We start from the raw sequence: 48,084 nt of genomic DNA, 5'->3' as shown, positions 1-48,084 counted from the left end.
TCGGCGGTGACCACCTGCACGTGGCCTAGAGTGCAGGTTGATCGGCAGCCAGCGTGATCGGCCCAGGATGCAGGCAGGCCACACCATGCGCACCGCCATCGGGCTGCGGCACGATCTGCGCGCAATCCGCCTGCGCGCGCGGGCAGCGTCCGCGAAAGACGCAGCCAGAGGGCGGGTCCATCGGCGACGGCATGTCGCCTGTCATCGGAACGATGCGCTTGGCGCGTTCGGCCACCGGATCAGGGATCGGCACCGCCGAAAGCAGCGCCTGCGTATAGGGGTGCCGCGGATCATCGTAGAGCTGAGCCTTTGGCGCCTTTTCCATGATCCGGCCGAGATAGAGCACCATCACCTCGTCGGAGATGTTCTTCACCACGCTCAGATCATGCGCGATAAAGATCATGGCCAGCCCCAGATCGCGCTGCAGCTCTTTCAACAGCTCGATCACCTGCGCCTGGATCGACACGTCCAGCGCCGAAACCGGCTCGTCGCAGATAAGCAGCTTGGGCTCGACGATCAACGCACGGGCGATGCCGATGCGCTGGCACTGGCCGCCGGAGAACTCATGCGGGTAACGGTTGATCATCTGCGGCAGCAGGCCCACCCGCTCCATCATCTGCGCGACGCGTGTGCGGCGTTCCTTGGCGGAGAGACCGGGGCGGTGCGTGGCGAGCGGCTCGGCGATGATCTGTCCCAGCGTCATGCGCGGGTTCAGCGAAGCCAGCGGGTCCTGAAACACCATCTGGATTTCCGAGCGGTAAGGCTTCATCCGGCGCGGGCTGAGCGACAAGAGATCGGTTTCGCCGCGCCACATCACCTGTCCCGTGGCAGGCACCATCTGGATCAGTCCGCGCGCGAGCGTCGACTTGCCGCTGCCGGATTCGCCAACCACACCGAGTGTCTTTCCGGCTTCCAGCTCGAAATCCACCCCGTTGACTGCGTGCAGGTGGCGCGGCCGGGTCCAGGGCATGTCGCCGGGGCGGGTGAGCGCAAACTTCACATCGAGATTGCGGACAGAGAGAAGCGGGCTCATGCGGTGACCTCCGCGATTGCGCGGTGGCAGGCGCGGGCGCGGTTCTGCGCAAAGGGGGCCAGCGCGGGGACCGTCCGGCAATCCTCGCCCGCATAGCCGCAGCGCGGACGGAAGGGGCAGCCTTCGGGCGGGGCTGCCATATTCGGCGGATTGCCGGGGATCGCCTTCATCGCGGCATCCGCATCATCCACCCGGGGCACCGCTTGCAGCAGCCCGCGGGTATAAGGATGCGTCGGCGCGGCAAACAGCGGCTCCGCCGGCCCCTGCTCCATCACGCGGCCGCCATACATGACAACCACCCGTTCGCAAAACCCCGCGACAACCCCCAGATCATGGGTGATCAGGATCGTGGCCATGCCGAAATCCTGCTGCAGGTCGCCCAGCAGATCCATGATCTGCGCCTGCACAGTCACGTCGAGCGCGGTTGTCGGCTCGTCCGCGATCAGGAGGTCCGGCTTGCACAGAAGCGACATGGCGATCATCACCCGCTGACGCATCCCGCCTGAGAATTCATGCGGATACAGCCGGATGCGGTCCTTTGCCGCCGGGATCTTCACCGCGTCGAGCATACGCACCGACTCCGCCAGGGCGTCCTGTTTCGACATGCCCTGATGCCAGGTCAGCACCTCGGTCATCTGGTCAGCGATCCGCATGTAAGGATTGAGCGAGGTCATAGGATCCTGAAAGATCATCGCGATCCGCTCGGCCCGGATCTTGTTGAGCAGTTTCGGCTTCGCGCCCAGGATCTCCTGCCCGTCAAAGCGGACCGACCCCTCGGTGCGCCCGTTCGGGGCCAGCAGCCCCATGATGGAAAACGCGGTCTGCGACTTGCCCGACCCGCTTTCGCCAACGATGCCCAGGGTCTCGCCCCGGTCGATGGACAGCGACAGGTTGTTGACCGCGTGAACCGGTCCGTCTTCGCCGTCGAAGGTGACGGAGAGATTGTTGATCTGCAAAAGCGGCATCAGCGATCCTTGGGGTCGAGCGCGTCACGCAGTCCGTCGCCGATGAAAAACAGGCCGAACAGCGTGAGACAGAAGAAGAGGAGGGGGAAGCTGAGCTGCCAGATGGTGCCATAGGCGATGGTCCCGGCGCCTTCGGAGATCAGCGCCCCGAGCGAGGTCAAAGGCTCCTGCACGCCAAGACCCAGGAAGGAGATGAAGCTCTCTGTCAGGATCATCAGCGGCACCAAGAGCGTGGCATAGACGGCGATGACGCCCAGCAGGTTCGGCACGATGTGGCGCAGGATGATGACCGGGGCCGGAACGCCGATGGCGCGGGCGGCCTCGACAAATTCGCGCCCCTTGATGGTCAGCGTCTGGCCGCGCACGATGCGCGCCATCTCCATCCAGGAAATCAGGCCGACGCCCGCAAACAGGATGGTGATTGACCGTCCGTACATCACCAGCAGCAGGATCAGCACGAACATGTAGGGCACCGCCATGAAGATATCGACGAGCCGCATCATGATATTGTCCGTGCGCCCTCCGACGTATCCCGCGATGGCGCCGTAAAGCGTGCCGATGATGCAGGCGATCAGCGCGCCGACCAGACCGACGGCCAGGCTGATCTGCGTCCCCTGCACGGTGCGCGCAAAAAGATCGCGGCCCAGATCATCGGTGCCGAAGTAATGGCCGCTGGCGATCGAAGGCCCGCCCAGTTCGGCAATCTGGCCCATGACGCTGTAGTCCAGTTCCTCGTTCGACCACTGTGCAAAGAGGTTCCCGAACAGGGCAAAGACCACCACGAAGACGAGGATGGCCAGCCCTGCAAGTGCGGCCTTGTTGCGAAAGAAGCGCCGCCGGGCATCGGCCCAGGGGGACCGGCCCTTCCCGGCAAGCGCAGTGGCTTCGACGGCCGGTTCGGATGTCATTGCCATGTCAGTACCTGATCTTGGGGTCGATCCATCCATAGAGGATATCGACCACGAGGTTGAAGAAGATGGTCAGCGCGCCCATCAGGATCGTCACCCCCATCATCACCGCGTAGTCGCGGTTGAGGGCGCTGTCGACAAAGGCCTTGCCGATGCCGCCGGTGGAGAAATAGATGTCGACCACCACCGACCCCGTGATCATCGCCACAAAGGCCGGGCCAAGGTAGGAGATCACCGGCAGCATCGCCGGTTTCAGCGCATGGCGCAGGATCACCTGGCGTTCGGGCAAGCCCTTGGCGCGGGCGGTGCGGATGTGGTTGGAGGTCAGCACTTCAAGCATCGAGGAGCGCGTGATTCGCGCGATGGACGCCATGAAGGAGGTGGAGAGCGCGATTACCGGCATGATCCAATACTCCGGCCCCTGCCAGCCGCCGCCTGGCAGCCAGCCGAGCCAGAGCGTGAACACCAGAACGAGGATCGGAGCCATGACAAAATTCGGCAGGACCTGCGCACCGATCGACACGCCGACCGCTGCGTAATCTAGCAGTGAATTGTGCCGCATCGCCGCAGCGACACCCAGGCTGACCCCGACAATCACCGCCACGGCAAAGGACAGCAGCCCGTAGGTCAGCGTGATCGGGAAGCCCTGCGCGATGATCTCGTTCACCGAGCGGTCCTTGTAGACGAAACTGGGGCCGAAATCGAATTCGCTGACGATGCCCCAGACATATGAGGTGATCTGCTTCCACAGCGGGTCGTCCAGACCGTATTTCGCATTGAGGTTGGCCAGAACCTGTGGCGGCAGCTCCCGCTCGGTGGTGAACGGCCCGCCGGGAGCGGAATGCATCAGCAGGAAGGAGATCACGATTAAAAGCAGAAGCGTCGGAACCGCGATGGCAAGACGCTTAAGGATGTAACTGAGCAAAACTGTCGCTCCCGGAACTTGGGTCGAGGTGGCTGGGAAGAAAGGCGGGCAGCCGGAGCCTTGGCCGAGCTGCCCGCAGGGGCGCGGATTATTCGGCGGTGCGGTACAGATCCTTGCCGTACCAGTTGTTGTTCACGTTGTTCTCCGGCAGCCCTTTGATATCCTCGGCAATCATGTCGACATTGGCATAATGATAGATCGGGATGATCGGCATTTCTTCGGCCAGGATGCGTTCAGCCTCCTGATAGAGCGGCTGCGGATCCTTGGCGGTCTTGCTGTCTTTCATCACCTGATCATAGGCGTCGTTATAGAATTCGCCGTTGTTGTGGCCCGAGTATGAGGTCAGCAGGTCCAGATAGGTCGAGGCCTCGTTGTAATCGCCGCACCAGGCATAGCGCGCCATGTCGTAGTCCTGGTTCTGCATCCGGTCGGTGTGGATCTTCCACTCATAATTGTCGAGCGTGATGTTCACGCCGATCTGCTTGAGCATCTGTGACGCCGCGATGGCGATTTTCTTATGATCTTCCGAGGTGTTGTACTGTAGCGTCAGGTCCAGCGGGTTGTCGGGGCTGTAACCTGCCTCTGCCATCAGCGCCTTTGCAGCTTCCAGGCGCTGCGCCTGATCCATCTTGTCGGCCCATTCCAGCTCGGGACGATCAAAATCGGCGATCGCCCAATGGGTCCAGTTATAGGAGGCCTTCTGGCCACCCTGCAGGATGCGCTCCACGATGATGTCGCGGTCGATGGCATAGGCCAGCGCCTTGCGGACGCGCACGTCGCGCAGGGCTTCCGGCCCTTTTTCGCCGATGTTCAGCATATAGATGTAGGAACAGTTATAGGGGGTGGAGACCGCCTGTTCGGGGTATTCTTTCTTGAGACGCGGATACTGTCCGGCGGGGATGTCCACCCGGTCCAGTTCCCCGGCAAGATACCGCGTGAGACCTTGGTTCACGTCATTGATCGTCAATGCGGTGAGTTTTTCCATCACCACATTCTCGGCATCCCAATAGGTGTCGCTTTTCTCCATGACGACCCGCTCACCCAACTGATGTTCGGTCAGCGTAAAGGCGCCGTTGCCCACGAGCTTCCCGGCGTCGGTCCAGTCGTCGCCATGCTCCTCCACCTGGCTTTGCAGAACCGGGAATGTCGATCCATGGACCAGCATCTGCGGGAAATAGGGCAGCGGCGTGGTGATCTTCACCTCAAGCGTATGGTCATCCACCGCCCGCACGCCCAGCTTTTCCGGCGGCATATCGCCCGCGATGACCTCGGGAGCGTTTTCAACCTGCATCAGTTCCATGTACCACGCGTATTCCGACGCGGTCGCGGGATCGGCCAGACGGCGCCAGGCATAGACGAAGTCACCGGCGGTCACCGGCTCTCCGTTCGACCACTTGGCATCCTGGCGCAGGTTGAACGTATAGGTCTTGCCGTCCGCAGATGCTTCGTGATCGAGCGCCACACCCGGCACCAGCTCACCGTTGCCATCTTCGTTGTACAGCCCCTCGAAGAGATTGCGCAGCACATCCGACCCTTCGACATCGGTGTTGATCTGCGGATCCATCGACTTGATCGCGTCCAGAAGCCAGAAGGTATAGGACTGATCCTCGGCCAGCTTGGTGCCCTCGGGCACATCTGCCGCCTGTGCCTGGAGGGCTAGGCCCAAGACAAGCGCCGAAGAGACAAGTGTCGTGCGAATTTTCATGGAGGCTCTCCCTTTGATGGAATTATTCCCGTCTTGATTGATGTCATCCAACCGGAAACTGTTTTCAGTTGCAAGTGGGTGCTTCGCGTCACCGGCAGGCATCAGCTTCGTGAAGGTACAATGCGTTTGGTGCTGGACATGGGAGCCCTTGAGGCGACATTGGTTCGAGCCCAATGGAGGACCGCCGGCTTAATTCCCATTGGCAGACGATCGCCGACTTCCGTGAAGATCGGTTGTGCGGCGCATGCGCTAGAACAACGGGTGAAGACGGCTGGACCCGACAGCGGTAAGCGGGTCTCGCAGGGCTGATACCAACGAGAATGTTAACCTGCTAAAGAAATACCAAAACCTAAACAGAAGCACCCAAATTAATTGACACCATGGGAGCAGATCACTCGCGACGACGCAAACTGAGAGAAGATAGAGGACGTGCATTTGTTCGGAATTGACTTATCGTCTCGTGTTACACCTAGAAACGAATATTCACGATCAGCAAGATTACCGCGTCTTGGCTTCTTGCGAAAGTAAATCAAGGAATGTTCTCCCCACAAGATTGAGCTTGGCCCCTCTGCGAATAGCCGTTTGCACCGTAACGGGGCGATCAAATCCTCCGTTTGCGATATTCTTCATTCGCCCTGCCGCTACCCAGTCCTTGGCAAAGTATGAGGGAAGATACCCGACGTATCGGTCCGTCAGTATGAGCAACGCGATCGCTTCCATTTGATGGCCGATTGCGTTTGAGGGTAGGTGGCGAGTTTTGGGTGCGACGGTATTTTCATTTAAATATGCTCGCTTAGCAAACAGTGAATTACGTAGCTCTTTTTCCTGCTCTTCCGGGCAGTCAATGGCAAACAGCGGATGCCCGGAACCGCAATAGAGGCAAACGGTCTCTTTGCAGATATCGTTGTAGACCAATCCTGGCTTCGGGGAATGGAAGGGGCCGATCCCGATTGGAACCTTGCCGTCAAGTACGGCGTACTCAATGTCATTCGGGGCGAGTGAGTGTAGCTCAATCCTTACATCCGGTGCCATTGCGCTGAATTTAGACAGTGAGCGCACGATTGGGGCTGAGTTATTAGAGGCCCAGTTTTCGATGACGCCCAATGCGAGATGACCGAAAAGACGGCCTCGTGATCCGTCAACGGTCTCCTGAAATTCCCCGAGTGCGCCGAACAATTTCTGCGCTGCTTGGTAGACTGTGTTTCCCTTTTCGGTAACGCGAAAGCCAGTCCTGCCCCGGTCACACAGGCGCATCCCAAGCCGGGTTTCCAATTCCGATATCTGCCTCGAGATCGTGGAGGTCGCCACGTTGAGTACGACCTGGGCATTGGAAAAACCTTCCGCATCTACGACGACGCAAAACACGCGCAATAGATGAATATCGACCTTTGAAACCTGCCTTGCAACCATGGCTACCCCGACTACAGCGTCGTTAAGGTCATCTTGATTGCAATATTATGCAAGTTCAATCCCGATTATTGTAATTTAATACACTTGGAAAGTGGGCACATTAGCGTTTGGGGAGGTTCTTGCGGTGATGACCAAGCCGATCAGCTCTAGGAGAGGTTTTTCAACAATAGCAGCAATGGCAATTTGGAGAGTGAAATGAAGAGACTAGCGACTTGGATGTCCAGTGGATTGTTGGCTACGCTTGGAACTGGCGCGCTGGCCGCTGATGTGGTCATCGGTGTGCCGAATTGGCCGTCGGTGCGGGTAACTGCCAATGTACTCAAGATCGTGCTTGAGGATAATCTCGGTCTTGATGTTGAACTGCAAAACGGCAGCAATCCGATTGTCTTTGAAGCGATGGATTCCGGCGCCATGCAAGTCCATCCAGAAGTTTGGTTGCCCAACCAAGCCAATCTTCACAACACATTCGTGAAGGAAAAAGGCACTGTCGCCATGAATCCGAATGGCATACCGGCAGATCAGGCCATGTGTGTCACCAAAGGAACTGCTGAGCGTACCGGCATCAAGGCGCTGTCAGAGTTAAGTGATCCTGATATGGCTGCCAATTTCGACAGCGATGGCGATGGTATGGGAGAAATCTGGATCGGTGCCGCAGGTTGGGCGTCAACCAATGTCGAGAAAATCCGTGCCAAATCCTACGGGTACGATCAGACAATGACGCTTAAGGAAATGGATGAGACCTTAGCACTGGCTGAGGTTGATGCCGCGACTGATCAAAATACCAATGTGGTGTTCTTCTGCTATACGCCGCATCACATGTTCCAGCTGTATGATCTCGTCCAGTTGGAAGAACCGCCGCATGACCCTGCAAAGTGGAATGTCGCGCAGCCCACTGATGATCCGAATTGGCTGGAGAATTCCTCTGCGGCGATGGCCTGGGACAAGGCTTACCTGCATATCCACTATCAGGCTGCCATGGACGAAAGCGCGGCCGCAGTTCTGTCCAAGGTTAACCTGACCTCCGATCAAGTGTCAGCGATGGTCTATGCCTTGATCGTTGACGAAATGGATGCGGAGGTGTTTGCCCGCAAATGGGTTGAAGAGAACGCGGACCAAGTGGACAACTGGCTGAACTGATTTCTGTTCTTTGTCGCTTGCGCCCCCGCGCGGATCTTTGACGGGCGGGGGTATTCCCTTGTGCGGTGCTCATCATGCTCTGCATAGTTCAATATATCCAACAGGTTGATATCTATGAACGATGACGCAGTCATACGTCTGGACGGAGTATGGAAAGTTTTTGGCGAGCGCGCCGAGGAAGCAATGGAGGCGATCCAACACCGAAATCTGAGCAAGGCCGAAGTGCTGGGTGAATTTGGGTGCGTGATCGGCATCGCAGATTGCTCCTTCGAGGTGCAGAAGGGCGAGATTTTCTGTGTCATGGGGCTGTCAGGTTCTGGCAAGTCCACCATGGTGCGACACATCAACCGGCTGATTGAACCCACTGCGGGCGATATTCAGGTTCTGGGCCGGGATGTACTGGCACTCAACGCCGAAGAACTGCGCGAGATGCGCGCGGTCAATTTGGGAATGGTTTTTCAGCATATGGCGCTGCTGCCGCATCGCACGGTGCGTGACAATGTGGCGTTTCCCTTGCAGATCCGAGGAGAATCCAAATCTCGTCGCTGGGAGGTTTCACAGCGCTGCCTGGAACGGGTGGACCTGCAAGGATACGAAGATCGCTTTCCACGTGAGTTGTCAGGCGGCATGCAGCAAAGGGTGGGCCTGGCCCGTGCGTTGGCCTCTGACCCTGACGTTTTGCTGATGGATGAGCCGTTTTCGGCCTTGGACCCACTCATTCGCAGACAGTTGCAGGATCAGTTCATGGCTCTGTCTGCTGAGCTGGGAAAAACCACAGTGTTTATTACCCATGATCTGGACGAAGCGATCCGTATTGGTACGCGGATCGCCATTATGAAAGATGGGCGTATCGTTCAGATCGGCACGCCGGAGGAAATCGTAACTGAGCCTGCTGATGATTACGTTCGAGACTTCGTTGAGGGGATTTCGAAGCTCAAGTTGGTTTTTGCCCATTCAATCATGGTGCCGCTGGCAGAGTATCAGACAAAAGACTGGGAAGATCTGGCGGTCAGCCCGCGCGCTGCACACTCGACGGATTTAGACACATTGATTGATATCTCGACAGCCACTGAGCAACCAATCGTCATCACATCGGATGATGGAACGGATGTGGGTGTCATTGATAAGCCAACTCTTCTTAAAGGTATCCAAGGGGGCAAAGCATGACCGATACAGGATTGGAAAGTGGCCCCAATGCCAACAGCACGACGGTCGCTGATTTTGTCGAGCGGAACACCAGTTACTACACTGGGGCGTTTAAAAAAATTCAAGATACGACTGGTTTCGCATGGTCATGGAACACAATGGCGGCGGTGTTCGGGCCGCTCTGGGGCGCGGCGCGCGGGGTTTGGGGTTTTTTCTGGATCTTTCTTGTCCTGGAACTGTTTGCGCTGGTTCAGATAGGACGAGGGCTCTGGGGGGAACTTGGTGCCGACCAACTTGCCAAACTTGAGCGTGCTTTAGGGAATATCGCAAAACGTGAGGCACAGGCCGCTGAGTTGCTTGCTGCTGGAGATGCCGCGGGGGCTGACGCGAAACTGAAGATCGCAGAAAATCTGAAGAAAGTTGCCGCGAGGGCGCAAGAACAGGCGGATTTGGCAGCAGCGGAGGCAACCACCATTCTGTTGGTTGGCCTGGCGATTCTGGCCTTGGTGAAGCTGCTCGAAGGGCTTTATGCCAATATTGCCTATGAGGCGCATTACCTGAGGTGGCGGGCGGATCAGGACAGTCAGCAGGTCGGTTTAAAAACATCCAGTACCGTTTTCGGTGCGATCATGATGCTGGCAATCATGCCACTTACGCTGTTGCGGTTCACGGTACGGGCACCGGATGAGATCTTGGCCAGCCTCACGGGTGGGTTTGTCGGTGAGACGATTCCGGTAACGGAGTTCCCAATCCAGCGCGAGTATTTCTCAGCCTTGTCTCGGAAAGGGGATGCTGCATTCGATTGGGCTGCGGCGAATTTTTCGAATACCTTTGATGGCATTACAGCGGCAATCCGTTGGTGTCTGGACGGGTTGGAAACCCTGCTGTTACAGACACCATGGCCCGTCGTTATGCTGGTGATTGTGGTCATGGCCTACCGTCTGGCAGGTCCACGGATCGCGATATTTACAGCAGCGTCATTGGCCTATCTTGCGTTTATGGGGCTGTGGGAATTGTCGATGATCACAGTAGCGCTGATCGGGGCTGGGGCGATGCTGTGCATCATTATCGGGGTGCCATTTGGTATTTGGTTCGGCAAATCAAAACGCGCTTACGCTGTCGCAGAGCCGGTTTTGGATTTTATGCAGACCATGCCGGCATTCGTTTATCTCATTCCTATCATTGCGTTTTTTGGTACTGGTAAGCCGCCAGGTGTATTGGCTACGCTGATCTTCGCGATGCCGCCGGTGATCCGGTTGACGGCATTAGGAATGCGCGGCGTACCCGACGCGACGAAGGAAGCGGCAATCGCTTTCGGATGTTCCCGCCGCCAGTTGCTGTTCAACGTTGAGTTGCCGCTTGCACTTCCGTCCATCATGACCGGGATCAATCAGACTATTTTGATGTCGCTGTCGATGGTGGTGATCGCGTCCCTTATCGGTGCTGATGGTTTGGGGGCACTTATCCTTGAATCGTTGCAATACGCAGCCAAGGGGCAGGGCCTTTTGGGCGGCCTCGCGATTTTGCTTTGTGCGATGGTGATCGATCGGATTGCGCAGGGCAGCTACCGCAAGAAAGTCGGTGAAAACTGACTCTGGAACCATTTTGACATTGCATGACAGTCGTTGTGAAAGGAGGCCCGATGTCGGATCCGCATCTGAATGCGATGATGGAAAACCTCTATTGGTGGGGTATTCCGACCTTATTCCGTTGTCCAAACCTACCCGTGGATGGTCAGGATATTGCGTTGGTTGGCGTGCCCCACTCTGCAGGTAACGGAACCACGGAGCGTGATCAGCATCTCGGTCCGCGCGCCCTTCGCAACGTGTCATCGGTGCAGCGGCGTATGCACAGTGGCTTTCAACTGGATCCCTGGAGTGCTGCTAAGATTGTTGATCTGGGCGATGTCCCGTTTCCAAAGGCCAACGATAATGAGGACTGTATTGATCAGATCACCAATTTCTATCAGCAGATCGATAAGGCTGGTGCGCGGCCCGTCTCCGTTGGCGGGGATCATTCGATCACTGGAGGGATCGTTCAGGCGCTTGGGTGCGGGACGATCACCAAAGGTGAGCCGGTTTGTTTTCTGCACCTTGATGCCCATACCGATGTCTTCACAAAAGTGGATCACTTTCTGGGGGCAAAGAAGTCTGCGGCCCATTGGGGGGCTTATCTAGCGGATCAGGGTAAGGTTGATCCAGCCCATTCCATGCAGATCGGCATAAGAGGCCACGCCCGGACGCTCGACTGGCTGCAGCCATCCTATGAATACGGCTACAATGTTGTGACGATGAAAGAGTACAGGAGGCGAGGTCTGGCTGACGTTGTGGCACAGATTACCGAGGTGCTGGCTGACCGCCCTGTCTATATCACATTCGATCTGGACTGTCTGGACCCGACGATTGCACCGGGAGTGTCCAATATCGAGGCTGGTGAGAAGGGGTTCGATATTGATGAGGCCGTGGGTCTGCTGCATGCGGTGCGTGGAATGAATATTGTTGGCGGAGACATCGTTTGCATGATGCCCACAAAAGATAGCCCCAATCAGATAACCGCGCTGACTGCGGGCGCCATCATGTTCGAAATCATCTCAATGATAGCTGAAAATCATTCATCCCAAAGAGAGGCCTAGATTTCATGGCGTCCTTGCCTGCAGATTTCTTTCACCCAGTATCCGGGATGGAGATGCCCCGGTTTGCCGGTTTGCCAACCTTTATGCGGCTGCCGCATGTAACCTTAGCTGATCCGATTATTGATCAGGTGCAACTGGGCTTGGTTGGGGTGCCTTGGGATGCTGGAACAACCAACCGGCCGGGTCCGCGCCATGGTCCGCGACAGCTGCGCGACCTTTCGACCATGATCCGGGCCGGGAACCCGGTGACAGGCATCAATCCTTTTTCAATGATCAATTGCGCAGACCTTGGCGATGTCGCGCCCAACCCGGTTGATATCATCGACTGTATGGAGCGGATCAGCGCTTTCTACGCGGATCTGAAATCTCGCGACATCTTTGCGCTGACTGTCGGTGGTGATCACCTCGTTTCATTGCCTGTTCTGCGGGGATTGGCCAGCGACGCGCCGGTGGGTCTCATTCAGTTTGATAGTCATACCGACCTCTTTGACAGCTATTTTGGTGGAAACAAATATACTCATGGCACCCCCTTTCGCCGTGCAATCGAAGAAGGATTGGTCGATCCGAAGCGGATGGTGCAGATCGGTATCCGAGGCACTGCTTACAACATTGAAGATGTCGAATGGGGGCAGGCACAGGGTGTGAGAATCATCCGAATTGAGGAATTTTTCGATCGCGGCGTCTCGGACGTCATGAGTGAAGTTCGAGAGATTGTCGGTGACCAGCCGACCTACTGCACATATGATATCGATTTCGTTGATCCAGCTTTCGCACCTGGCACGGGGACACCTGAGGTTGGCGGGCCGAACAGCTTTCAGGCCTTGCAGGTGGTGCGTGAGCTCGCAGGCATTCAGCTTGTAGGGGCCGATCTGGTTGAGGTGTCCCCTCCGTTTGACACAGACGGAAACACTGCTTGGCTTGGGGCATCGATCCTATTTGAGATGCTCTGTGTCAGTGCTGAAGCGATTTCGCGACGATGAGCTGCTACGAAAGAAGTGTTTCTAATGGAAATCCCGGCTGGGGAAGAGGCGCTTGGCCTGATCTCTCGGATGCATCGCACGGGCGGGATATCTGGTCCGTTTAGGCGTGTCGTCGGCGCGGGGACCCTCGGACTGAATCGCACCGTCCAGCGGGTGGCCTAGCTCCGATAATCTGGCAGATTCATCCTCAATATTTTGTGCGATGACGTGGACGACGGCGCCCTCTCTCTGAAGGTACCCCGTTACGCATAAGAGGCGTCCCCCCATGACAATGCGCCGAAAGCGTTCGTATATCTTTTTCCAAACCACAACGTTGCAAACGCCTGTTTCGTCTTCAAGGGTCAGAAATATAACGCCAGAAGCAGTTCCCGGTCGTTGCCTCGTGATGACAAGACCGCCTACCGAGACGCGCTGCAGGGGAGCCTTTATCAGTTGGTCATTGCAGGTCAGACCGGGAAGGGTTGGGCGTAGCAGCTCCATTGGGTGTGCCCGCAAGCTCAGGCGCATGGACACATAGTCTTCGACGACTTCTTCCCCTAGGTGCATTCTTGGCAGCATGACATCTGGTTCGGTAATGGCCTCGCCGTCCAATTGATCGTTGAACAGAGGTAATGGTGCTGGTGTCGTGATGGACTTCACCTGCCAAAGTGCGTCCCGCCGCGAGATGCCCATCGACGAAAAGGCATCGGCTTCTGCCAAACGTTCCAGTGCTGCGGGCGCCAGGCCTGCACGTAGCCAGAGATGCTCGGGGTCAATATAGCCATTCCCGCGCGCTGCAATGATCCAACCTGCGTCATCTTCCTTGAAGCCCTTAATCTGGCGAAACCCCAGACGTAGAGCCAAGGTACCATCCGGGCGGCGCTCAAGTGAGTTGTCCCATTGGGACTGGTTTACACAAATTGGGCGCACCTCGATGCCATGATCACGCACATCACGGACAATCTGTGCCGGTGCATAGAATCCCATGGGCTGAGAGTTGAGCAGAGCACAGGCAAAAATGGCCGGATGATGACATTTCAACCAAGCTGAGACATAGGCCAGCATAGCGAAGGCTGCGGCATGGCTTTCCGGAAAACCGTAATCGGCAAATCCCTCGATTTGACCGAAACATCGTTCTGCGATTTCTCTGCTGTAGTTGTTCTTAAGCATACCTGCGATGAACTTATCGCGATATTTGCCGATCGTCCCCATACGTCGAAACGAGGCGAGAGATCTGCGCAGATGGTCGGCCTCTTCCGCTGAAAACCCCGCGCCAACAACCGCAATTTGCAAGGCTTGCTCTTGAAACAGGGGCACCCCCTCGGTGCGTCTGGTAACCTGTTCCAGTTCAGGCCCGAAGGGATCTGATTTTTCCAAACCGTTCCGCCTTCGGATGTAGGGCCTGACCATATCTCCCTGAATAGGGCCGGGGCGGACGATGGCGACCTCGATAACCAGGTCATAGAATTTGCGCGGGCGCATCCGGGGCAAAAAGTTCATCTGTGCCCGGCTTTCGACCTGAAACACCCCCACCGCATCCGCCGCACAGAGCATATCATATGTCGCGCCATCTTTCTGTGGGATGGTCGCGATGCTGTGAGTGATGTTCTCATGCTGCTGCATCAAGTCAAATGCCTTGCGAATACAGGTGAGCATGCCCAATGCAAGGATATCCACCTTGAGAATGCGCAGGGCATCAATGTCATCTTTGTCCCAACAGATGACGGTGCGATCTTCCATTGCGGCATTCTCAATCGGGGCCAGTTCATCCAGTCGTCCGCTTGTTATGACAAAACCACCCACGTGCTGGGAAAGATGGCGCGGAAAGCCGATGATCTCGCCGATCAGGCGAATGGTCTGCATCAGGCGACGGTCTTCAAGATTGAGCCCCAATTCCCGGATGCGCTCCAGATCGACACTGCCATTGCTCATGCCCCAAATCTGCCCCGACAGACCTGCCGTTACATCTTGGCTAAGCCCCATCACCTTCCCAACTTCGCGAATGGCAGCCCGCGTGCGAAAGTGAATAACTGTCGCGCAGAGACCCGCACGGTGGCGACCGTATTTCTGATAAATCCACTGGATGACCTCTTCGCGCCGCTCATGTTCGAAATCCACATCAATGTCTGGTGGCTCTCCTCGGTGTTTTGAGACAAAGCGCTCAAAAACCATGGCGATCATATCGGGGCTGACATCTGTAATGCCTAAGAGATAGCAAAGGATGGAATTGGCCGCAGACCCACGCCCCTGGCAGAGTATGCCTTTGGACTTGGCGAATTGTACGATGTCATGGACGGTCAAAAAATAGGCGGGAAATTCAAGATCTTTGACTGCTGACAGTTCTTTTTCCATCAGCTTTATTGCGCGATCCGGCGGGCCATCCGGATAGCGCCGTTTTAGCCCTTCTTGTGCGAGGCGCTCCAAACGGTCCTGGGGGGTTTCCCCTTCTGCCTCCTCATGGGGGTACTCATAGGACAGCTCGCTCAGATCGAAATTGCATCTGTTGGCAATTTCCGCAGTGCGACGTAGCGCGGCAGGATGATCGCGAAAAATGCGTGCCATATCTGCACCGGCCTTCAGGCGGCGCTCCGCGTTGGGTAAAGCCCGTGTCCCGATATCGTCAATGTTGATATTTTCACGCATGCAGGTCAGCACATCTGCAAGTTGCCTGCGGTTGGCCCGGTGCATCAGCACATCGCCGACGGCAACCATTGGAGCACATGTCGTCTGCGCTAATTTTGCACAAGCCGCCAGATAAGCCTGATCGCTGCCGTCATAGCGAGGGGCCGCGCCTAGGAACACATGGTTCGGAAATTGCCTTCCTATCTTCTGAATATCCGAAACAGCATTGCTTAACGTCTCTTTGGGTAAGGCAATCAGGATCATACCTTTGCAGGCGTCAATCATATCCTCAGCATAAAGAAGACATTGCCCTTTTTCGGCGCGCCGTTTTCCTAAGGTGAGCAGACGTGCCAGTCTTTTGTAGGCGGAACGATCACAGGGCAGGGCAATCCAATCCACAGCACAGTTTTGTAATATCAGACGGCAGCCAACGATGAGCTTTGGGAAGATGGGTGTCGTGGGTTTGGGAAGAGCGGATGTATGCCCGATCTCTTGCCGGGACGACGAGTCGACCTGGTGCTGTGATCGGATCTTCAATGCGCCCTGGGGGTCGCGCTTCAGTTCTTTTAGCGCACTCCAAGCACGAACAACCCCCGCAAGTGAGTTGTGGTCTGTAATCGCAAGTGCCGAGAGGCCCAACTCTGCCGCCCGCAAGACGAGTTCTTCGGGGTGAGAGGCACCGGTTAAAAAGGTGAAATTCGTGATGACACAAAGCTCTGCATAATCCTGCGCGTCGATGCGTTTGGCCAATATATCAGGCGGGCATGTTTCGACAGGGCGGTGGGTTCTATCCATTTCAGTCATGCGAATTCTCCCTGAATGAACCACCCAGGGTTTTGAGGCGTATAAAACAGCCAGAGGCGTCTCCCCTGGGTCGTCTCCACTCTCCAATAATCGCGCATACCGGACCGCCAGTTGTCGTCTTCCAGCCACCATTCAGGGGTGATGCGTTCAGGGCCGATCGTATGGCCTGTGGTCAATGAAACCCTGCGCCAACGGAAATGGTTTGGGGGATAGGGGCCCCTGCCCGCAATCGGTTCGGGTGGAAATAGGCAGAGCGGACGCGGGTTCTTACACATCCAGCCACTGGCTGCGTCTGAATAGGCCGCCGGTGAAACGATGAAACTACGCTCCGGAATATGGCTGTCAGCGGGTAGAAAGCGCTGAATGTTCTCGAGTCCGATCCGTGTTCCGATCCGCGTGATCAGATCATCTAACCGGTCTTCGCTGTCGCCTGCGACGTGAGACATTTGTTGCGTCGGCAAGGCTTCTGTCTGGGTTGCTTCGAGGCGCAGTTGATCAATGCCAAAGCCTGCATCCATTTCAGCCAACCCCTTTTCAAACAGGGGCAGAATCCTCTGGGGATCACGCAAGGCACGGGCCAGACGCAATTCCACCTCTTGCTGATCCAGATCTACGCGCCGCAGTGTAATGACAAAGATGCGCGCACCCATTTCATGGGTTTTCAATTTGGCACAGAGCTGTGTCAGCAACCTTTCCGCACCAGCCATGACATCACTGAGAAGACCGATCGGCTCTGGCAATGTCATACGGACCCCGTAGTGAGGTGGAGCTGCCAATGGAGTGATTTCTTCAGCTTGGTGGCCCAAAGCCTGATCAAGCCTCATCAACACATTGGCTCCAAAACGGCGGGCAAGCGGGGCGCGAGGCGTTGTTGCGAGATCTCCAATCTTACGCAGGCCCACTCTGACCAGCGCTGTTGTTGTTTTCTCATCAAGACGCAGGGCTGCAACGGGCAGGTGCTGAAGAGCGGGCAACATATCTCCGGTCGCAGCCTGCCCCTCGCCGTAATGCGCCAGGGCCCAAGCTGCCCCGCGTGTGCCAGCCAGGCCAATTTGCGCGGATAGACCGGCCCGCATCAAACCGCTGCGTATAGCATTCAAGATACCGGTTTCCCCTCCGAAAAGATGGGAGGACCCACTGATATCGAGCACTAAACCATCGCGCCCCTCCAAGCCCACCCACGGGCAATAGCGGGTGGCCCAGCGGCGCAGAAGCAGTAAAAACTGTTGGTCCCGGTGAATGTCCGCTTCTGCTGTTTGAAGGTCTGGACAAAAGGCACGGGCATCTGAGTGGGCCATGCCCTGATGCAAACCTTGTCGCGCGGCTTCTGCATTGAGGCAATAGAGGCGGTTTGTATTGCTTTGTTTGATCGTAAGCGCAAAAGGACCGGACAGTGGGTACTGCCGAAGAAACCGGTCACTCGCGAACCGGTGAAACCATATCGATACGACGCGACGCGCGATTCCATCGAACATGCCAAGATCCATTTGTTCCTGATTTGTTCTTAATAAGTCTCCAGTGAAAATGAGTCGAGTCTTGTGCCTGAAATATTGGATCGCAGCGCCAGCGAGTTTCGGCAGCATTGCTTCCCATGCCTTCTGGAATAAGGCAAAGCCCGGTGGTGTTTCCGGCCTTCGCTGCAAGCTGGAGCCGTCGACCGGCGGTTAGGCTGAGTGGTTTGCTGATGTCGATCACGACCAGAGCGACTGCACGTTCCTGTAGTGCCTCTTCTGCACTGGCGAGGCCGTCGGCCTGATGCTTTACATTTACGACCAACAGTTGAGACGGGTCTGTAAACTCCCCCAAACCCAGCGGATTAATATGCTCCAGACGATGGCTCTCGCGTATCCATAATGTCGGACCGCGAACCTGTGCCATCAAAACAGCAAGAAACCCAAAGCTGCCCGGACCGCACACCTCATGAACGCGTCCGCGTTTGAGAGGAAAATAGGGAAGGTCCAAAGAGGTCATAATCGATTTATATCGCGTTCCGCAGTTATGCAAAAGCCAGAGCCCGACAGGAAGTCACGCCAGAAGCCATACGCAGGAGAAAATTCGCTTCACGGAACGACAGGTTGTGCCAGGAATGCCTTCCTTCCAGAATAGGGTGAAACCCCCTAATTAGAGACTGTTCAGAACCTTCTCCGCGCTTATGAGATACTCCTGTTGCTTCTCCGCGGACATTCTGTCCCAGGTTCGATAGGGCTGCATCAGGCGCGGGTTCTTTGACAGTTTCTCACGGTTGCGGATCAGGAAATCCCAATAAAGCGGATTGAACGGGCAGGCTTTGGGGCCGGTTTTCTGTTTCACGTCGTAGGTACATGTTGTGCAGTAGTTCGACATCTTGTTGATATAATTGCCGCTGGCGGCATAGGGTTTGGAGCCTAAGAGGCCGCCATCGGCGAATTGGCTCATACCGATGACATTTGGGGCTTCGACCCATTCATAGGCGTCGGCATAAACAGCCAGATACCATTCGTGGACCTGATGCGGGTCTATCCCTGCCAGCATTGCGAAATTTCCGGTGACCATCAGGCGCTGAATATGATGGGCATAGGCTTCGTCCCGGGTCTGGGTGATGGCGGCGGCCATGCAGGCCATCTTGGTCTCTCCGCTCCAATAAAACTCCGGCAGATCTCGCCCTGCGCCGAGAGCATTTTCGGAGGTGTATCCAGGCATCTTCAGCCAGTAGATCCCGCGCATGTACTCGCGCCAGCCGATAATCTGGCGAATGAAGCCTTCAACCGCGTTGAGGGGGGCATGGCCCTCATAATAAGCGCGTTCGGCCCGGCGGCAGACCTCAAGCGGATTGAGCAAGCCGATATTGATGTATTGAGACAACAGGGAGTGATAGAGAAACGGCTCTCCGTCCAGCATCGCATCCTGATAATCCCCAAACAGCGGTAGCGCCGCATCAATAAAATGATCAAGTGCCTTGAGAGCCGCTGCCCGGGTGACCGCGAACCAAAACGGTGTCAGCCGCCCGAAATTGCTGGGAAACCTGTGTTCCACCAATTCCAACACGTCTTGCGTGATACGATCTGGATCGCAGCGCAGCGGCTTGGGCATGAACATGTCGTTCTGCGCCGGTTTGCGGTTCTCTGAGTCATAGTTCCATTTACCACCCTCAGGCGCGTCACCTTGCATCAACAGGCCGGTTTTGCGCCGCATATCGCGATAGAAATATTCCATGCGCAGCTGCTTGCGTCCCTCTGCCCAACTGCGAAACATGTCGTGGCTGGCCAGAAATCGGCTGTCATCCAGCATGGTTATCTTCGCCGGTCCGGACCATGTGTTCAGCGCCTCTTTGAGACGATATTCGCCGGGTTCAGTTACCAGCACTTCGGTTACGGTGAACTGCTCCAAAGCCCGGTCCAATTCACCTATAAGGCTGCCCGAATTGTCTGGATCATTCAGGCGGACATATTGCAGGTTCCAGCCCGCAGCGGTCAGCTCATCCGCAAAGTGCCGCATGGCAGAAAACACAAAAGCGAGCTTTTTCTTGTGATGAGGGACATAGCTCGCTTCCTCTGCGACCTCGGCCATCAACAGGCAGTCTTTTTGAGGATCACCGATCTGGAGTGAGGGGAGATCATGTGACAGCTGATCACCCAAGATCAAAATGATCCGGCCTGGTTCACGGCTGTCTTGAGGTGTCGTGAGGTTGGTCATGTCCGATACTCCGCTGATCTGCCAGCAGATAGCGTAACCGGGGATGCTGACAACGCCTGAGCGGCTGAGTCATAGTGAGACGCGGCGGATAATCCTTTTAGAGCCTAATATTCTGAAATCGCGGGGCCTCGCAGTCTTCCTCCCGCCTCAGGAGGCTTGGCTATAACGCACGCCCTCCGGTTTATGGGCGTCAAACGCGCTGGCAATAATCCGGGTCAGCGCGCGGCCTTCGGGCTCAATAGTTAGGGCATCATCCGTCAATGTGACCAGATCGCCATAGGTCGCCGTAACGGCCTTCAGATCTGCAGTCAGCTGTTGGGTCTGTGGCCCAAACCGGTGCTGCAGTTCGCTACGGTCCAAACGGAAGTCGCACATCAGCATCTCGATGGCCCGGGCGCGCATCTTGTCGATCGGAGTGAGCTGATGACCGCGTGTCCCGGCCAGATCGCCCGCTTCGATCCTTTGAATATATGCAGCGGTGGCCGCTGCATTTTGCACATAGCCCCCGTCGAAACGCGAGATTGAGGAGGCCCCAACACCGATCAGCGTCGGGCAGTGATCATCTGTGTAACCTTGGAAGTTTCGCCGCAGATGTCTGCTGTTGCGGGCCAAGTTCAATCCATCCTGCGGTCGTGCAAAATGGTCGATGCCGATAGTCGCAAATCCCGCAGATTGGAATTTTTTGGCGGCCAGCTCTGCCAGATGATACCGGGTCTCATCACCAGGCAGGGCAGTATCATCAATCAGCTTCTGCCGTTTGGCCACCCATGGGACATGGGCATATCCAAAAAGAGCGACCCGGTCCGGCGCCAATGTCAGCACCTTGTCTACAGTATCTGCAATGCGCGTGGCATCCTGATGCGGCAGGCCGTAGACAAGATCGGTATTCAATGAATGAATGCCTGCGGCACGCAGATCCGCAACGCAGGCGGCCGTCACGTCAAAAGGCTGGATCCGCCCGATGGCGGTCTGCACTTCGGGATCAAAATCCTGAATACCGATGCTTGCACGGTTCATGCCTTCTTTCGCAAGCGCGGCGATTTTGTCGCGATCCACCATTGTGGGATCGATCTCGACCGAGAATTCCCAATCTGCCGTCGGCGGGATTGCAGATTTTATTGATTGGGCCAGCCGGTGGATGAGGGCTGGAGGCAGGATTGTTGGTGTGCCCCCACCCCAGTGCAGACGGCCCATCCGCAGGCCTTTGGGAAGAATGTCAGCGATCAGGGAAAGCTCTTTTTCGACAGTGCCGATATAGCTTTCCACGGGGCTGAGCGTTTGCGTGCCCTGGGTTCGGCAGGCACAGAACCAGCACAACCGCTCACAAAACGGGATGTGGATGTAGACCGAGACAGGCACTGCAGGATCCAGTGCCGCTAATTGGGCCTTTTGGAAGGCAGCCCCCACCGCCGTGCTAAACACGGGTGCGGTGGGATAAGACGTGTAGCGGGGCACGCGGCTGTCAAAAAGTCCCAGCGCGCGAAGGCGGTCAATCTGTTTCATACCGCCAGATATGACCGATTCCGGGCAGTGTGACTTTGCGCGAAATCAAATGTCAGTAGGGCAGAGGCGAGACTCCGATCACCTGCTCATGTAGGTGCAGCGCGCTGACCCAGAGCAGCAGGCCGATGCCAGTGCGCAGACAGAGACCGCGCAGATGGTGTCGCCGCCAGTTCGGATCACCTATCGGCTTGAGCGAAAACAGGGCGGTATGGGCAAAATATGTTGCCGCTGCCTGACCGAGGGCCGTTGTTGCCTTGGCGTCGAAGAGCAGGATCGCAGCGCTTGCAAGAAACAAGGAACCGCCAAAGACGATGGCATGAGCCAGATCGCCATTTGCCAGAAGATGTGACAGCGACCAAAGCGCCAAAGCCAACAGGAGCGGATGGCGGCTAAGCGCGGCCCGGCCGGGATCACCCTGTGTCGGATCGGCGGTACGCTTTCCTCCCAGCGTGTAGGGTGTGTCCACCCCCAAGCCCCAGACGGCCAGCACAAAGACTAAGGGCATTGCCAGCATCGGGGCCCAGCGGGCCCAATCAAGCGGCGGCCAGAGTTCAACATAGGGGGCTTGTGCCGCCGCGACGATCACCCAGCCAAACAGTACCAGCGACAAGAGCCCGTAGACCGAGAAATAGATCTTGCGGCCAAGGGATGCGATCAGCCGCCCGCGCAGATCGGCGAGCCGCGGCAGAAAATGACTGACGGTGAACACCATCATAGCGAGGGCAAAGCCGGTCCAATCGTTTGTCATCTATAATGTCCTAACCCGGCGAATACGGTGTGACTGCGCGCGGTTCATTCTGTTTACGTCTGCGGCGGATCTACAGTGTGAACCGCATCAGGATGCGCCATAGCGAAGGCCGGGTTCTCAGCGCATGTGGCCTCTATCATCATGAGACGCGGCAGATCGTCGAAAGTCACCCCCCACCGACGCGCGTTGTAGAGCTGCGGTATGAGGCAGAGATCCGCAAGCCCCGGATGATCGCCGGTGCAATAGGGGGCAACCGGATACTCCTCCAGCAGTGCGTTGAAGGCAACAAGTCCCGGGCGAATGAAATGTCGCATCCAGTCCGCAGGCATGTTGACAGGCTGCGCGGCTGGGACGGCAGCAGACCCTGTGCAAAGACCACTGGCGTGGCGGGCAACTTTCAGATTGCAGACCGGATGCAGGTCGACGGCGATGGCGTGCGCCAAGGCTTGAGCCAAGGCGCGCTCTGCCGGGGCGCGCGGCAGTAAATCCAGATGCCGTGTCTGGTCAAGATAGTCCAGAATGGCCAGTGACTGTGTCAGCCGCAGCCCGTCGATCTCCAGCACCGGCACCAGCCCTTGGGGGTTGCGGGCCAGATGTTCGGGGCTGACCTGCTCGCCCTTGACCAAATCGACCGTCACGGCCTCATAGGCGATACCCGCCAGGTTCAGCGCAATGCGGACCCGGTAGCTGGCCGATGATCGCCAATAGTCGTACAATATGACGTCAGACATTCCGCTTCCCCTACATTGCGATTGTTACGGACCGCAGTACAGCCCGCTGGCCTAAACGTTGTTCAGCTCCTTGGCATGCAGCCAGTCGGCGTGTTTTGGGGCCTTCTTGGTCTTTGACCAGTCCTCCAGCATGTCCCATTTCACGGCGTTCAGCCGCTGAAGAAGCGCCTCCTCTTCGGGGTCAGGGCAGGCCAGCTCAACCCGGTGGCCGTTTGGATCGAAGAAATAGATCGAGTGAAAGATGGAGTGGTCGGTCACACCCAGAACCTCAACACCGTTGGCTTCCAAATGCTCTTTGAATGCAATCAGTGTGTCGCGGTCTTTCACCTTGAAGGCGATGTGCTGCACCCAGATCGGTGTGTTGCGGTCACGGTCCATTTCCGGCTTGGTCGGCAGCTCAAAGAAGGCCAGCACGTTGCCGTTGCCCGCATCCATGAAGATATGCATGTAAGGGTCTGGTTCATGGGTTGAGGGGACATGGTCCTCGGCGATCGCCAAGACAAAATCCATGTTCAGCATCGTGTTGTACCACTCTACCGTCTGCTTGGCGTCTTTACAGCGGTAGGCGACATGGTGGATTTGCTCGATTTTCATGTGTCAGTCTCCCCTTGCGGCAGCGCAGCAGCTGCCAACGCTTGTGTCAGGATTGCGCGTTTCCCAATATGGTTCGCCAGAACCAGAACCAGACGCGCGTTCAGCGCATCGCTTTCGGCTTTGGCCAGCCCCTCATGGGCCGCGAGAAGATCGGCATAGAAATCATCGGCCCTTTCGATGTTCGGGGCCAGAATTAGGTTTTCGTGATCGGTATTCAGAGCGTTCATGCCGAGGCCTCCTTGCCAATCGCGCGGCGCAGGGCTGCACGAAATTGGTTTTCGTCAAATGCCGGGCGCCGCGCCGCCACATGCTGGTCAGGGCGGATCAGATAGACAGCACTTGTTGCATCACCGAGATAACGTTCGCGCAGGGTTCCGGTCTTGTCGTCTTTGGTGGACAGGGCCAGCCGCGTCACCGGGATACCCGCCTCCTCAAAGCTGTCAGGAGCGTCCGCGTCGATGGTCAGCAGGGTAAACCGGTCTGCCAGTTTGGGCAGCAGATATCCGTCCGCTATCGACACATCAGGGCAGGGGCTACCGGGCTTAGTACGCTGAGGCCCATGCAAGGCATCCGCTGAATTCAGCGCCGACCTCTCATAGGTGCAGGGCAGGGACAGGCGCCCCGAATTCACCAACGGCCGGGCAAAGGCGTGATGTTCGGACAGGTCCAGAACTGCGTCCCGCATAATCCGGCTCATTTCCGATTTCGGCGTGATGAAATCGGTGGAACGGGAGGAGTTGAGGATATTTTCATCCGCACCATGAACGCGCTCGCTGTCGTAACTGTCCAGCAGGCTCTCGGGCGCCTTTCCCTCCAGCACCAGTTTCAGTTTCCAGCACAGGTTATCTGTGTCCTGCAAACCGGAATTGGCTCCCCGCGCGCCGAATGGTGACACCTGATGTGCAGCATCGCCGGCAAAGAGCACGCGACCGTGACGGAATTTCTCCATCCGGCGGCACTGGAAGGTGTAGATCGAGACCCACTCCAGCTCGAATTGCACATCCTCGCCCAGCATGTCCTTAAGTCTTGGGATCACGTTCTCCTGGCGCTTCTCACGCTCCTTGTCGATGTCCCAGCCCAGCTGCAGGTCGATCCGCCAAACACCGTCAGGCTGTTTGTGCAGAAGTGCCGATTGCCCCTTGTTGAAGGGCGGATCAAACCAGAACCAGCGCTCTGTCGGGAAATCCGCATCCATGATCACATCGGCAATCAGGAAGTTGTCCTCAAACACCCGGCCAACAAAATCGAGACCCAGCATCTGCCGGGTTGGGGAGCCCGCGCCATCGCAGGCAATCAGCCAATCCGCCTCAAGATTGTAAGACCCTTCTGGCGTGTCGATCTCCAGCGTGACGTGATCCGCGTGGGTGCCGATGGCAGAGACCTTGTTACGCCCACGAATCTCAATCGGGGCCCCGGCAGCCTGAAGCGCATTCGCCCGCTGAACCAGATACTCCTCAAAGTAATATTGCTGCAGATTGATAAAGGCAGGCTGCGCGTGGCCGCTCTCCGGCAGCAGATTGAATTCATAGACCTTACGGTCATCGAAAAACACCTTGCCCAGATTCCACTGCACGCCTTTTTCCACGAGCGGGTCGCAGAAGCCGAGACGGTCCGCGATTTCAAGACTGCGTTTGGAAAAACAGATGGCCCGACTGCCGAAGCTGACCTTGTCATTCTCGTCGAGAACCACGACGCCAATCCCCTGTTGGGCGAGATCAATTGCTGCGGCCAGACCCACAGGGCCGGCGCCAATCACGATGACCGGGTGGCGCACCGGGGCGCCGGTGTCCTGATCTTCGCTGCGCTGATAGGGGTACATGGGAACTTCAAAGATCTTGTTCATCTGGTTTCCTCCCAAAAATACATGCCGTAGGGCAAAGCTCTCCCATGTACCGGCAATGGCTGCCGGTATCGGATAAGAGCCTGTCATAGGTTGCCCCGGCAGGACACGATCTGGATCAAATTCCCCCAGATGATGTCTCTGCCGGGGTGTGGATCTTAGTCCTGAAGCGCGTCCCACATCTCCAGATCGCGCTGGGCGGTCCAGATGCGCGGGGTATCAACGCCGCGGGCCTCATCATAGGCGCGCGCCACATTGAAGGGCAGGCAATGCTCATAGATCGCGTAGTCCGCGAACTTCGGATCACATTCGGCCCGCACGGCATCCCAGGCCTCTTTCAAGGTGCCGTTTCTGGCCGCCACTTTGGCGGCGGGGCGGTAGGTGCTCTCAACGAAATCGCGGGTGTTCTCAATGGCAGCGTTGACCATCTCCTTGCCCACCAGCGCATCACCGCGGCCGGGGGCGATGGCATCCACGTCGTAGGCTTTGATATTGTCGAGCGTGCCGCCCCAATCGCTGAAATGCCCGTCACCGCAGTAGCAGGCGGAGTGGTATTCAACGATGTCGCCAGTGAACATGACGTTTTGGTCCGGCACATGGATCACAGCATCACCCGCGGTATGAGCGCGGCCCAAATGTTTGATATCAACGCGGCGGTTGCCGAGGTAGACAGTCATGGAATCGCTGAAGGTGGTGGTCGGCCAGGTCAGGCCGGGGATGCTCTCATGGCCTTCGAACAGACGCGGAAAGCGCTGGAACTCACTGTCCCAGTCCTCCTGCCCGCGTTCGACCACCATCGAACGTGTCTTATCCGACATGATGATGTTCTGCGCGCCAAAGGCCGATGCGCCCAGCACGCGGACAGCGTGATAGTGGGTCAGCACCACATGAGTGATCGGCTTGTCGGTCACGGACCGCACGCATTCGATCACCTTATTTGCCAGCCGCGGGGTGGCCTGCGCCTCGACAATCATCACGGAGTCATCGCCGATGATGACGCCGGAGTTCGGGTCGCCTTCGGCAGTGAAGGCATAGAGCCCCTCGCCGATTTCATCGAAGGTGATCTTCTTTTCGCTCATGTCCCCTTGGGACGCAAAAGCCTTTGCCATGGTGGTCTTCCTTATCTTGCGTAGGGGTCTTCAAGTGCGGCCAGAACAGTGCCGGTACAGTCGCCAAAGCCAATGGTATAGCCATCGCCCTTGGCCGCGCCCTTCAGGGTCAGCGTATCGCCATCTGCGATGAAGGACCGCTCCTCGCCGGTGTCCAGCGTCAGCGGCTCCTTGCCGCCCCAGCTGAGTTCCAGAAGTGAGCCGCGGCTGTCTTTGGTTGGGCCGGAAATGGTACCAGATCCCAAAAGATCGCCCGCGTTCATCGGGCAGCCGGAGGTGGCGTGATGTGCCAGCTGCTGCGCGGCGGAGTAGTACATTTCCTTGTAGTTGGTCCGCGCGATGGTGGTCGCGTCCTTGCCCTGTGGCGCCATGGTGACTTCTAGGTCGATGTCATAAAGCATCGGCCCGCAGTCCTTCAGGTGATCCAGCAATTCCACCTCGCGCTCTGGTGTGTTGCAGCGGAACGGTTCCAGCGCCGGTTTGGTCACGATCCAGGGGCTGATTGTGTTGGCCGTCGCCTTGGCCTGAAACGGACCCAGTGGCTGATATTCCCAGGCTTGAATATCACGTGCAGACCAGTCGTTCAGCAACACGTAGCCAAAGATATGATCATCGGCTTCCTGAACGGTGATCGGGCCATCGGAAGGGGTGCCGACAATCGCACCCATCTCCAGCTCGATGTCGAACCGCGCGCAAGGCGCCCACCGCGGCGCGTCATCATTCGGGCCCTTCAGCTGGCCCCAGGGGCGGCGCACATCGGTGCCGGACACCACGACAGAGGATGCGCGACCGTTGTAGCCGATGGGGATGTGCAGCCAGTTCGGCGGCAGGGCGTTTTCAGGGCCGCGGAACATGGTACCGACATTGAAGGCGTGGTTCTTACCTGCATAGAAGTCAGTGTATTCGCTGACTGCAAACGGCATGTGCAACTCCGCACCGGCTGCCGGAACCAGCAGGGGTTCCAGCTGTTCCCGCTCGGCAGCGCCGTCGGACAACAGCGCAGTCAACCGTTCGCGCAGCGCGGCCCAGACGGCCGGGCCTTCCTCCATCAGATCATTCCAATAAGGCACGTCAAACAGCGGCGCATCGCCCAGCTGGATCAGTCCGGCCTCCTCGGCGGCCTGCATATCCAGGATCATGTCTCCGATCGCAACACCGCAGCGGGGATCATCACCGTCGACAGAGAACACCCCATAGGGCAGGTTGTTCAGCGGGAAGGGGTGGGTCGCACTATTGGCAGAGGAGACCCAGGATTTTTTCAAAGGCATGCGTGATCCTTTTGTTTGAGAGCCGCTGCTCTCGTCATCTTTCCCGAAATACTCCGGGGGTGAATGCGGCCCTCGGGGCCGCAGAGGGGGCAGCGCCCCCCTTTGCTTATTTTTTGCCCGGGGTGCCGTCGAATTTCTTTTCGATGTCAGCCCAGCAATCGATGTAGTCATCCTGCAGCGGTGCCTCATTGGCGGCAAATGGCGTCAGATGCTGCGGGAAACGCGTCTCGAACATGAAGGACATGGTGTTGTCCAACTTTTCCGGACCCAAGTTTGCGTTGGATGCGCCCTCAAATGCGTTTCTGTCCGGGCCATGCGGCAGCATCATATTGTGCAGGCTGACACCACCGGGGACAAAGCCCTGTGGCTTGGCGTCATACTGGCCATAGATATTGCCCATCAGCTCGGACATGATGTTCTTGTGATACCATGGCGGGCGGAAGGTATCTTCTGCCACCATCCAGCGTTCCCGAAACAAGACGAAATCGATATTTGCGGTGCCGGGCTGGCCCGATGGGGCCGTCAGCACAGTAAAGATCGACGGATCCGGGTGGTCAAACAGGATGGCGCCAACCGGGCAATAGGTCCGCAGGTCATATTTCATTGGCGCGTAGTTGCCGTGCCAGGCCACCACATCCAGTGGTGAGTGACCGATCCTGGTCTCGTGAAACTGGCCACACCACTTGATGGTGACGGTGGATGGCGTCTCGCGGTCCTCAAACGCCGCCACCGGCGCCTTGAAATCGCGCGGATTGGCCATGCAGTTGGCACCGATCGGGCCACGGCCAGGCAATTCAAACTTCTGCCCGTAGTTTTCGCAGACAAAGCCACGACAGGGGCCGTCCAGCACTTCGACCCGGTAGACCAGCCCGCGTGGGATGATGGCGATTTCCTGGGGCTCGAGATCAATGATGCCCAGCTCAGTCGCAAACCGCAGGCGCCCTTCCTGTGGAACCACCAGCAATTCGGAATCAGCGGAATAGAAATAGCTGTCCACCATCGAGTCGGTGACCAGATAGACATGGCTCGCCATGCCGACCTGGGTGTTCACATCACCTGCCGTGGTCATGGTGCGCATGCCCCTGAGCCAGGTCAGCCCCTCGGTGCCATGCGGCACCGGATCCCAGCGGTACTGACCGAGGCTGATCACATCCGGGTCCACGTTCGGGGCAGACTTCCAATAGGGCAGATCAATCTTGGTGTAGCGATGAGAGTGTTTTACCGAGGGGCGAATGCGATAGCACCAGGTGCGCTCATTCTGGTGGCTTGGGGCGGTAAAGGCGGTGCCACTCAGCTGCTCGCCATAAAGACCGTAGTTGCATTTCTGAGGGCTGTTCATGCCCTGCGGCAGGGCGCCGGGCAACGCTTCTGTCTCAAAGTCATTGCCAAATCCGGGCATATAGCCCGCGTGAGGCCCGGCAAGAGACGGGGCCTGGATCATTTCATGGGCATCGACTTTGTGATTCATGAGGCGCTCCTTTTGGTGTTCTCTGTTTCGGTAATAGTTGATTTTGTAACTAACAAGGGATAGCTCTGCCCTATGGATGAAAAAGATGACTTCGCGTTACAGGATTTCTTGCCGTATCTGCTCAACCGGGCGGCGGAGGAATCCTCGCTTGAGTTTCAAAAGCACTACAAGAACCGCTATGGAATGCTGCGCAATGAATGGCGTGTGCTGTTTCACTTGGGCAATTACGGCCGCATGACAGCAACCGAGATCGGCCAGCGTGCCAAGATACACAAGACGAAGATCAGTCGGGCGGTTGCGAAACTGGCGGAACGTCGTTTTGTGCTACGTCATCGCGACGAGAAAGATCGTCGTGCCGAGCACCTAGAACTTACGTCGCAAGGTGAGGCCGCTTACCGGGACCTGAGTACGCAGGCTGCGATCTATGATCGTCAACTCGCGGGGCGGCTTAGCGACGGGGAAAGTGCGGCGCTGCGCGACATGTTGCGCAAACTTGCAGGGATTGAGCCATAGACATCGCCGGGCTGAGGCCTCAGATTGGACCGGGACCACAATATGAGGCCGTGCATAATGACGGATGCTGCTTCACGCGCCACGCCGATAATCGACTGGCTCACTGCTGAAGGGCTACGGGGGGCCAGCCGTCAGGAGATGTTGCAGGGATTCTGCCAGAGGCTCGCCGATACCGGGGTACCTCTGCTACGCTTCCATCTGGCACAACGGGCCTATCATCCAAAATATGGTGGTATCGGGTTCAGCTGGACGCGGGCCGATGGGTTGTCGCATGAGTTCTATGAACACAGCGATACCCCGCGGGATGAATGGCTCTACAGCACCTTCTACTACATGTTGGAACGCGATGTGCCTGAGTTCCGCAGTAAGCTGACAGGCCATGTTCTGGAGAGGTTTCCAGCGTTGGCGCAGTTCAAGCAGCGCGGAGCAACGGATTACTTTGCCTTGGCAAAGCGGTTCGGCGATTTCGCTGACGCACCCTTTGATCCGCGCCGCCCGGGTGAGGGGATTTTGTCGTCTTGGTCGACCGATCATCCCGAGGGATTTACAGATACAGACTTGGCCCTGATCCGCCAGATTTACTCGCATCTGGCATTGGCGCTGCGCGCGGCATCTGCACAGCAGATGGCCAAAGATCTGTTACAGGTCTATCTGGGGCGCGACGCCGGGCAGCGGGTTTTGTCGGGCGAAATTCAACGCGGATCTTCCCGCCAGATTGATGCGGTGATCTGTTACTTCGATCTGAAAGGGTTCACCCAGCTGGCAGAGCAAATTCCGGGTGCCGAGCTGATTGATATGCTCAACGATTACTTTGGTCTGGCTGTTGAGACGATCCAGTCTCACGGCGGGAATATCCTGAAATTCATGGGTGATGGCATATTGTCCATGTTCGATCTTGGCAGCATTGGTGAGGACGCGACTGCTGCCCTCGCTGCCGCCAGCGCACTGCAGGGGAAAATTCGCAAGCGCAATAAGGAGCGCGCAGCGCAAGGCGTGCCAACTGCGGATTTCACTCTGGCGCTGCACGCGGGCGAAATCCTCTACGGAAATATCGGCTCTGAGAACCGGCTGGATTTCACAGTTATCGGGCCAACCGTCAATCTGACGGCGCGGATATCCGGTATGCATACTTCCGTCGGGCGCAGCATCATCGTGTCCGAACAGGTGCAAAAGGCAGCTCAGCCGACTAGCCACGATCTGGTCTCGCTAGGGCGCTATATGCTGCGCGGTGTCGCGGAGCCGGTGGAGTTGTTCACGATCTACGAGGGGTAATTTCTGCGGCCTGTTGGGGCTGGAATTCAGCGAAAGGTAAAATTTGCCATAATTTTCGCATTTTTCTCCCTTAGTGCTGAGAGCAGGAAAAGGGTGTGGTCAGTGAGATTCGTCGAAACCTCGCAACGCGTCACCCCGGACAGCGACTGAGCAGCAAGGATAAGATGCAATGAAACTGACACTGCGCATGACCCATCTGACAGCCGCAGCAGCTGTGTGGCTTGCAACTGGTCCGAATGCCTTTGCAGCGGGTGAGTGGCCGGATGCGGGTGGCCCCGGGAACGGCAACGGCTGGGGCAATGGCTGGGGCAACGGCTGGGGCAACGGCGGAGGTAACGGAAATGGCAATGGCAACGGTGGGGGCCAGACGGTTCCGGAAATTGATGTCAGTGCCGGTCTGCTCGCCGTCGCTGCGGTTGCGGCAGCGCTTCTGCTGACTTGGGAACTGCGCCGCCGCCGTTCCATACAGAACTGATGCTGTGATGGCGTATGACGACAGAGGAAACCGGGTCTAGATCAGGGCCCAGTTTGCTGTGGCATAGGCGACATAGGCGATCAGCGCATTGGCCACCATGTGGGCCAGTATCGCCGCAGCCAGACCGCCACCGCGCAAATATAGCGCACCAAAGATGGCGCCAGCCGCCATTCCCAAGGCAAAACGGTCGTGCATCAGGCCAAAGAGGGCGCTCGTGATGAGAAGTGCGACAACGGCCCGTAGAATCTGACCTTGTCCTGCCATGCGGCGCAGCAAATATCCGCGAAAGAACAACTCTTCGATAATCGGGACCAGAACGACGGTGCCGAGAAGACGTGTGCCAACCCAGAGCATATCGCGTTCATCGGTGCCACCCCGGCTGATGTCCGGTGTGGACATCACAATCCAGACAGCGGCGATCGCGGCGCCGGCCGCGATGTCAATTGGCCTTGGTCGATATGCCAACTGGCGCAGGGCAGGCCAGAATACGAGCAAAGCGGCGGCCATCATCGCGGCGCGCAGCGGGTATCCTTGCGCAGGATCGGCCCAAATCGCGGACACCAGCACACCGCTTAACATCATCACGATGAATGGGACGATGGAGGCAAGCAGCATATCAGCGCGCATCGGCGGCAGTTCAGCCGCAGCTGCGGCCAGCGCCTCTGGATTGGTCTGCAACCAGCGAGAGCGATGCGCAATGGCCAGCACCAGCAGCGCCAATAGCGTGAACATCAGCCAGCCGGCGTAACTGTGGAAGCCGTTAACGGCGTGCTCCGGTGCGATCCATGCACCGATCAGGATCAGGATGGCGATACGCGCGATGTTGAATGCCCAGCTGAGCAGCAGCGCCGCAGGGAACAAGACCAGCCAGTACCGTGTCTGACGAATATCCCGTCCCATCAGCAACGCATATAGCCCCATGAAGGTGGTGACGAGTGCAAAGCCCTCCACGCCGGAGCATGGTTCGCCGATCTCCACCAGAAACCCGTCAACGCGGATCAGATGCAGCGCCGCATCAGACCAGACCGTCGCGCCCGAGACTTCCAGTACCCATGTCACCAGAACGAAGGTCACCGAGGTCAGCGCCTCGATGTTCCAGATCGGCTCCATCATGCGGGTGATGTCCGGCATGACCAGCGCCACCATCAGCGCCAGCGTCAAAGAGAGCCCGCAGCCGCGCAACCAGATCAGCCATGCACGCAGTGGCATCAGGGACAGCACCCCACCCAGTCCGGCAATAGCGCCGCCGAGGCAGATTAGAATGAGCGTCGGCGATATCCATGCGTTGATCCCGGTAGGGCCAAACAGTGCCAACGGGACAAGCGCGATCATTAGGCCCGCAAGGTTGAGCACCAGCGCCGAGGGGCGTCTTGGGGCCTGTCCGATGGCAGACGTCAATGCGTGATATGCGCTGCGTATCAGGATCAGATAAAGCCCGAGCACGGTTAGAACGGCCAACAAGCGCCCGGCGATCGAGCGCACAGTTGTGCACGCCAGATCTGCGCCGGTAAATTTGCAATGCACATTGGCCAGCAGCTGATAAGCCACCATGATGACAAACAGTTCAGCAACTGCCAGCCCAAGGATCAGGACCAGCCGACGCCCGCCGCGCTGAGCGATCGGACCGGTCTCGCCGGTGATGGGGGGCTGGTCAGATATCGACATCCACGCCTGGCAGGTTCAACGATTTCATCATGTCCCGCAGTTCCTGACGTGCGGCGATATTGGAGATATTCAGCTGTTTGACGCCAATATCCTTCAGGTCCAGCAACGTCAGCCCACGCGGGAACAACTCCCGAAAGACCACGCGCTCGGAAAAGCCGGGCGCCACGCGAAACCCGATCCGTTTGGACAGCATGGAAATGGCGCGTTCCATCTTCTCTTTGTTGACCATGCGCTGGGTGCCAACACGATTGCGGATCACGATCCAATCAATCGGCTTCAACCCGGCCTGGGCCCGCAGCTGCCGCGCATTCCAGACCATTTCGGAATAGACGGACGGGCCGGTGATTTTCTCACCTTTCTGATCGGTGTGAGCGAGGAGGTCAAAATCGACAAAACTGTCGTTCAGCGGCGTGATCAGCGTGTCTGCCAGCGAATGGGCGACCTGGCTTAGACGGGTGTGCGATCCGGGGCAGTCGATCAGGATGAAATCATTGCTGGGTTCCAGTTCGGAGACCGCAGCAGACAGTCGGTGATCGTAGACATTCTCGCCGGGTTGCAGGCTATCGGCGTCGATTTCAGGGAGCTCGTGCAGGGCAACCAGCGGCAGCTCCAGCGCGGCTTTCTCCATGAACGCCTTGCGGTTCTCCAGATAGCGCCCGAGCGACCGCTGCCGCAGATCAAGGTCCAAGGCGGCAATTTTGTACCCCAGCCGGGCCAGCGTGGTTGCCACATGCATGGAGACGGTGGACTTGCCCGCCCCACCTTTTTCGTTGCCGACGACAATAATATGCGCCACGTTCACTTCCCCCAATCACTGCGCAAAATACTGCGCATCTTGGGCTGACTATACTGTCCGGTCGAATCGATGGGAAGCGCGATATCCGCAGGTTAGGGCCTGATTTAGGCTCTGTAGTTTCCTCAGGGTGAACGTGCGCAATGAACATGGTCGCTGAAGTCGCAACAAAAAACGCCGCCCAAAGGAGCGGCGTTTTCCGAAAAAATAAGACCAGGTTGGCTTAGAAGCCCAGACCTTCGTATTTCTTTTTGAACTTGGATACGCGGCCACCGGCGTCCATCAGACGGGTGGAGCCACCGGTCCATGCAGGATGCACGGTGGGGTCGATGTCCAGCGCCAGGGTGTCACCCTCTTTGCCCCAGGTGGAGCGCATCTTGAGGATGGTGCCATCGGTCATTTTGACGTCGATGAAGTGGTATTCGGGATGGGTGTCTGCTTTCATGATACCACTCCTTACGCTTTGGCTTTGTAGTTTGTATCTTCTGCAATCCGTGCGGATTTACCGCGACGGGCGCGCAGATAGTACAGTTTCGCGCGACGCACACGGCCGCGGCGAACGACAGTGATGCTGTCGATGTTGGTCGAGTGCAGCGGGAACACACGCTCCACGCCTTCGCCAAACGAAATTTTGCGAACGGTGAACGAACCGGCGATGCCGGAGCCGTTTTTGCGGCTGATGCAGACGCCTTCGTAGTTCTGCACGCGCGAACGGCTGCCTTCGGTCACTTTGTAGCCGACGCGGATGGTGTCACCGGCTTTGAAATCGGGGATCTCTTTCCCCAGGGCGGCAACTTGTTCCGCCTCCAACTGTGCGATCAGGTCCATCGCAGGTCTCCTATAATTGCTCGTGGTTTTGCCCACGAAGTTTTGCGCGGTTGCGAGAGCTCTTGGTCTTCACCGGGTCCCGCAGATAGCAGCCCGCCAGAGATCACTCCGTTCTTTCCTAAGCGTGTCCCGTGCGCGTCCCCAAATTGCCGAAGAAGGCGGGTCAGGGATTTCAAAATGCAACAGAACACAGGTCCATAGACGCAAAAGCGAATCCAGACAGGGGCCTTCTATGCCTGTTTGGCCAGCGGATCAAGGGGAGAGGCCGCGTTTAAGAGAGGCAAATGCCGCCTTCGGATCGTTCAGTCTGACGTCTTGCGGTCCTGGTGGGCCTGCCAGAGATCAGGGCGTCGGGTCTTGGTGATGTCTTCGCTCATTTTCTGGCGCCATTCAGCAATTTTACCGTGATGGCCGGACATCAGCACATCAGGAATGGTCTGCCCTTTCCATTCCGCTGGGCGGGTATATTGCGGATGTTCAAGCAGGCCGGAGGAAAAACTCTCCTCTTCGGTGGAGGCTTGATTGCCAAGAACGCCGGGGATCAGGCGCACAGTGGCGTCGATCATCGCCTGCGCAGCAATCTCCCCGCCGGTCATCACAAAATCCCCCAGAGAAACTTCCTGAATGCCGTAGTGTTGCAGAACCCGTTCATCGACGCCTTCAAAACGTCCACAAAGCAGTGTGACACCATCGCAGCGCGCCAGATCCTGCATCAAGGCCTGATCCATCCGGCGCCCGCGCGGCGACAGGTAGATCAACGGCCAATTGCCGACAGCGCCCGCCATCGTATGCTCAATCGCATCCCCCAGCACATCCGCCCGCAGCACCATACCAGCGCCACCGCCGGCGGGGGTGTCATCGACATTGCGGTGCTTGCCGATGCCGAATTGGCGCAGATCGACTGTCTCCAGCTGCCACAGCCCCTCTTGCAGGGCCTTGCCGGTCAGGCTTTCTCCCAGAATGCCGGGGAAGGCATTCGGGAACAGGGTCATGATTTTCGCCTTCCAAACGCCAACCAGATCCGGCGTCGGGGTCATCAGCTCGCGTGGCTTGAACGAGGGGCGAATAGCCTTGCGGCCGTGAGATTTGTTTTGTGCACTCATGAGACGCTGTTTAATCCAGTTAGAACGACACGCAATAAAAAGCTTTGGTGTTTGGATGAATTCGGAAATGGCCCCTATTGTAACCGACCATGAGTATCAGGCCGCAATCGAGAATGCGCAGGCACGAGCCAAAGCGTTCTGGCCACGTATTGCGTCGGACCTTGGTCTGGCTGCTGAAGGTGCGCGGTTTCGTCAGCTTCTGGTGAACAGCCGGTATCAGCATGTTCGCAGCGTTCAGGAGGTGACAACGGCAACCGGGCAACGCTATGTCTTGAGGGCGGTCTTTGACGACACCACTGCTGCACGGCAGATCAGGGTTCTTGATCGACATCAGCAAGCGGCGCTTGACCTGCAATCGGTATGCGGCGTGTCATCGCCTGACGTCCTGTGGCGAGATCAAGATAGCGCTGTAGTTTTGATGGACTTTGTCCAAGGGGAGACTGCCTACCGCGAGCTGGCTATGACCGAATACGGGTTTGGTGACCGGGCAGAGGTTCTTCGACGGATTGGATGCGCGGTCGCTGAGCTGCACAGGGTTTCGGATGCCGGAGATATGCAATTCTGGCCTAAACCCTTTCTGAAACAGATCTCAGCGCGGGCGGAGACGGTACGCGCCGGGAAGTTTCAGGTCTTGAAGCCGAAGAGGTATTTGGGTCTCTGCGCGCTGCTTCACCGGGAGGCTCGGCGTGCACGTAAACAAACATTCCGCGGTGCATTGGAGCATGGAGATCTGCATCTGCGGAATATCCTGATGTGCGACAGCGAGGTGTCGTTCATAGACTATTCAAACCATGACGGAATATTCCCGCAGCGCGATATTGCCGATATTTGGTTGTCCAACTGCCCCGACCACCTTGCTGCGGAAGGGCGCACGCCTGGTTTCGGAGGGGTGGCCAGAGCGGATTGGGCAGCATTTGAGGAGGGCTATGGTGCAGAACTGACGACGGATCCTATCTTCAGGTTCTTCTTTACCTGGCGTCTGTTCAAGCTGTGGTCAGCACTGGGCAGAAAACGATCGGAACCGCGACAGCGAACGCAGGATGTCGCTGCCGCCGCAGAACATGTTTTGGAGCGGCTGTTGGCAGCTGAAGGCTGACAGCCTCAGAACACGCCATCCGGTGGGTCTGCGATGATGCGCCCGCTTGCAAGATCAACCGTCGGTACAGCTGCCAGCGTAAACGGTAGCAGCACGGTTTTGCTCTCCGCCGGGATGGCGATTTCCAGCAAATCGCTGGCGCCGTGGTTCTGGACCGATTTTACGGTCCCCAGCAGTGTCCCGCCGGTGTCATAAACCTCAAGGCCCATCAGGTCGGTGTGATAATATTCATCATCCGGAAGATTTGGCAGCCGCTCGCGTGGTGCAAACAGGCGCACCCCCTTCAAAGCATCGGCCTGCTCCTTGGTCTCTATCCCGCCGATACGGGCGGTAAACCCGTTCTTGATGGCGCGGACCAAGGTGATCGTATAGGTCTGGCTGCCGTCTTCAGTGCTGAGCGGGGAATAGTCTTCAATATCCTCGGGCATGGCGCAGAAACTCTTCAGGCGTACCTCGCCCCGCACCCCGTACGAGCCTGAAATGGCACCAACGCAAATCTGCTCAGTCATTCAATCCATCCTTTGCAGAACCGCGCAGCAGTCCAGGTGCCGCCTGCGAGTCCACAGCGTTCTGTTTGGTAGTTGCGTTCATAGAGAACACCCGCGGTAAAGGCGATCAGAACAAAAACCGCAAGCCGGATCAATCGCCACATCTGTGGATTACCGGGTTTCGACCGGCAATGCGTTGCGGCGGGTTTCCCAGCCTAGCTGTTCCAGCTCCGGTGTTTTGGACATCCGCTCCGGGTGGCCAACGCAGAAATATCCGATCAACTGCCAGTCGGCCGGAACATCCAGATCCCGGTTCAGCTGTTGCGGATCAAGGATCGACACCCAGCCCAGCCCCAGACCTTCGGCACGCAGGGCGAGCCAGAACAGGGTCACAGCGGTAACAACGGAGTAGCGGCGCATCTCCGGCATGGTGCCAGCGCCGAGCTTGTGACCTTTTGTTGTGGAATCATCGCAGTAAATCGCCAGCTGAACCGGTGCTTCGCGCATTCCGGATAGTTTCAGCTTGGCATAGCGCTCAGCTTTGGCTTCGGAAAAGCCCGCCAGCGCCGAGGCATTTGCGGTCTCGAAATTCTCAAGTGCGGCGGCCCGAGCTGCGTCACTTTCGACACGGATCACCCGCCAGGGTTCGCTGAGCCCGACCGAGGGCGCCAGCTGAATGGTGTCGAGGCAGCGCGTAAGCACTGCCTCGTCCACCGGATCGGAGCGAAACCGGCGCACATCGCGCCGGACACGCATCAACAGATCAAGTTGCATGCGGAAGTGTTCAGAGAATGAATTGTCCCGCATGTTCATCAACTTACTCCGCGTCTGCAGTCGCTTCAGCAGCCTTGGCTGCTTTTTCTTCGGCGCGCTCCTGAGCTTTCTTGCCCGGGGTGCCTTTCTTGGGGTTGTTCCGCTCCACCTTAGCGCGAACGCCAGCAGCTTCCAACATCCGAGCGATACGATCTGTGGGCTGAGCACCCTGATCCAGCCAGTGCTGCACGCGCTCCATGTCCATTTTTACGCGCTCTTCACTGTCTTTCGGCAGCAGCGGGTTGTAGGTGCCCAGCTTTTCGATGAAGCGACCATCGCGCGGCATGCGGCTGTCAGCAGCCACAATGCGATAGAAGGGACGCTTTTTCGAGCCGCCGCGGGCCAGACGAATTTTCATTGCCATGGGTTCAGTCTCCTTTAATGGCGTTTACAGGGATATCCCTGTTATTCCTGGTGTTTCTTATGGTGTCGGATGACTTCCTGAATGATGAAGTTCAGGAAAGCCTTGGCGAAATCGGGGTCCAGGTCGGCCTGTTCCGCCAGGTCTTCGAGCCGTGCGATCTGCGCGGTTTCGCGCGTCGGATCGGACGGGGGAAGGTCGTGTTCAGCCTTGAGTTGGCCCACCGCCTGGGTGTGCTTGAACCGCTCGCCCAAAGTGTAGACGAGAATGGCATCAAGGCGATCAATGCTCTCGCGGTGGCCTTTCAGCAGCGCCGCTGCACGGGCGACGGGATCTTGGGTCTCTGTCGTCATTTCTGACTCCGCAAGGAGATGAATGAAAAGCGCATCGCGCGGCTTTGGGTGATGGGATCAGTCAAGCGCCCAGCCCTCCGGTTTAAACAGGGGATCTGCGTAATGGCTGATTTCCATCTCGATCCCATGGATCAGCTGGCTGTCCTTCAGCGCATTCGGGGCCGGGTGGCGATAGACAGCGTCGCTGCCGTCAATCGTGTCGGCATCGTGATCCTTCTGTGCGCCCAGCCGCTCTGCCAAACGGATCGAATCCAGATTCTTCGGATCAATATAGCTGACCGCGCCATCCCAGCCGAGCGTATTGTAATAGTAGTTGCGGGCCGCCTGAGTGGCTTCCAGCGCATAGCCCTTACCAGCGGCATCAGGCCAGATGATCCAGGCGATTTCGCGTTCTGGCCAACCTGCAGGCATCCAGCCCCCGGCCATCCCATATGTTTCCTCGGTGATCTTGTCGTGGATCATCCACATGCCAAACCCGCGCACCTGCCAATGGCCGATCTCCGCGGCGTAGAGCATCCAGGCTTCGTATGGATTCAGTGGACCGCCCATGAAGCGCGCGCGATAAGAACTGAACGTTGCCTTGAAGTCGGGATAATCCACGGCTTCGGGGCCCCGCAGAACCAGGCGTTGGGTTTCGATCACTGGGATGGACGAGGGCATTAGACACCCCCCGCGCTGCATGAGAAACGGCGACAGATCATTGGAGACGCCCCGTTGTCACAGGCTCGCCCAACACGCGCTGGCGCGGCTGATGCCGCCAGGTTCGCATGTTGTTGGCCGGGGCCAGGCGGAACGACACCAACTGCTCAGGCCGGGCGCCAATGCGCTGTGCCAGAGCAATGGATGCAGCATTGTCTTCCGGAATGAAGGAGGCGATGTTGCTCCAGTTCTTCTCACGAAAGATCCAGTCTAGAACGGCTTCAGCGGCCTCGCTTGCGTAGCCTTTGCCGCGGGCGTCCTCTGTTAGGTGCCAAGAGAGCTCCGGCTCTGGCCAGCCTTTGGGGAACCACGGGCCAATCATGCCGACGGGGCGCCCGGTGCTGCGCTCGACCAGAGCGAACAGCCCGTAGCCGCGCAGATGCCAGTGACCGATGATGGTGGCAATTGACCACCACAGCGCATCCGGATCGTCTGCTGCATCAATAAACCGCGGCGCGCCAATGCGCAGGAAGGCATCATGCGCATCAAAACCGGCTTCCGCAGGGGACACCAGTGTAAGCCTCTGCGTCATGAGGCTGGGGAAACGATAACCCGTATTTGACATTGCCACATCCGTATCGACCCCTGCGGCACAGGCCGCAGCGATCTGTTTATGCATCAAAGACGGTCTGACCATGCCAGATGCCGGAAAATAATGGGTTAAAGCACCGTCCAGGCGTGGCAGAGTCGCCACAGCGGCACCGCTACGGTGGCCTGTGGAGCAGGAAAAGCGGAGATCCATCATGCGTAGGCCTCCATCCCGCCGTCCGCATCAGGTGCGTTGTGGCGGTAGACGAGCGTATCTGCAGACGTTTCGCCTTCGGGCAAAGGTGCCTCAGGATCCTGGGTGCCCCCTAGCCTCTCAGCCACTGAGACCGATTTGTCGTTTTCGGGCGTGATGTAGCTGACAAGGGTGGTAGCGCCCATCTGGGACCACGCCCACTCCAACGCTGCAGATGCTGCTTCGGTGACGTAACCGTTGCCCTCGAAGCCGTTGCAGAGTGTCCAGCCGATCTCCGCTTCGGGGTAATGGGCTGGTTTGTTGATGCCAACTTGGCCAACAAGTGCACCGTCTTCGCTGCGTTCTATTGCCCAGCTGCCGAAACCCAGAAGGGACCAGCTGCCCACCTCAGCGGCAATTGTCTGCCAGCTGTCCTTGAGTGAAAACGGCCCGCCCATATAGCGTGCGCGTTCACTGGCCAGCACATCGTGAAGCGGCGCGAAGTCCGACATCACGTGGTGGCGCAGCGTGAGGCGCGCAGTGGATATGGTGGGCGCAATGGTCATCTTACTTCTTCTTGCCCAGACCGCCGGGCAGGCCCATGCCGCCAAGGCCGGGTAGCCCGCCGGGCATACCGCCCATGCCACCGGGAAGGCCCTTGCCGCCGCCCATGGCTTTGGCCGCTGCTTCCAGCGCTTTTGGATCCATCTGGCTCGGATCCATTCCAGCCATATCGGGCATGCCGCCGCCTTTGCCGAACATGCCAGACATGGCTTGTTTCAGCATCTTGCCTTTGCCCATCTTGCCCATCTTCTTCATGACGTCGGCCATCTGACGGTGCATCTTCATCAGTTTGTTGAGGTCGGAGACCTGCATACCTGACCCTGCTGCAATGCGCTTCTTGCGAGACGCCTGGAGGAGGGCAGGATTGGCGCGTTCTTTCTTGGTCATCGACTGGATCATAGCGATCTGCTGGCGCAGCACCTTGTCATCAAAACCGGATTCTTCGACCTGTTTTGCCATTTTTGCCATGCCGGGCATCATCTGCATCATGCCCTGCATGCCGCCCATCTGGATCATCTGCTCAAGCTGCATCTTCAGGTCATTCATATTGAAATGACCCTTCATCATGCGCTTCATCATGCGCTCGGCCTGTTCGGCCTCAATGGTTTCCTGGGCCTTTTCAACCAGAGCAACGATATCGCCCATGCCGAGAATCCGGCCTGCGATTCGGTCTGGCTCGAAGGTCTCGATGGCGTCCATCTTCTCGCCCAGACCGACAAAGCGGATGGGTTTACCGGTGACCGCGCGCATCGACAGCGCCGCACCACCGCGACCGTCGCCGTCCATCCGGGTCAAAACGACGCCGGAGATACCGATCTTGGCATCGAATTCTTCGGCCACTTCGACCGTGACCTGACCAGTCAACCCGTCAACAACCAGCAGCGTTTCGCGGGGGGAGACGACATCGCGGACGTCCTCGACCTCCTGCATGAGCACTTCGTCGATTTGCAGGCGTCCGGCAGTGTCGAGCATATAGACATCGTAGCCACCCAAGGCGGCCTGCTGTTTGGCGCGCTTGGCGATATCGACAGGTTTCTGACCTGGCACGATCGGCAGCGTGTCGACACCGATCTGGGTGCCAAGTACCGCCAACTGATCCATTGCAGCAGGGCGATACACATCAAGCGACGCCATCAGGACGCGCTTGCCTTCTTTATCTTTCAGACGCTTGGCAAGCTTACCAGTGGTGGTGGTCTTACCAGAACCTTGCAGACCAACCATCAGGATGGGGGCTGGCGGGTTGTCCACTTTCAGCTGGCCTGGATCTTCGTCACCGCGTAGCACATCCACCAGCGCGTCGTGGACGATTTTGACAACCTGCTGTCCCGGCGTGACCGATTTGGTCACCGCCTGGCCTGTGGCCTGCTCTTGTACACGTTTCACAAAATCCCGGGCAACCGGCAGCGAGACATCCGCCTCCAGCAGGGCAACGCGGACTTCGCGCAGGGCAGTTTTGACGTCCTCTTCGGACAGCGCGCCCTGTTTGGTCAGCCGGTCAAAGACACCGGATAGGCGTTCGGATAAATTTTCAAACATGCCTTCGGCCTCCTATGCCGGTTTCAACGTGGGCGCCCCACATGTAGGGAGCAAAGGATCCATGCGCAATCACCCCCACGGGCGTAACACGCTGGTGGAGGGCGATCCCTGGCAAGGGCAGGGACCGGAAGACTGTAGCGGCTCCCGGATTTGGGCCATGCGTTACGCGTTTGGCCGCAATGAGTCAACCCGGACCACTTAGGCCGGGAATAGATGGCCCGCTGCCATGCGTTGAGCGCAACGGTTGACGCAAGGCACTGCGGTGGGGGAGTATCAGACTGCGGGGCACGTCTATACGCGTGCAAGCGCCGTCGCATTGCAGGTGCGTGTACAGCGCCTATGCGATGGCTCTTTGGTAGATGTCAGACATGAACAAAAACATGGGTCAGCCAAGCCCCCACTGCAGAGGCAGCTATTCTCAAGGCATCTGGTGCGGCGTTCCTGTCGTATTCCTTCATCGGGCGGCTTTGCAGCCACAGAAGGATCAAGACAGATGCGTGTGTTTACAGTTATTGGCCCCTCTCATTCCGGCAAGACTGAGCTGGCAAAAGCCTTAGCGACACTTCAGGAGCCAGAGCAGAAGCCGCAGCAGGCCACGGGTGTTGTGGAGTTGAGAGCGTTTCCATTCATGGATGAGGCCTGGGGCGTGATTGATATTGCCGGCGGGGTTGAGAACTTGGCGACGGCGGGGCCGGCGTTGGCAGCCAGCGATGCGGCGGTTGTTTGCGTGTCGGCGGACCCATCTGCCGGGGTTTTGGCCGCGCCTTATCTCAGGATGGTCGAAGAGGCGGGTATTCCCGCCTTTCTTTTTATCAACCGTATGGATCAGGCCGCCGGGCGGGTGGCCGATATCGTCGCCGCGCTGCAAACCTATTGTCGGCACAATATCGTCCTGCGCCAGATACCGATGCGGACCGGGGGGGAGGTGATCGGGGCGGTGGATCTGATCTCAGAACGGGCGTGGAAATATCAGGAGGGGCAGCCCTCAGCCCTGGTGGCTTTTCCGGATAGCATCCATGCCCGCGAACGTCAGGCGCGGGGAGAAATGCTGGAAGCGTTGGCTGACTATGACGACGATCTGCTGGAGCAACTGATCGAAGATCGCAAGCCGCTGACAGAAGCGGTCTATGATGTGGCCACCCGCGTCTTGCAGCATAACGATTTGATCCCGGCGCTTTTGGGGTCTGCGCTTCATCGCAACGGGATCCTGCGTCTGATGAAATCCCTGCGCCATGAGGCCCCCGCGGTTGAGGTCGCAGCACAGCGGTTGGCAGCGGACGGGCAGCCTCTGGCAGTAGGGTGTATCGGAGACCTTGTTAAACATCTCGGCAAGACGGTCGTCGTCCGCGCGCTGAGCCAACCGGTGGGAGCGGGGGCGCAGGTTGGAGGTGGCAATCTTGGAGCGATGACGCAGTTGAGGGGGGAGGGTACGGCTGCGAAAACCGGCGCAAGCGCGCCTGCCGCCGGGCGCGCTGCTGGCAATGGCCGCAACCCATCCCCCTCCGGTTCTGGTGACCTTGCACCGGGGGATATCGCGCAAGTTGTGAAATCGGATCACCTGAGCCTTGGGTACGCCTATCTGGAAAACCGTGCCGCTCAATTGCCGCAGTGGGCCCAACCGCGCCCGTCAAGCTATCAGCGGATCGTCACGCCCGTGCACGATCGCGATGATGTCCGGCTGACCGCAGCGCTGGAGCGCATTGCTGAGATTGATACCGGCATGCAGGTCGAACAGGATGAGATCAGCGGGCACGCGCTGCTGCACCTGCAAGGGCCGCTGCATTTGCGCCGTATCCTAGGGCTGCTAAGCGACTCGTTCGGTATCGAGGTAGGAGATGAACCTGTGCCGCCCGCCCTGCGGGAGACCATCACGCGACCAGTCACAATCCATCATCGCCACCGTAAACAATCTGGCGGAGCTGGTCAGTTTGCCGATGTGGTGTTGAGCATCGCACCGGCCGCGCGCGGGTCGGGTTTTCATTTTACCGATGAGGTCAAAGGCGGTGCGGTGCCAAAGGGCTACATTCCGTCGGTGGAGGCGGGTGCGCGCGAGGCGTTGAAGGCGGGTGCCAGCGGCCATCCTGTTGTCGATGTGCAGGTGACCCTGAAGGATGGCAAGCACCACTCCGTTGACAGTTCTGACTACGCGTTTCGTACGGCGGGCAAATCTGCGGTTCGTGAGGCGCTGGCGGAGGCGGGGTCGGTGGTACTGCAACCCATCATGCGGGTGGAGATCCACGTCCCTTCGGTCTTCACTGGTGGGCTTGTTCCAGTGGTCAGCGGGATGCAGGGGCAAATACTTGGTTTCGCAGCCCACCCCGAGGCCGCAGGCTGGGACGTGTTTGAAACCCTGCTGCCGGTGGCGGTTCAGGACCAGCTCTGTAGCAGCCTTGCCAGCGCAACTCGCGGAACAGCCTGGTTCTCAAGCGGGTTCGATCACTACGAAGAGGCGCGCCGCACATCATCTGCGGCAGGTGGCGGGCGCTGATGAAACGCTGATAAGAAAGCAGGCAGAATAGCGATGTTCCCCCTTGCATGCCCTCGTGTTTCACATTGATCTGCGGGCGATATCATTTGTGCAGATCAATGAGGCCACAGTGGACGCATCATCCCAGTTTCAAGACAGCTTGCCTGTTTCTTCCGACAAACTTTTGGCGCAGCTGGATGCGTGGGGCATTGGCTTCCGGCTGCACAGTCATGTGCCACTGCGCACTGTCGAGGACGCGAAGGCGGTTGAAGCGGGCTTCATGCAGGCAGGGGAGCGCGCGCTGCGGCTTAAGAACCTCTACCTGCGGGACAAGAAAAAACGCAATCATCTGGTCAGCCTTGAGCAGGACCGCGATGTCGATTTGAAAGCGCTGGCGGCTGATCTGGGACTAGGAAAACTGTCATTTGGATCAGCGGAGCGCCTGCTGGAAACCCTGGGTGTGCGCCCTGGCGCTGTCACTCCACTGGCGATGGTCAACGGGGTCAATCAAGATGTGCACTTCTATATGGACAAGGCTGCGCAGCAGGCGGATGTGATCTACATGCATCCGTTGGTGAATGATCGCACCGTTGCCCTGACGCGACAGGCATTTCTGGAGGTGATGGATCGATTGAGCGTTACAATCACCTGGGTCTGAAGTGGCAGGGCATTTTGTGATCACTGCGCAAATTTGAACCTTTCGCTGGCTAGAGCCTGCGGAATGTGCATGGTTGCGGCAAGTAATACGCAGATGAGAGGTGACCATGGAAAACTGGGACGAGGTACGCACCGCCTATCAGGTGGCTCGGATGGGAACCGTGAGCGGCGCCGCCGAGGTTTTGGGCGTCCATCACGCGACAGTCATCCGCCACGTCGATGCAATTGAGGCGCGTCTCGGCGTCAAGCTGTTCCAGCGCCATGCTCGTGGCTACACCCCGACAGATGCCGGCCAAGATCTGCTGCGGGTGGCGCAGGCCACCGATGATCAGTTTGGTCAGCTGGTTGGTCGGCTCAAGGGGCATGGGGATGCGGTATCCGGCGAATTGGTCGTGACCTCGCTGTCCTCGATGTCGACACTGCTGGTGCCCGCGCTCACGGAATTTCAGCGTCAACACCCCGAGTTGGTGATCCGCTTTCTGACCGGTAGCCGCCTGTTTCGGCTGGAGTACGGGGAGGCGCATGTCGCGATCCGCGCCGGATCTCCGCCGGAACAGCCCGACAATGTGGTTCAGCCCTTCATGCGGCAACAACACGGGCTTTACGCCAGTGCCTCATATATTGAACGGTTCGGTCCGCTGAAAGGGCTGGACGATATGTCCAACCATCGGTTCATCTGCAATGACGACATAGATAGCCGGGCGCCTTATTCCCGCTGGCTGCGTGCCCACGCGCCCGAGAGTGCGCTGTCGTTTCGCTGTGTGAACGCCGTCTCAATGCAGGAGGCTCTGCTGGCAGGAGCGGGGATTGGTTTCCTGACCCGCTGGGAAGCGGAGCGGCATCCTGGGTTGACCCAGATGATGGAACCCCTGCCAGAATGGGCGGGCGAATTGTGGCTTGTCACCCATGTTGATCTGCACCGCACAACCAAGGTGCAGAGTTTCCTCAGCTTCCTGAAAGCCGAAGCGAAGGCCTGGACCGCATGACACCGACCTATCGCGGTCATCTCGCAATGCTGGTGTTCTCGGCCTTGGTGGCTGGATCGTTTTCGCTTGGCGCGATGGTGGCCAATGACATCGCTCCCATGGCCCTCAATGCCATTCGGTTTGTGATCGCTGCGGTGGTGATCGGCATTGCGGCACAGCTCACCCATGGCCTGCGGCGCAAAGATTTTGTGGCGCCTTGGCGTTTCCTCGTGCTGGGTGGCCTATTTGCCATCTATTTCGTGCTGATGTTCTACGGATTGCAAACCGCGGCGCCAGTGAGTGCGGCTGCGGTATTTACACTTACACCGGTCCTGAGTGGGGTTTTCGGATGGATCCTGCTACGCCAGATCACGACATGGCGGATGGCGCTGGCGTTGGCGATTGGTGCTGTCGGGGCAATCTGGGTGATTTTTCGCGGCGACCTGTCGGCCATCTGGGCCTTTGAGATTGGTCGTGGAGAGATGATATATTTCTGGGGATGTGTGGCCCACGCCGCCTATACGCCGATGGTGCGCTTGCTGAACCGGGGCGAGCCCGCGGTGGTGTTCACCTTCGGGATGTTGGTCGCGGGCGCAATAATCCTGTTGGTGGTCGGCTGGGGCGACATTCGCGCCACAGATTGGACCGGGCTGTCACCGCTTGTCTGGGTGGTCCTGCTCTATGTCGCGCTGATCGCCAGTGCCGCTACATTTGTTCTGCTACAATATGCGACGCTTCATCTGCCCTCAGCCAAGGTCATGGCCTATACCTATCTGACGCCAAGCTGGGTCATCTTGTGGGAAATTGCGCTGGGCCGTCCGGCCCCTAGTGGCATCGTGGCGCTGGGTGTGGTTTGCACCATCTGGGCACTTTGGTTGCTGCTACAGGAGGGGCGCAGCGCAGTGCCGACTACGCAATCAGGCTAACCCGCCTCACTCGGAGGAGGGATCTGCTGTCGGGCTGCCGAGTTCGGTTTCCAGAAAGCGCTCAAACGCGTCCAGATTGACGGGTTCGAACTGACCAAACCCCTGCATCCAGACGGAGGCGGACCGCATGGCGTCCGGCTGCAGTTTACACCACTTCACGCGGCCACGTTTTTCCTGCGCGATGAGGCCAGCTCGTGTCAGGATCATCAGGTGTTTGGAGATCGCCGCGAGCGACATGTCAAACGGTTCAGCAACATCTGTGACGGCCATGTCGTCCTCCAGCAGCATGGTCAGAATGCTGCGCCGGGTTGGGTCCGCAAGGGCGGCAAATACGGTATCAAGAGGATCGCTCATGCCGACACACCTAAACCGCAAGATGCGGGTCGACAATCCCAAGCCGCTAGCCGCATATCACCGGCAACGACGACAGAGCGCGAAAGAGACACGATATGGCATTGAAATACTGGGCGGCGATCTTTGTACTTGGGATCGGCTGGGGCATGTCCTTCATGTTCAATGCTGTTTTGCTGCGCGAACTGGGACCATTGTCGGTGTCCATGGGGCGGGTTGGCTTTGGTGCGCTGGGATGTTGGATCTATGTCGTGGCAGC

General features: G+C 58.0%; 47 protein-coding genes (1 of these 47 cut by a window edge). 14 read left to right on the top strand and 33 right to left on the bottom strand.

Annotated features, from left to right (window positions below; genetic code table 11):
- Positions 1 to 25: 25 nt before the first annotated feature.
- From OO25_RS18280 to OO25_RS18255, 6 genes are all read right to left on the bottom strand, one after another.
- Positions 26 to 1,033: an ABC transporter ATP-binding protein gene (locus OO25_RS18280; RefSeq protein WP_040181840.1), complete on the bottom strand. Its 1,008-nt coding sequence runs from the start codon at positions 1,031 to 1,033 to the stop codon at positions 26 to 28.
- Positions 1,030 to 1,998 (bottom strand): oligopeptide/dipeptide ABC transporter ATP-binding protein, encoded by a 969-nt coding sequence (locus OO25_RS18275; protein ID WP_040181838.1) that lies wholly within the window; start codon positions 1,996 to 1,998, stop codon positions 1,030 to 1,032. The genes OO25_RS18280 and OO25_RS18275 overlap by 4 nt, the downstream gene beginning before the upstream one ends.
- Entirely contained in the window at positions 1,998 to 2,912 is a 915-nt protein-coding gene (locus OO25_RS18270; RefSeq protein WP_040181836.1) for an ABC transporter permease, read from the bottom strand. The genes OO25_RS18275 and OO25_RS18270 overlap by 1 nt, the downstream gene beginning before the upstream one ends.
- A gap of 1 nt (position 2,913) precedes the next feature.
- Positions 2,914 to 3,831, bottom strand: coding sequence for an oligopeptide ABC transporter permease OppB (gene oppB, locus OO25_RS18265; protein ID WP_040181833.1), 918 nt, complete (start codon positions 3,829 to 3,831; stop codon positions 2,914 to 2,916).
- Positions 3,832 to 3,919: 88 nt separating this feature from the next.
- Positions 3,920 to 5,536 (bottom strand): peptide ABC transporter substrate-binding protein, encoded by a 1,617-nt coding sequence (locus OO25_RS18260; RefSeq protein WP_040181830.1) that lies wholly within the window; start codon positions 5,534 to 5,536, stop codon positions 3,920 to 3,922.
- A gap of 498 nt (positions 5,537 to 6,034) precedes the next feature.
- Positions 6,035 to 6,946 carry a LysR family transcriptional regulator gene (locus OO25_RS18255; RefSeq protein WP_040181827.1) on the bottom strand — a complete coding sequence of 304 codons (912 nt, stop codon included), beginning with the start codon at positions 6,944 to 6,946 and terminating at the stop codon, positions 6,035 to 6,037.
- 195 nt (positions 6,947 to 7,141) lie between these two features.
- Between OO25_RS18255 and OO25_RS18250 the strand changes: the two genes are divergently transcribed.
- From OO25_RS18250 to speB, 5 genes are all read left to right on the top strand, one after another.
- A complete protein-coding gene (locus OO25_RS18250) occupies positions 7,142 to 8,083 on the top strand; it encodes a glycine betaine ABC transporter substrate-binding protein (protein ID WP_040181824.1) in 942 nt (313 codons plus the stop codon).
- Between the two features lie 114 nt (positions 8,084 to 8,197).
- A complete protein-coding gene (locus OO25_RS18245; RefSeq protein ID WP_040181821.1) occupies positions 8,198 to 9,250 on the top strand; it encodes a glycine betaine/L-proline ABC transporter ATP-binding protein in 1,053 nt (350 codons plus the stop codon).
- Positions 9,247 to 10,821 (top strand): proline/glycine betaine ABC transporter permease, encoded by a 1,575-nt coding sequence (locus tag OO25_RS18240; protein ID WP_040181819.1) that lies wholly within the window; start codon positions 9,247 to 9,249, stop codon positions 10,819 to 10,821. The genes OO25_RS18245 and OO25_RS18240 overlap by 4 nt, the downstream gene beginning before the upstream one ends.
- Before the next feature lie 50 nt (positions 10,822 to 10,871).
- Complete coding sequence (locus OO25_RS18235; RefSeq protein WP_040181852.1) at positions 10,872 to 11,861, top strand: arginase family protein; 990 nt, start codon at positions 10,872 to 10,874, stop codon at positions 11,859 to 11,861.
- Between the two features lie 5 nt (positions 11,862 to 11,866).
- A complete protein-coding gene (gene speB / locus OO25_RS18230; RefSeq protein ID WP_040181817.1) occupies positions 11,867 to 12,841 on the top strand; it encodes an agmatinase in 975 nt (324 codons plus the stop codon).
- A gap of 21 nt (positions 12,842 to 12,862) precedes the next feature.
- Here speB and OO25_RS18225 read toward each other — a convergent pair whose 3' ends face one another.
- The 13 genes from OO25_RS18225 to hmgA form a co-directional block, all read right to left on the bottom strand.
- On the bottom strand, positions 12,863 to 16,246 hold the full coding sequence (locus OO25_RS18225; RefSeq protein WP_040181814.1) for an error-prone DNA polymerase: 3,384 nt from the start codon (positions 16,244 to 16,246) through the stop codon (positions 12,863 to 12,865).
- On the bottom strand, positions 16,243 to 17,721 hold the full coding sequence (locus OO25_RS18220; protein WP_175304841.1) for a DNA polymerase Y family protein: 1,479 nt from the start codon (positions 17,719 to 17,721) through the stop codon (positions 16,243 to 16,245). The genes OO25_RS18225 and OO25_RS18220 overlap by 4 nt, the downstream gene beginning before the upstream one ends.
- Entirely contained in the window at positions 17,663 to 18,217 is a 555-nt protein-coding gene (locus tag OO25_RS22625; RefSeq protein ID WP_082035361.1) for an ImuA family protein, read from the bottom strand. The genes OO25_RS18220 and OO25_RS22625 overlap by 59 nt, the downstream gene beginning before the upstream one ends.
- A gap of 150 nt (positions 18,218 to 18,367) precedes the next feature.
- A complete protein-coding gene (locus OO25_RS18215) occupies positions 18,368 to 19,918 on the bottom strand; it encodes a cryptochrome/photolyase family protein (protein ID WP_040181811.1) in 1,551 nt (516 codons plus the stop codon).
- Between the two features lie 147 nt (positions 19,919 to 20,065).
- Complete coding sequence (hemN, locus tag OO25_RS18210; protein ID WP_040181809.1) at positions 20,066 to 21,421, bottom strand: oxygen-independent coproporphyrinogen III oxidase; 1,356 nt, start codon at positions 21,419 to 21,421, stop codon at positions 20,066 to 20,068.
- 52 nt (positions 21,422 to 21,473) lie between these two features.
- A complete protein-coding gene (locus OO25_RS18205) occupies positions 21,474 to 22,169 on the bottom strand; it encodes an NnrU family protein (protein ID WP_040181806.1) in 696 nt (231 codons plus the stop codon).
- A gap of 53 nt (positions 22,170 to 22,222) precedes the next feature.
- Positions 22,223 to 22,900 carry a maleylacetoacetate isomerase gene (gene maiA / locus OO25_RS18200; protein WP_040181804.1) on the bottom strand — a complete coding sequence of 226 codons (678 nt, stop codon included), beginning with the start codon at positions 22,898 to 22,900 and terminating at the stop codon, positions 22,223 to 22,225.
- Between the two features lie 51 nt (positions 22,901 to 22,951).
- Positions 22,952 to 23,494, bottom strand: coding sequence for a VOC family protein (locus OO25_RS18195; RefSeq protein WP_040181801.1), 543 nt, complete (start codon positions 23,492 to 23,494; stop codon positions 22,952 to 22,954).
- Positions 23,491 to 23,721 carry a DUF2783 domain-containing protein gene (locus OO25_RS18190; protein ID WP_040181797.1) on the bottom strand — a complete coding sequence of 77 codons (231 nt, stop codon included), beginning with the start codon at positions 23,719 to 23,721 and terminating at the stop codon, positions 23,491 to 23,493. The genes OO25_RS18195 and OO25_RS18190 overlap by 4 nt, the downstream gene beginning before the upstream one ends.
- Positions 23,718 to 25,337 carry an FAD-dependent oxidoreductase gene (locus OO25_RS18185; protein WP_040181794.1) on the bottom strand — a complete coding sequence of 540 codons (1,620 nt, stop codon included), beginning with the start codon at positions 25,335 to 25,337 and terminating at the stop codon, positions 23,718 to 23,720. Before OO25_RS18185 ends, OO25_RS18190 begins: the two co-directional genes overlap by 4 nt.
- A gap of 155 nt (positions 25,338 to 25,492) precedes the next feature.
- On the bottom strand, positions 25,493 to 26,443 hold the full coding sequence (locus OO25_RS18180) for an MBL fold metallo-hydrolase (RefSeq protein ID WP_040181791.1): 951 nt from the start codon (positions 26,441 to 26,443) through the stop codon (positions 25,493 to 25,495).
- Between the two features lie 11 nt (positions 26,444 to 26,454).
- Positions 26,455 to 27,711 carry a fumarylacetoacetase gene (fahA, locus tag OO25_RS18175; RefSeq protein ID WP_040181789.1) on the bottom strand — a complete coding sequence of 419 codons (1,257 nt, stop codon included), beginning with the start codon at positions 27,709 to 27,711 and terminating at the stop codon, positions 26,455 to 26,457.
- A 106-nt stretch (positions 27,712 to 27,817) separates the two neighbouring features.
- Positions 27,818 to 29,179: a homogentisate 1,2-dioxygenase gene (gene hmgA / locus OO25_RS18170; RefSeq protein ID WP_040181788.1), complete on the bottom strand. Its 1,362-nt coding sequence runs from the start codon at positions 29,177 to 29,179 to the stop codon at positions 27,818 to 27,820.
- 72 nt (positions 29,180 to 29,251) lie between these two features.
- On the opposite strand from hmgA, the gene OO25_RS18165 reads away from it, so the two are divergent.
- From OO25_RS18165 to OO25_RS18155, 3 genes are all read left to right on the top strand, one after another.
- Positions 29,252 to 29,692 carry a MarR family winged helix-turn-helix transcriptional regulator gene (locus tag OO25_RS18165; protein ID WP_040176139.1) on the top strand — a complete coding sequence of 147 codons (441 nt, stop codon included), beginning with the start codon at positions 29,252 to 29,254 and terminating at the stop codon, positions 29,690 to 29,692.
- 57 nt (positions 29,693 to 29,749) lie between these two features.
- Complete coding sequence (locus tag OO25_RS18160; protein WP_040181786.1) at positions 29,750 to 30,964, top strand: adenylate/guanylate cyclase domain-containing protein; 1,215 nt, start codon at positions 29,750 to 29,752, stop codon at positions 30,962 to 30,964.
- Positions 30,965 to 31,133: 169 nt separating this feature from the next.
- The gene (locus OO25_RS18155) at positions 31,134 to 31,439 is read left to right on the top strand and encodes a VPEID-CTERM sorting domain-containing protein (protein WP_040181783.1); all 306 of its coding nucleotides are present in this window, start codon (positions 31,134 to 31,136) and stop codon (positions 31,437 to 31,439) included.
- 36 nt (positions 31,440 to 31,475) lie between these two features.
- Here the strand turns inward: OO25_RS18155 and xrtE are convergent, their stop codons facing one another.
- From xrtE to trmD, 5 genes are all read right to left on the bottom strand, one after another.
- The gene (gene xrtE, locus OO25_RS18150) at positions 31,476 to 33,104 is read right to left on the bottom strand and encodes an exosortase E/protease, VPEID-CTERM system (RefSeq protein WP_040181781.1); all 1,629 of its coding nucleotides are present in this window, start codon (positions 33,102 to 33,104) and stop codon (positions 31,476 to 31,478) included.
- The gene (locus tag OO25_RS18145) at positions 33,091 to 33,900 is read right to left on the bottom strand and encodes a division plane positioning ATPase MipZ (protein WP_014878849.1); all 810 of its coding nucleotides are present in this window, start codon (positions 33,898 to 33,900) and stop codon (positions 33,091 to 33,093) included. Before OO25_RS18145 ends, xrtE begins: the two co-directional genes overlap by 14 nt.
- A 220-nt stretch (positions 33,901 to 34,120) precedes the next feature.
- Positions 34,121 to 34,342: a 50S ribosomal protein L31 gene (gene rpmE, locus OO25_RS18140; RefSeq protein WP_014876110.1), complete on the bottom strand. Its 222-nt coding sequence runs from the start codon at positions 34,340 to 34,342 to the stop codon at positions 34,121 to 34,123.
- 11 nt (positions 34,343 to 34,353) lie between these two features.
- Positions 34,354 to 34,725 carry a 50S ribosomal protein L19 gene (gene rplS, locus OO25_RS18135; protein WP_014876109.1) on the bottom strand — a complete coding sequence of 124 codons (372 nt, stop codon included), beginning with the start codon at positions 34,723 to 34,725 and terminating at the stop codon, positions 34,354 to 34,356.
- 302 nt (positions 34,726 to 35,027) lie between these two features.
- Positions 35,028 to 35,828: a tRNA (guanosine(37)-N1)-methyltransferase TrmD gene (trmD, locus tag OO25_RS18130; protein WP_040181779.1), complete on the bottom strand. Its 801-nt coding sequence runs from the start codon at positions 35,826 to 35,828 to the stop codon at positions 35,028 to 35,030.
- Here trmD and OO25_RS18125 point away from each other — a divergent pair.
- Positions 35,827 to 36,924, top strand: coding sequence for a phosphotransferase family protein (locus tag OO25_RS18125; RefSeq protein ID WP_242407071.1), 1,098 nt, complete (start codon positions 35,827 to 35,829; stop codon positions 36,922 to 36,924). The genes trmD and OO25_RS18125 overlap by 2 nt on opposite strands.
- Before the next feature lie 5 nt (positions 36,925 to 36,929).
- Here the strand turns inward: OO25_RS18125 and rimM are convergent, their stop codons facing one another.
- From rimM to ffh, 8 genes are all read right to left on the bottom strand, one after another.
- A complete protein-coding gene (gene rimM, locus OO25_RS18120) occupies positions 36,930 to 37,433 on the bottom strand; it encodes a ribosome maturation factor RimM (protein ID WP_040181773.1) in 504 nt (167 codons plus the stop codon).
- A gap of 150 nt (positions 37,434 to 37,583) precedes the next feature.
- Positions 37,584 to 38,225, bottom strand: coding sequence for a 5,6-dimethylbenzimidazole synthase (gene bluB / locus OO25_RS18115; protein ID WP_040181771.1), 642 nt, complete (start codon positions 38,223 to 38,225; stop codon positions 37,584 to 37,586).
- A gap of 4 nt (positions 38,226 to 38,229) precedes the next feature.
- Positions 38,230 to 38,589 (bottom strand): 30S ribosomal protein S16, encoded by a 360-nt coding sequence (gene rpsP, locus OO25_RS18110; RefSeq protein ID WP_014876104.1) that lies wholly within the window; start codon positions 38,587 to 38,589, stop codon positions 38,230 to 38,232.
- A 41-nt stretch (positions 38,590 to 38,630) separates the two neighbouring features.
- Positions 38,631 to 38,939 (bottom strand): chorismate mutase, encoded by a 309-nt coding sequence (locus tag OO25_RS18105; protein WP_040176153.1) that lies wholly within the window; start codon positions 38,937 to 38,939, stop codon positions 38,631 to 38,633.
- A 57-nt stretch (positions 38,940 to 38,996) separates the two neighbouring features.
- Positions 38,997 to 39,599 carry a GNAT family N-acetyltransferase gene (locus OO25_RS18100; protein ID WP_040181769.1) on the bottom strand — a complete coding sequence of 201 codons (603 nt, stop codon included), beginning with the start codon at positions 39,597 to 39,599 and terminating at the stop codon, positions 38,997 to 38,999.
- Positions 39,600 to 39,636: 37 nt separating this feature from the next.
- Positions 39,637 to 40,257: a GNAT family N-acetyltransferase gene (locus OO25_RS18095; RefSeq protein WP_242407070.1), complete on the bottom strand. Its 621-nt coding sequence runs from the start codon at positions 40,255 to 40,257 to the stop codon at positions 39,637 to 39,639.
- Between the two features lie 122 nt (positions 40,258 to 40,379).
- Positions 40,380 to 40,925: a GNAT family N-acetyltransferase gene (locus OO25_RS18090; protein ID WP_040176160.1), complete on the bottom strand. Its 546-nt coding sequence runs from the start codon at positions 40,923 to 40,925 to the stop codon at positions 40,380 to 40,382.
- Between the two features lies 1 nt (position 40,926).
- Positions 40,927 to 42,459 (bottom strand): signal recognition particle protein, encoded by a 1,533-nt coding sequence (gene ffh / locus OO25_RS18085; protein ID WP_040181763.1) that lies wholly within the window; start codon positions 42,457 to 42,459, stop codon positions 40,927 to 40,929.
- A gap of 493 nt (positions 42,460 to 42,952) precedes the next feature.
- Here ffh and OO25_RS18080 point away from each other — a divergent pair, with 493 nt between their 5' ends.
- From OO25_RS18080 to OO25_RS18065, 4 genes are all read left to right on the top strand, one after another.
- Positions 42,953 to 44,947 carry an elongation factor G gene (locus OO25_RS18080; protein ID WP_040181760.1) on the top strand — a complete coding sequence of 665 codons (1,995 nt, stop codon included), beginning with the start codon at positions 42,953 to 42,955 and terminating at the stop codon, positions 44,945 to 44,947.
- 109 nt (positions 44,948 to 45,056) lie between these two features.
- The gene (locus OO25_RS18075; RefSeq protein ID WP_040181848.1) at positions 45,057 to 45,584 is read left to right on the top strand and encodes a prolyl-tRNA synthetase associated domain-containing protein; all 528 of its coding nucleotides are present in this window, start codon (positions 45,057 to 45,059) and stop codon (positions 45,582 to 45,584) included.
- Between the two features lie 106 nt (positions 45,585 to 45,690).
- Complete coding sequence (locus tag OO25_RS18070; protein WP_040181758.1) at positions 45,691 to 46,569, top strand: LysR family transcriptional regulator; 879 nt, start codon at positions 45,691 to 45,693, stop codon at positions 46,567 to 46,569.
- Complete coding sequence (locus OO25_RS18065; RefSeq protein WP_040181756.1) at positions 46,566 to 47,474, top strand: DMT family transporter; 909 nt, start codon at positions 46,566 to 46,568, stop codon at positions 47,472 to 47,474. The genes OO25_RS18070 and OO25_RS18065 overlap by 4 nt, the downstream gene beginning before the upstream one ends.
- A gap of 6 nt (positions 47,475 to 47,480) precedes the next feature.
- Here the strand turns inward: OO25_RS18065 and OO25_RS18060 are convergent, their stop codons facing one another.
- A complete protein-coding gene (locus OO25_RS18060; protein WP_040181755.1) occupies positions 47,481 to 47,828 on the bottom strand; it encodes a helix-turn-helix transcriptional regulator in 348 nt (115 codons plus the stop codon).
- Between the two features lie 95 nt (positions 47,829 to 47,923).
- Here OO25_RS18060 and OO25_RS18055 point away from each other — a divergent pair, with 95 nt between their 5' ends.
- Positions 47,924 to 48,084 carry the beginning of a DMT family transporter gene (locus OO25_RS18055; RefSeq protein ID WP_040181753.1) on the top strand. 733 nt of this gene lie beyond the right edge of the window, so 161 of the gene's 894 nt are visible here — the first part of the coding sequence; its start codon is at positions 47,924 to 47,926; the stop codon falls past the right edge of the window.

The organism is Phaeobacter sp. S60 (assembly GCF_000826845.1).
GTDB lineage: Bacteria > Pseudomonadota > Alphaproteobacteria > Rhodobacterales > Rhodobacteraceae > Phaeobacter > Phaeobacter piscinae.
This window is presented reverse-complemented; position numbering and strand designations above follow the sequence as displayed.

Coding starts and splice junctions, on each gene's coding strand:
- OO25_RS18280 (WP_040181840.1), bottom strand. CDS start 1,033: ATGAGCCCGCTTCTCTCTGTCCGCAATCTCGATGTGAAGTTTGCGCTC.
- OO25_RS18275 (WP_040181838.1), bottom strand. CDS start 1,998: ATGCCGCTTTTGCAGATCAACAATCTCTCCGTCACCTTCGACGGCGAA.
- OO25_RS18270 (WP_040181836.1), bottom strand. CDS start 2,912: ATGGCAATGACATCCGAACCGGCCGTCGAAGCCACTGCGCTTGCCGGG.
- OO25_RS18260 (WP_040181830.1), bottom strand. CDS start 5,536: ATGAAAATTCGCACGACACTTGTCTCTTCGGCGCTTGTCTTGGGCCTA.
- OO25_RS18255 (WP_040181827.1), bottom strand. CDS start 6,946: ATGGTTGCAAGGCAGGTTTCAAAGGTCGATATTCATCTATTGCGCGTG.
- OO25_RS18250 (WP_040181824.1), top strand. CDS start 7,142: ATGAAGAGACTAGCGACTTGGATGTCCAGTGGATTGTTGGCTACGCTT.
- OO25_RS18245 (WP_040181821.1), top strand. CDS start 8,198: ATGAACGATGACGCAGTCATACGTCTGGACGGAGTATGGAAAGTTTTT.
- OO25_RS18240 (WP_040181819.1), top strand. CDS start 9,247: ATGACCGATACAGGATTGGAAAGTGGCCCCAATGCCAACAGCACGACG.
- OO25_RS18235 (WP_040181852.1), top strand. CDS start 10,872: ATGTCGGATCCGCATCTGAATGCGATGATGGAAAACCTCTATTGGTGG.
- speB (WP_040181817.1), top strand. CDS start 11,867: ATGGCGTCCTTGCCTGCAGATTTCTTTCACCCAGTATCCGGGATGGAG.
- OO25_RS18225 (WP_040181814.1), bottom strand. CDS start 16,246: ATGACTGAAATGGATAGAACCCACCGCCCTGTCGAAACATGCCCGCCT.
- OO25_RS18220 (WP_175304841.1), bottom strand. CDS start 17,721: ATGTTCGATGGAATCGCGCGTCGCGTCGTATCGATATGGTTTCACCGG.
- OO25_RS22625 (WP_082035361.1), bottom strand. CDS start 18,217: ATGACCTCTTTGGACCTTCCCTATTTTCCTCTCAAACGCGGACGCGTT.
- OO25_RS18215 (WP_040181811.1), bottom strand. CDS start 19,918: ATGACCAACCTCACGACACCTCAAGACAGCCGTGAACCAGGCCGGATC.
- hemN (WP_040181809.1), bottom strand. CDS start 21,421: ATGAAACAGATTGACCGCCTTCGCGCGCTGGGACTTTTTGACAGCCGC.
- OO25_RS18205 (WP_040181806.1), bottom strand. CDS start 22,169: ATGACAAACGATTGGACCGGCTTTGCCCTCGCTATGATGGTGTTCACC.
- maiA (WP_040181804.1), bottom strand. CDS start 22,900: ATGTCTGACGTCATATTGTACGACTATTGGCGATCATCGGCCAGCTAC.
- OO25_RS18195 (WP_040181801.1), bottom strand. CDS start 23,494: ATGAAAATCGAGCAAATCCACCATGTCGCCTACCGCTGTAAAGACGCC.
- OO25_RS18190 (WP_040181797.1), bottom strand. CDS start 23,721: ATGAACGCTCTGAATACCGATCACGAAAACCTAATTCTGGCCCCGAAC.
- OO25_RS18185 (WP_040181794.1), bottom strand. CDS start 25,337: ATGAACAAGATCTTTGAAGTTCCCATGTACCCCTATCAGCGCAGCGAA.
- OO25_RS18180 (WP_040181791.1), bottom strand. CDS start 26,443: ATGGCAAAGGCTTTTGCGTCCCAAGGGGACATGAGCGAAAAGAAGATC.
- fahA (WP_040181789.1), bottom strand. CDS start 27,711: ATGCCTTTGAAAAAATCCTGGGTCTCCTCTGCCAATAGTGCGACCCAC.
- hmgA (WP_040181788.1), bottom strand. CDS start 29,179: ATGAATCACAAAGTCGATGCCCATGAAATGATCCAGGCCCCGTCTCTT.
- OO25_RS18165 (WP_040176139.1), top strand. CDS start 29,252: ATGGATGAAAAAGATGACTTCGCGTTACAGGATTTCTTGCCGTATCTG.
- OO25_RS18160 (WP_040181786.1), top strand. CDS start 29,750: ATGACGGATGCTGCTTCACGCGCCACGCCGATAATCGACTGGCTCACT.
- OO25_RS18155 (WP_040181783.1), top strand. CDS start 31,134: ATGAAACTGACACTGCGCATGACCCATCTGACAGCCGCAGCAGCTGTG.
- xrtE (WP_040181781.1), bottom strand. CDS start 33,104: ATGTCGATATCTGACCAGCCCCCCATCACCGGCGAGACCGGTCCGATC.
- rpmE (WP_014876110.1), bottom strand. CDS start 34,342: ATGAAAGCAGACACCCATCCCGAATACCACTTCATCGACGTCAAAATG.
- rplS (WP_014876109.1), bottom strand. CDS start 34,725: ATGGACCTGATCGCACAGTTGGAGGCGGAACAAGTTGCCGCCCTGGGG.
- OO25_RS18125 (WP_242407071.1), top strand. CDS start 35,827: ATGAGACGCTGTTTAATCCAGTTAGAACGACACGCAATAAAAAGCTTT.
- trmD (WP_040181779.1), bottom strand. CDS start 35,828: ATGAGTGCACAAAACAAATCTCACGGCCGCAAGGCTATTCGCCCCTCG.
- rimM (WP_040181773.1), bottom strand. CDS start 37,433: ATGACTGAGCAGATTTGCGTTGGTGCCATTTCAGGCTCGTACGGGGTG.
- bluB (WP_040181771.1), bottom strand. CDS start 38,225: ATGAACATGCGGGACAATTCATTCTCTGAACACTTCCGCATGCAACTT.
- rpsP (WP_014876104.1), bottom strand. CDS start 38,589: ATGGCAATGAAAATTCGTCTGGCCCGCGGCGGCTCGAAAAAGCGTCCC.
- OO25_RS18105 (WP_040176153.1), bottom strand. CDS start 38,939: ATGACGACAGAGACCCAAGATCCCGTCGCCCGTGCAGCGGCGCTGCTG.
- OO25_RS18100 (WP_040181769.1), bottom strand. CDS start 39,599: ATGCCCTCGTCCATCCCAGTGATCGAAACCCAACGCCTGGTTCTGCGG.
- OO25_RS18095 (WP_242407070.1), bottom strand. CDS start 40,257: ATGCATAAACAGATCGCTGCGGCCTGTGCCGCAGGGGTCGATACGGAT.
- OO25_RS18090 (WP_040176160.1), bottom strand. CDS start 40,925: ATGACCATTGCGCCCACCATATCCACTGCGCGCCTCACGCTGCGCCAC.
- ffh (WP_040181763.1), bottom strand. CDS start 42,459: ATGTTTGAAAATTTATCCGAACGCCTATCCGGTGTCTTTGACCGGCTG.
- OO25_RS18080 (WP_040181760.1), top strand. CDS start 42,953: ATGCGTGTGTTTACAGTTATTGGCCCCTCTCATTCCGGCAAGACTGAG.
- OO25_RS18070 (WP_040181758.1), top strand. CDS start 45,691: ATGGAAAACTGGGACGAGGTACGCACCGCCTATCAGGTGGCTCGGATG.
- OO25_RS18065 (WP_040181756.1), top strand. CDS start 46,566: ATGACACCGACCTATCGCGGTCATCTCGCAATGCTGGTGTTCTCGGCC.
- OO25_RS18060 (WP_040181755.1), bottom strand. CDS start 47,828: ATGAGCGATCCTCTTGATACCGTATTTGCCGCCCTTGCGGACCCAACC.